At 73.7% G+C, this 57,671-nt stretch carries 50 protein-coding genes and 3 tRNA genes (2 of these 53 cut by a window edge); 31 read left to right on the top strand and 22 right to left on the bottom strand.

All coding sequences use genetic code 11. From position 1 onward, the window contains the following. The 9 genes from DQ239_RS15490 to DQ239_RS15450 all read left to right on the top strand — a co-directional run. On the top strand, positions 1-375 hold the 3' portion of the coding sequence (locus DQ239_RS15490) for an NUDIX hydrolase (RefSeq protein WP_113835313.1). It extends 102 nt beyond the left edge of the window; 375 of the gene's 477 nt are visible here — the last part of the coding sequence; its start codon lies off the left edge, out of view; the stop codon is at positions 373-375. Next, on the top strand, positions 372-2,756 hold the full coding sequence (locus tag DQ239_RS15485; RefSeq protein WP_113835312.1) for a DUF6049 family protein: 2,385 nt from the start codon (positions 372-374) through the stop codon (positions 2,754-2,756). The genes DQ239_RS15490 and DQ239_RS15485 overlap by 4 nt, the downstream gene beginning before the upstream one ends. Continuing rightward, positions 2,753-4,765 (top strand): murein biosynthesis integral membrane protein MurJ, encoded by a 2,013-nt coding sequence (gene murJ / locus DQ239_RS15480; RefSeq protein WP_233489318.1) that lies wholly within the window; start codon positions 2,753-2,755, stop codon positions 4,763-4,765. The genes DQ239_RS15485 and murJ overlap by 4 nt, the downstream gene beginning before the upstream one ends. 82 nt (positions 4,766-4,847) lie before the next feature. Beyond that, on the top strand, positions 4,848-6,494 hold the full coding sequence (locus tag DQ239_RS15475) for a protein kinase family protein (protein WP_113835379.1): 1,647 nt from the start codon (positions 4,848-4,850) through the stop codon (positions 6,492-6,494). A 106-nt stretch (positions 6,495-6,600) separates the two neighbouring features. Further along, on the top strand, positions 6,601-7,581 hold the full coding sequence (trxB, locus tag DQ239_RS15470; protein WP_113835311.1) for a thioredoxin-disulfide reductase: 981 nt from the start codon (positions 6,601-6,603) through the stop codon (positions 7,579-7,581). 83 nt (positions 7,582-7,664) lie between these two features. Beyond that, positions 7,665-7,991 (top strand): thioredoxin, encoded by a 327-nt coding sequence (gene trxA / locus DQ239_RS15465; RefSeq protein WP_097182926.1) that lies wholly within the window; start codon positions 7,665-7,667, stop codon positions 7,989-7,991. A 223-nt stretch (positions 7,992-8,214) separates the two neighbouring features. Continuing rightward, a complete protein-coding gene (locus tag DQ239_RS15460) occupies positions 8,215-9,342 on the top strand; it encodes an N-acetylmuramoyl-L-alanine amidase (protein WP_233489312.1) in 1,128 nt (375 codons plus the stop codon). Positions 9,343-9,514: 172 nt separating this feature from the next. Continuing rightward, positions 9,515-10,933 carry a PLP-dependent aminotransferase family protein gene (locus tag DQ239_RS15455; protein WP_233489310.1) on the top strand — a complete coding sequence of 473 codons (1,419 nt, stop codon included), beginning with the start codon at positions 9,515-9,517 and terminating at the stop codon, positions 10,931-10,933. Further along, a complete protein-coding gene (locus tag DQ239_RS15450) occupies positions 10,930-11,922 on the top strand; it encodes a D-alanine--D-alanine ligase (RefSeq protein ID WP_113835309.1) in 993 nt (330 codons plus the stop codon). The genes DQ239_RS15455 and DQ239_RS15450 overlap by 4 nt, the downstream gene beginning before the upstream one ends. Before the next feature lie 73 nt (positions 11,923-11,995). Here the strand turns inward: DQ239_RS15450 and DQ239_RS15445 are convergent, their stop codons facing one another. The 8 genes from DQ239_RS15445 to rpmH form a co-directional block, all read right to left on the bottom strand. Beyond that, positions 11,996-13,096, bottom strand: a complete 1,101-nt coding sequence (locus tag DQ239_RS15445; protein WP_113835308.1) for a ParB/RepB/Spo0J family partition protein — start codon at positions 13,094-13,096, stop codon at positions 11,996-11,998. 25 nt (positions 13,097-13,121) lie between these two features. Then, positions 13,122-14,150 (bottom strand): ParA family protein, encoded by a 1,029-nt coding sequence (locus DQ239_RS15440; protein WP_348519333.1) that lies wholly within the window; start codon positions 14,148-14,150, stop codon positions 13,122-13,124. 75 nt (positions 14,151-14,225) lie between these two features. Continuing rightward, entirely contained in the window at positions 14,226-14,903 is a 678-nt protein-coding gene (rsmG, locus tag DQ239_RS15435; protein WP_113835307.1) for a 16S rRNA (guanine(527)-N(7))-methyltransferase RsmG, read from the bottom strand. Continuing rightward, positions 14,900-15,505 (bottom strand): protein jag, encoded by a 606-nt coding sequence (locus DQ239_RS15430; protein WP_113835306.1) that lies wholly within the window; start codon positions 15,503-15,505, stop codon positions 14,900-14,902. Before DQ239_RS15430 ends, rsmG begins: the two co-directional genes overlap by 4 nt. A 77-nt stretch (positions 15,506-15,582) precedes the next feature. After that, positions 15,583-16,638, bottom strand: coding sequence for a membrane protein insertase YidC (yidC, locus tag DQ239_RS15425; protein ID WP_113835305.1), 1,056 nt, complete (start codon positions 16,636-16,638; stop codon positions 15,583-15,585). Continuing rightward, on the bottom strand, positions 16,631-16,984 hold the full coding sequence (yidD, locus tag DQ239_RS21360) for a membrane protein insertion efficiency factor YidD (RefSeq protein WP_113835304.1): 354 nt from the start codon (positions 16,982-16,984) through the stop codon (positions 16,631-16,633). Before yidD ends, yidC begins: the two co-directional genes overlap by 8 nt. After that, positions 16,981-17,382 carry a ribonuclease P protein component gene (rnpA, locus tag DQ239_RS15415; protein WP_113835303.1) on the bottom strand — a complete coding sequence of 134 codons (402 nt, stop codon included), beginning with the start codon at positions 17,380-17,382 and terminating at the stop codon, positions 16,981-16,983. The genes yidD and rnpA overlap by 4 nt, the downstream gene beginning before the upstream one ends. A gap of 1 nt (position 17,383) precedes the next feature. Beyond that, complete coding sequence (gene rpmH / locus DQ239_RS15410) at positions 17,384-17,521, bottom strand: 50S ribosomal protein L34 (protein ID WP_091368159.1); 138 nt, start codon at positions 17,519-17,521, stop codon at positions 17,384-17,386. 658 nt (positions 17,522-18,179) lie between these two features. Here rpmH and dnaA point away from each other — a divergent pair. From dnaA to DQ239_RS15330, 17 genes are all read left to right on the top strand, one after another. Beyond that, positions 18,180-19,913 (top strand): chromosomal replication initiator protein DnaA, encoded by a 1,734-nt coding sequence (dnaA, locus tag DQ239_RS15405; protein ID WP_147252137.1) that lies wholly within the window; start codon positions 18,180-18,182, stop codon positions 19,911-19,913. Positions 19,914-20,793: 880 nt separating this feature from the next. Then, complete coding sequence (gene dnaN, locus DQ239_RS15400; protein WP_113835302.1) at positions 20,794-21,945, top strand: DNA polymerase III subunit beta; 1,152 nt, start codon at positions 20,794-20,796, stop codon at positions 21,943-21,945. Positions 21,946-21,997: 52 nt separating this feature from the next. After that, complete coding sequence (gene gnd, locus DQ239_RS15395; RefSeq protein WP_113835301.1) at positions 21,998-22,933, top strand: phosphogluconate dehydrogenase (NAD(+)-dependent, decarboxylating); 936 nt, start codon at positions 21,998-22,000, stop codon at positions 22,931-22,933. Positions 22,934-22,942: 9 nt separating this feature from the next. Then, the gene (gene recF / locus DQ239_RS15390) at positions 22,943-24,103 is read left to right on the top strand and encodes a DNA replication/repair protein RecF (protein ID WP_113835300.1); all 1,161 of its coding nucleotides are present in this window, start codon (positions 22,943-22,945) and stop codon (positions 24,101-24,103) included. Beyond that, on the top strand, positions 24,100-24,600 hold the full coding sequence (locus DQ239_RS15385; RefSeq protein ID WP_113835299.1) for a DciA family protein: 501 nt from the start codon (positions 24,100-24,102) through the stop codon (positions 24,598-24,600). The genes recF and DQ239_RS15385 overlap by 4 nt, the downstream gene beginning before the upstream one ends. Before the next feature lie 25 nt (positions 24,601-24,625). Beyond that, positions 24,626-25,585, top strand: coding sequence for a hypothetical protein (locus DQ239_RS15380; protein WP_113835298.1), 960 nt, complete (start codon positions 24,626-24,628; stop codon positions 25,583-25,585). Positions 25,586-25,643: 58 nt separating this feature from the next. Beyond that, the gene (locus DQ239_RS15375) at positions 25,644-27,362 is read left to right on the top strand and encodes an ABC transporter ATP-binding protein (protein WP_233489308.1); all 1,719 of its coding nucleotides are present in this window, start codon (positions 25,644-25,646) and stop codon (positions 27,360-27,362) included. A 73-nt stretch (positions 27,363-27,435) separates the two neighbouring features. Then, positions 27,436-27,639 carry a hypothetical protein gene (locus DQ239_RS15370; protein WP_113835296.1) on the top strand — a complete coding sequence of 68 codons (204 nt, stop codon included), beginning with the start codon at positions 27,436-27,438 and terminating at the stop codon, positions 27,637-27,639. A gap of 298 nt (positions 27,640-27,937) precedes the next feature. Next, entirely contained in the window at positions 27,938-29,971 is a 2,034-nt protein-coding gene (gyrB, locus tag DQ239_RS15365) for a DNA topoisomerase (ATP-hydrolyzing) subunit B (RefSeq protein WP_113835295.1), read from the top strand. 116 nt (positions 29,972-30,087) lie between these two features. Continuing rightward, positions 30,088-32,556 carry a DNA gyrase subunit A gene (gyrA, locus tag DQ239_RS15360; protein WP_113835294.1) on the top strand — a complete coding sequence of 823 codons (2,469 nt, stop codon included), beginning with the start codon at positions 30,088-30,090 and terminating at the stop codon, positions 32,554-32,556. A 105-nt stretch (positions 32,557-32,661) separates the two neighbouring features. Continuing rightward, complete coding sequence (locus DQ239_RS15355) at positions 32,662-33,534, top strand: DUF3566 domain-containing protein (RefSeq protein WP_233489305.1); 873 nt, start codon at positions 32,662-32,664, stop codon at positions 33,532-33,534. Positions 33,535-33,590: 56 nt separating this feature from the next. Next, a tRNA-Ile gene (locus DQ239_RS15350) sits at positions 33,591-33,664 on the top strand. A gap of 48 nt (positions 33,665-33,712) precedes the next feature. Further along, positions 33,713-33,856 carry a DLW-39 family protein gene (locus DQ239_RS20420; RefSeq protein ID WP_158544854.1) on the top strand — a complete coding sequence of 48 codons (144 nt, stop codon included), beginning with the start codon at positions 33,713-33,715 and terminating at the stop codon, positions 33,854-33,856. Between the two features lie 25 nt (positions 33,857-33,881). After that, positions 33,882-33,954: transfer RNA gene (locus DQ239_RS15345), tRNA-Ala, on the top strand. 184 nt (positions 33,955-34,138) lie between these two features. Continuing rightward, positions 34,139-35,233 carry a S49 family peptidase gene (locus tag DQ239_RS15340; protein ID WP_113835293.1) on the top strand — a complete coding sequence of 365 codons (1,095 nt, stop codon included), beginning with the start codon at positions 34,139-34,141 and terminating at the stop codon, positions 35,231-35,233. 48 nt (positions 35,234-35,281) lie between these two features. Beyond that, entirely contained in the window at positions 35,282-35,815 is a 534-nt protein-coding gene (locus DQ239_RS15335) for a peptidylprolyl isomerase (RefSeq protein WP_113835292.1), read from the top strand. A gap of 134 nt (positions 35,816-35,949) precedes the next feature. Then, complete coding sequence (locus tag DQ239_RS15330; protein WP_113835291.1) at positions 35,950-36,711, top strand: rhomboid family intramembrane serine protease; 762 nt, start codon at positions 35,950-35,952, stop codon at positions 36,709-36,711. Here DQ239_RS15330 and DQ239_RS15325 read toward each other — a convergent pair. After that, positions 36,708-37,103, bottom strand: coding sequence for a PH domain-containing protein (locus DQ239_RS15325; protein WP_233489302.1), 396 nt, complete (start codon positions 37,101-37,103; stop codon positions 36,708-36,710). The genes DQ239_RS15330 and DQ239_RS15325 overlap by 4 nt on opposite strands. Before the next feature lie 111 nt (positions 37,104-37,214). Here DQ239_RS15325 and DQ239_RS15320 point away from each other — a divergent pair, with 111 nt between their 5' ends. Continuing rightward, entirely contained in the window at positions 37,215-38,375 is a 1,161-nt protein-coding gene (locus DQ239_RS15320) for an acetyl-CoA C-acyltransferase (protein ID WP_113835289.1), read from the top strand. A 440-nt stretch (positions 38,376-38,815) separates the two neighbouring features. On the opposite strand, the gene crgA is transcribed toward DQ239_RS15320, so the two are convergent. Further along, positions 38,816-39,091 (bottom strand): cell division protein CrgA, encoded by a 276-nt coding sequence (crgA, locus tag DQ239_RS15315; protein WP_113835288.1) that lies wholly within the window; start codon positions 39,089-39,091, stop codon positions 38,816-38,818. Between the two features lie 158 nt (positions 39,092-39,249). On the opposite strand from crgA, the gene DQ239_RS15310 reads away from it, so the two are divergent. Beyond that, positions 39,250-39,978 (top strand): DUF881 domain-containing protein, encoded by a 729-nt coding sequence (locus tag DQ239_RS15310; RefSeq protein ID WP_113835376.1) that lies wholly within the window; start codon positions 39,250-39,252, stop codon positions 39,976-39,978. 39 nt (positions 39,979-40,017) lie between these two features. Beyond that, positions 40,018-40,701, top strand: coding sequence for an aminodeoxychorismate/anthranilate synthase component II (locus DQ239_RS15305; RefSeq protein WP_113835287.1), 684 nt, complete (start codon positions 40,018-40,020; stop codon positions 40,699-40,701). Between the two features lie 73 nt (positions 40,702-40,774). Here the strand turns inward: DQ239_RS15305 and pknB are convergent, their stop codons facing one another. From pknB to DQ239_RS15270, 7 genes are all read right to left on the bottom strand, one after another. Further along, positions 40,775-42,721 (bottom strand): Stk1 family PASTA domain-containing Ser/Thr kinase, encoded by a 1,947-nt coding sequence (pknB, locus tag DQ239_RS15300; protein WP_113835286.1) that lies wholly within the window; start codon positions 42,719-42,721, stop codon positions 40,775-40,777. 148 nt (positions 42,722-42,869) lie between these two features. After that, positions 42,870-44,606 carry a protein kinase gene (locus DQ239_RS15295; RefSeq protein ID WP_113835285.1) on the bottom strand — a complete coding sequence of 579 codons (1,737 nt, stop codon included), beginning with the start codon at positions 44,604-44,606 and terminating at the stop codon, positions 42,870-42,872. Beyond that, complete coding sequence (locus DQ239_RS15290; protein WP_113835284.1) at positions 44,603-46,045, bottom strand: penicillin-binding transpeptidase domain-containing protein; 1,443 nt, start codon at positions 46,043-46,045, stop codon at positions 44,603-44,605. The genes DQ239_RS15295 and DQ239_RS15290 overlap by 4 nt, the downstream gene beginning before the upstream one ends. Next, a complete protein-coding gene (locus DQ239_RS15285) occupies positions 46,042-47,442 on the bottom strand; it encodes an FtsW/RodA/SpoVE family cell cycle protein (RefSeq protein ID WP_113835283.1) in 1,401 nt (466 codons plus the stop codon). The genes DQ239_RS15290 and DQ239_RS15285 overlap by 4 nt, the downstream gene beginning before the upstream one ends. Then, positions 47,442-48,857, bottom strand: a complete 1,416-nt coding sequence (locus tag DQ239_RS15280; protein ID WP_113835282.1) for a PP2C family serine/threonine-protein phosphatase — start codon at positions 48,855-48,857, stop codon at positions 47,442-47,444. The genes DQ239_RS15285 and DQ239_RS15280 overlap by 1 nt, the downstream gene beginning before the upstream one ends. Then, positions 48,854-49,315 carry an FHA domain-containing protein gene (locus DQ239_RS15275; RefSeq protein WP_113835375.1) on the bottom strand — a complete coding sequence of 154 codons (462 nt, stop codon included), beginning with the start codon at positions 49,313-49,315 and terminating at the stop codon, positions 48,854-48,856. The genes DQ239_RS15280 and DQ239_RS15275 overlap by 4 nt, the downstream gene beginning before the upstream one ends. Before the next feature lie 76 nt (positions 49,316-49,391). Beyond that, positions 49,392-50,204, bottom strand: coding sequence for a DUF3662 and FHA domain-containing protein (locus DQ239_RS15270; protein ID WP_113835281.1), 813 nt, complete (start codon positions 50,202-50,204; stop codon positions 49,392-49,394). A 173-nt stretch (positions 50,205-50,377) separates the two neighbouring features. Here DQ239_RS15270 and DQ239_RS15265 point away from each other — a divergent pair. After that, positions 50,378-50,463: transfer RNA gene (locus DQ239_RS15265), tRNA-Leu, on the top strand. Between the two features lie 103 nt (positions 50,464-50,566). Here the strand turns inward: DQ239_RS15265 and DQ239_RS15260 are convergent. The 3 genes from DQ239_RS15260 to DQ239_RS15250 all read right to left on the bottom strand — a co-directional run bounded on the left by DQ239_RS15260 (position 50,567) and on the right by DQ239_RS15250 (position 54,340). After that, complete coding sequence (locus DQ239_RS15260; RefSeq protein ID WP_113835280.1) at positions 50,567-52,561, bottom strand: acetoacetate--CoA ligase; 1,995 nt, start codon at positions 52,559-52,561, stop codon at positions 50,567-50,569. An 80-nt stretch (positions 52,562-52,641) separates the two neighbouring features. Continuing rightward, complete coding sequence (locus DQ239_RS15255; RefSeq protein WP_113835279.1) at positions 52,642-53,085, bottom strand: DUF1707 domain-containing protein; 444 nt, start codon at positions 53,083-53,085, stop codon at positions 52,642-52,644. Positions 53,086-53,176: 91 nt separating this feature from the next. After that, the gene (locus tag DQ239_RS15250; protein WP_113835278.1) at positions 53,177-54,340 is read right to left on the bottom strand and encodes an acyl-CoA dehydrogenase family protein; all 1,164 of its coding nucleotides are present in this window, start codon (positions 54,338-54,340) and stop codon (positions 53,177-53,179) included. A gap of 61 nt (positions 54,341-54,401) precedes the next feature. Here DQ239_RS15250 and DQ239_RS15245 point away from each other — a divergent pair, with 61 nt between their 5' ends. After that, positions 54,402-54,860, top strand: a complete 459-nt coding sequence (locus tag DQ239_RS15245; protein WP_113835277.1) for a GNAT family N-acetyltransferase — start codon at positions 54,402-54,404, stop codon at positions 54,858-54,860. A gap of 91 nt (positions 54,861-54,951) precedes the next feature. Here DQ239_RS15245 and DQ239_RS15240 read toward each other — a convergent pair whose 3' ends face one another. Further along, a complete protein-coding gene (locus tag DQ239_RS15240) occupies positions 54,952-56,154 on the bottom strand; it encodes a cytochrome P450 (RefSeq protein ID WP_113835276.1) in 1,203 nt (400 codons plus the stop codon). Beyond that, on the bottom strand, positions 56,151-57,671 hold the 3' portion of the coding sequence (locus tag DQ239_RS15235; protein WP_113835275.1) for an NAD(P)/FAD-dependent oxidoreductase. It continues 306 nt past the right edge of the window; 1,521 of the gene's 1,827 nt are visible here — the last part of the coding sequence; its start codon lies beyond the right edge, outside the window; it ends in the stop codon at positions 56,151-56,153. Before DQ239_RS15235 ends, DQ239_RS15240 begins: the two co-directional genes overlap by 4 nt.

Raw genomic sequence — 57,671 nt, 5'->3', positions numbered from 1 at the left:
CCCCGTGCCGCCCTCATCGGGCGCACCGATCGACGCGGCCGGCTGCTCTGGTCGCTGCCCAAGGGGCACATCGAGGCCGGCGAGACGCCCGAGGACACCGCGGTCCGCGAGGTCGCGGAGGAGACCGGCATCATCGGCGAGGTCGTGGCCCCGCTCGGCATCATCGACTTCTGGTTCGTCGCCGACGGGCGTCGCGTGCACAAGACCGTGCACCACTTCCTCCTCCGCGCCGTCGGCGGCGCGCTCTCCGACGCCGACGTCGAGGTGACCGAGGTGGCCTGGGTGCCGTTGGACGAGCTCAGCGGCCGGCTCGCCTACGCCGACGAACGTGCCCTCGTCGAGCGTGCGCCCGGGCTGCTGGCCGACACCGCGTGACCCGATCGGCCGCCGGTGGCGCCGGTGGCCGCCCCGCCGCCGCCGTCGCCCCCGCCCGGCGCGGCGCCCGGAGGGCGATGCTGCGCGCCGGCCTGCTCTCCGCCGTGCTGACGACCGCCGTGCCGCTCGCGCCGGCGTCGGCGGCACCCACCCCCGCGCAGCCGGCCCCGGCAGCCGCCCCCGCGGACGACGCCGGCGACGCCGAGCAGCCGGTGCGGATCGACGTGAGCCGGTTCGAGCCGCGCACCGTGACCCCGGGCTCGCTGATCACCGTCACGATGCGGCTGACCAACACCGGCACCGCGCCGATCGAGGAGCTCGCCGTGCGGCTGCAACGCGGCGACGCCCTGGCCGGCCGCGCGGCCCTGGCGGCCGAGGACGCGGACCCCGGCCCGGCCACCACCGTCGTGCTCCCCTTCCAGCCCCTGCCCGAGCCCCTGGCCCCGGGGGACGACGTCAACGTCACGTACACCGTCGACTCCGCCGAGCTGCGGCTGGATCGCGACGGCGTCTTCCCCGTGCTGCTCAACGTCAACGGCGTGGTCGACGGCGACACCCGCCGCGTCGGGGAGCTGTCCACCTACGTCGTCCAGCAGCCCCTGATCCCCACCGCGCGGACCGCCGTGGCGTGGCTGTGGCCGCTGACCGAGCGCACCCACCGCTCCGCCTCGGGCGAGTTCGCCGACGACGGGCTGGCCACCTCCGTGTCCGAGGAGGGCCGGCTCGACCGCGCGCTGGGCGTCATCGAGCGGTTGCGCGGCGGCGGCCCCGCACCCACCCTCCCGGTGACCCTGGCGATCGACCCGGCCCTGGTCGAGGAGCTGCAGCTCATGGCGGCCGGGCCGTACGAGGTGGCCGGTGAGCAGGGGACGGGCACCGACGCCGCGGCCGCCTTCCTGGAGCGGCTGCGCGCCGTCGCCGCCGTCCACCCCGTCGTCGCGCTGCCCTACGGCGACGTGGACGCCGACTCCCTCGACGCGGCGGGCCTGGGCGACGTCGTCACCCGCAGCCTGCCCGGCACGCCGGCCGGCACCGCGCAGGACCCCCCGGGGTCCCCGGTCGACACCCCGGCGGGGGAGACCGCCGCCCCGACGGACGGTGCCGACGCCCCGGCCGAGGACGTCCCCGCACCGGAGGACGGCGCCGGCGCCCGCATCCTCGCCGACGCCCTCGACGTCGAGCCGCGGACCGACGTCGCCTGGGCCCCCGGCGGCACGCTGCGGAGCTCGACCCTCGCCCGGCTCACCGAGGGCGGCATCGACCAGGTCGTGGTGGCCCCGGGCGCGCTGACCACCGGCGACTCCGCCGTCGGCCTGCAGGACCCCACCGCCGCCGCCCCGGTCACCCTGGGCACCGCCGGCGGGGCGGTCGACGCCCTGGTGGCCGACGCCCGGCTCAGCGACGTGGTCGCCGGCGCCGAGCAGGCCGAGGGCGGGCCGCGCATCGCGCAGCAGCGCTACCTGGCCGAGCTCGCCGTCCTCACCGCGCAGGCCCCGCCGGGCTCCGAGCAGACCGTGCTCGTCACCGCCCCCCGCGAGGTCGACGCCGGCCCGGACGGCGCCGGCGCGATGATGGCCGACACCGCGACGCTGCCCTGGCTGCGCGGCGCCGGCATGGACGCGCTGGCCGGCGGCCCGCGCACCGAAGACGGCGAGCTGCTCGAGCCGGCCGACCAGGTGCTCCTGACCGGGGAGGGGCTGGCCGACGTCAGTGCCGCCGTGGCCGCGCGCGACGACCTGGCCGGCGCCGTCGACGGGGACCCCGGCACGGCGCTGCAGGCCCTGGACGCCGCGACCGCCCGCGCCACGTCGGTGGCCTGGCGCGCGGACCCGGCCGGCTTCGAGGACGCCGCCGCCGACCTCGACGACGCCACGGACCGGCTGCGCGACCGCGTGACCCTGCTCGCCCCGGCCGACGGCACCTACACGCTGGCCTCCACCGACGCCCCCCTCGTGCTCACGGTGCGCAACGACCTGCCCTTCGCCGTGCGGGTGCTGCCCGAGGTGCGCGCCCGCAGCAACCGCGGGTTCTCCACCGGCGACATCGGCGTCCAGGTGCTGGCCCCCGGATCGCGGACGGTGCTGCAGGTGCCCACCTCGCTGCGGCAGTCCGGCGGCGTCGCGGTCACCGCCACCCTCGTGACGCCCGGCGGCGGCACGCTGGGCGAGCAGGTGGAGATGCAGGTGCGCAGCACCGCCTACGGGCCGATCTCGCTGATCATCACGATCGGCGCAGCGGCGCTGCTGGGGCTGCTGTTCCTCCGCCGGCTGGTGCACTTCCTGCGCCGCCGCCGGGCGCGCGCGACCGCCCCCGACGCCGGTGGGCCGCCCCTGGGCCCCGACGGCCTGCCCCTCCCGACCCCGACCCGGAGCCCGGTGTGAGCGCCGTCCCCGACGACGAGGAGCGGGAGACGCCCGTCGACCCCCGCCGGCTGCCCGTCGACCCGCCCCGACCCGCCCCTGGCCGGCCGCTGCCGCCGCCGCCCTACCGGGCCACGCCGCCGGAGGGCGCGCCGTTCGCCGCGCCCGAGGACGGCCGCCCTCCGCTCCCGCCGGTCCCGCCACCGGTCCGCCGTCGGGACGAGGCGGCCCCGCCCGCCCCCGACCGCGCCCGCCGTCCGTCGGCGCCGCGGCCCCTGCCGCCCCTGCCGCCGCTGCGCAACCGCTGGGTCCCCGCGGCGGACGAGACCCAGGTCTTCCCGATGCCGGTGCTGCCGCCGGTACCGAGGACGGTCGCCGACACCGACGACGACGTCGAGCAGCGCGAGGGCGCGCCCGGCGCCAGCCGCGGGATCCTGCGCGCGGCCGGGACCATGGCGGTGGCGACCCTGGTCTCCCGGATCACCGGCCTGCTGCGCACGATGGTGCTCGCCGCCGCGCTGGGCAGCGCCACGCTGGTCGGTGACGCCTACAACACCGCGAACACGCTGCCCAACATCGTCTACGAGCTGCTCCTCGGGGGTGTCCTCGCATCGGTGATCGTGCCGCTGCTGGTGCACGCCCAGGAGAGGGACGGCGACGGGGGCACGGCGTACGCCCAGCGGCTGGCCACGATCGCCGTCGCCGGGCTGGCCGTGGTCACGGTCCTCGCCATCCTGGCCGCGCCGCTGCTCACCGCCCTGTACGGCATCCAGGACGATCCCGGCCAGGTGCGGCTGGCCACCTGGCTGGCCCGCATCCTGCTGCTGGAGATCGTCTTCTACGGCATCGGAGCCCTGGCCCAGGCGATCCTCAACTCCCGCGACGTCTTCGGCCCGCCGGCGTGGGCGCCGGTGCTGAACAACGTCGTCGTGATCGCCACCGGGCTGCTGTTCATCGCCGCCTCCGGACCCGGCGACCTCACCCCCGTCACGATCACGGCCGGCCAGGTCTGGCTGCTGGGCATCGGCACCACGCTCGGCATCGCGGTGCAGGCGCTGGTCCTCCTCCCGCTGCTCCGCAAGGCCGGGGTGCCGCTGCGCCCCCGCTGGGGCCTGCGCGACACCGGCCTGCGCGAGGCGGGCAGCCTCGGGCTGTGGGTGATCGGCTACGTGGCGATCAGCCAGGTGGGCGTGGTGGCCGCCATGCGCATCGCCAACGCCTCCCTGCGCGAGGGCGGGCTCGGCTCGCTGGCCTTCGCCAACGCCAGCCTGCTGTTCCAGATGCCCTACGGGATCATCGGCGTCGCGCTGCTGACCGCGCTGGTGCCCCGGATGAGCCGGGCGGCCTCGCGGCACGACGTCCCCGGAGTGGTCTCGGACCTGTCGCTGGGCACCCGGCTCTCGGCGCTCGGCCTGCTCCCGGTCACCGCGCTGCTCGTCGTCCTCGGCCCGGACCTGGGCGTCGTCGCCTTCGCCCGCGGCAACACCTCGATCGACGAGGCCGAGGCGATCGGCACCGCGCTGGCGGTGGGCGCCTTCGGGCTGCTGCCCATGGCGGTCACCCTGCTGCAGCTGCGCGTCTTCTACGCGATGAAGGACGCCCGCACCCCGACGCTCATCCAGCTCGGGATGGTGACCGTCCGCGTGCCCCTGCTGCTGCTCGTGCCGGCGCTCGTCGAGCCCGAGCACGTCGTCGCCGGCCTGATGCTCGCCACCAGCGTCACCTACCTCGCGGGGTGGGTGCTCGGCGACGTCGCGCTGCGCCGGCGGCTGGGTGCGCTGGAGACCGGCACCACGCTGGTGCAGGTCGCCCGGGTGGCCGCGGTCTCGCTGGCCGCGGGCCTGCTGGGCCGGCTTGTCCTGATCGTGACCGACGACCTGCTCGGATCGTCCACCGCAGGGTCGCTCGGCCGGGTGCTGCTCGGTACCGTGGTCATCGGCGCCGCGGCTCTCGCAGGTCTCGTGGTCGCCCGCGTCCCGGAGATCCGCGAACCCCTGGCAGCCGTCAGGGCACGCGTCCGGCGCGGATGACCGGTCTCCCCGACGGGACGCGGCGCCCGCGCCGGTGCGGACGCACCGGCGGCCCGAGCAGGACAGGAGGTCGACAGTGTCGATGACGTCCACGGTCACCGGCCTCCCGGATCGCTACCGGCCACTGGACCAGGTGGGTCCCGACGAGGAGACCGAGACCGGCGTCATCCAGACCTGGCGGGCCAAGGACCGGATCCTCAACCGCGACGTCGCCGTCCGCGTGCACACCCCCGCCGGGCCCGCCGCGCACGCCTGGATCACCCGCGCGCTGACCGCCGGCGGCCTGGCCACCCCCGCGCTGGCGATGGTCTACGACGCCTCCGAGGGCAGCGTGGGCACCGAGGGGGAGGGCGGCACCACCGCCGGGGCCGCCTACGTCGTCAACGAGTGGATCGACGGCGAGACGCTGGCCGACCGGCTGGCCGACGGCCCGCTGCCCGAGCGCGAGGTGCGCACCGTCTTGCGCCGGCTCGCCGAGGGCGTCGCCGAGGCCCACCGCGTGGGGCTGGCGGTCGGCGGGCTGACGCCCGACAACGTCGTGCTGCGCCCCAACGGCCTCGTGGGCCTGCGCGGGGTGCCCGCGGCCAGCGGCAGCATCGACGGCGACGTCGCGGCCCTGGGCGCCCTGCTCGAGGTGTGCCTCACCGGCCTGCGCCCCGGCGAGACCGAGCCGCGGCCGCTGCACGGCCCCTCCGACCTGGTGGCGCTGGCCCGCCGGGCCCGCTCGACCGAGCCCGGCCACGCCCTGTCCAGCGTGGCCGCCATGGCCGCGATCCTCGCCGAGCGCCCGCGCAGCCGGCCCCAGGCCAACGCCAGTGCCCGGACCGAGGGCCGCACCGACCGGCCGCGCCCCGAGCGCCCGGCCGCCGACGGGCCCGGCACGGAGGAGCCCGTCCGCCTGGACCGCGACACCTTCCCGCCCGTCCCGCCCACCCGTCCCGGCGCCGTCCCCCCGGTCGCCGTCGGTGGCGACACGGTGAACGTGTCGACCGTCCTCCCCGCCGCCGACGACGGCGCGCACGGGCTGTCCGACGACCTCTACACCGGCCCCCCGACCGGCGCTACGGACGTCGACGACGACGACGACCGGGCCCGGCGCCACCGGCTGCTGGTCATCGCCCTGCCCCTGCTCGCGCTGCTCGTGGTGGTGGCGCTGGCCTGGTGGGTGGGCACCAGCCTGCTGTCGGTCGCGGGCTCGGTCGACGACGACTCCACGCCCTCGATCTCCGTGCCCAGCAGCAGCGCCTCCGCCCCCTCCTCGGAGGCCCCGGCGACGGCCGGTGCGGCCGTGCCGGTCCAGGGCGCCGAGATCTTCAACCCCGAGGGCGACGGCGAGCCGGAGAACGACGACGACGTGCCGCTCACCGTCGACGGCGACCCCGCCACCACCTGGTCGACGGTCACCTACCGCGGCTCACCGGCCTTCGGCAACCTCAAGCCCGGCGTCGGCATCGTGTACGACCTCGGCAGCTCCCAGCAGGTCGGCGGCGTCACCGTCGTCACCCCCACCCCGGGCGCCACCGTCGAGGTCCGGACGGCGGAGAGCTCCGCCGGCTCGCTGGACGGCTTCCAGGTCGCCTCCTCCGCGACGCTGGAGGGCACCACCGAGCTGGTGTTCGACCAGCCGGCGCAGGCCCGCTACGTGCTGCTCTGGGTCACCGGCCTGGTGGACGACAGCGACGGCTTCTCCGCCTCGATCGGCGAGGTCACCGTCCAGGCCGCGGGCTGACCTCCGCCGTCCCCGGACGGCGTCTCCGGAGGGGCCGGCCCGGAATAGGCCCCTTACGATGCCGGTTGTGCCGCCCGTGAGTGACTTCCCGACCCCTGGCCCCGCCGTGACGACGGAGGAGATCGTCGATCCGGTCATCCCGCCGGCCGAGCACGACGGCGTCCGCGATCTGATCATCATCGGGTCCGGCCCCGCCGGTTACACCGCCGCCACCTACGCGGCCCGGGCGAACCTGCACCCGCTCGTGTTCGAGGGCTCCCAGTTCGGTGGCGCCCTGATGACCACGACCGAGGTCGAGAACTTCCCCGGCTTCCCCGCCGGCATCCAGGGCCCGCAGCTCATGGACGACATGCGCACCCAGGCCGAGAAGTTCGGCGCCGAGCTGGTCCCCCGCGACGTCACCGAGGTCGACCTCACGGCCACCCCGAAGATCGTCAAGGTCGGCGACGAGGTGCACCGCGCGCACGCCGTGATCGTCGCGACCGGGTCGAAGTACCGGTACCTGGGCCTGGAGAACGAGCAGCGCCTGCTGGGCCGCGGCGTCTCCGCCTGTGCCACCTGCGACGGCTTCTTCTTCCGCGACCAGGACATCGCGGTCGTCGGTGGCGGTGACTCGGCGATGGAGGAGGCCACCTTCCTCACCCGCTTCGCCAAGAGCGTGACCGTCGTCCACCGGCGGGAGGAGCTGCGCGCCTCCAAGATCATGCAGAAGCGCGCGCAGGACAACGAGAAGATCCGCTGGGCCCTGGGCAAGCAGGTCACCGAGGTCCTCGGCGACAGCACCGTCTCCGCCGTCGAGCTCACCGACACCACGAGCGGGACCACCGAGACGCTGCCGGTCTCCGGCCTGTTCGTGGCCATCGGCCACGACCCGCGCACCGAGCTGTTCGTCGGCCAGCTCAAGCTGGACGACGAGGGGTACGTGCAGGTCGAGCACCCGACCACCCGCACCAACATCGACGGCGTCTTCGCCTGCGGCGACGTCGTCGACCACATCTACCGCCAGGCCATCACCTCGGCCGGTACCGGAGCGGCCGCGGCGATCGACGCCGAGCGCTGGCTCGCCGACACCTTCGACGAGCGCTGAACCCCCCGAGCAGGCATAGAACCACCGTCCCGCGGGTTCTCCCCGCAGGATTTCGAGCACGTGGACCAGAAGGAGAACGACCGATGGCAGGCAACACCGTGACGGTCACCGACACCAGCTTCGCCAGCGACGTGCTGGGCAGCGACAAGCCCGTGCTCGTCGACTTCTGGGCGGAGTGGTGCGGCCCCTGCAAGATGGTCGCCCCCGTCCTGGAGGAGATCGCCGCCGAGCACGGCGACAAGCTGACGATCGCCAAGCTGAACATCGACGAGAACCCACAGATCGCCCGCGACTACCAGGTCATGTCGATCCCGACGATGACGGTGTTCCAGGGCGGCAAGCCGGTGAAGAGCATCATCGGCGCCAAGCCCAAGGGCGCGATCCTGAACGACCTCGCCGACTACCTCTGACAGAGGACCCCGTCCTCCTCACCCCTCGCACGCTCGGGGTGAGCCTCTGGACGGGGCCCTGCGCACGGTGATCACGGGTCCACCTGCCCACCCGGGCAGGTGGACCCGTCGTCGTCCGGGGGACCCCCGCTGAGCCGGGAGCGGCACGGGGGAGAACAATCAGGACTCGATGGGAGCGAACAGCGGAATGCAGATCCTGGCGCTCGGGGATCGCGGAGCGGCCGTGGCGGACGTGCAGACCGCGCTCCGCAGTCTCGGCCTGCTCCCCGACCTCGACGGCACCGCCGAGTCGCGGCCACCGCAGGCCATGGCCACGTTGCCCGACGTCGCCCTGGACCAGTCGGTCTTCGACGAGGCCACCGAGCTGGCCGTCCGGCACTTCCAGCAGAACCGCGGCCTCTCGGTGGACGGGCGGGTCGGCGAGGAGACCTACCGGGCGCTCAACGAGGCGCGCTGGTCGCTGGGGGACCGGCTGCTCCGCTACGACCCCGAGCGCGCCGTCCGCGGGGACGACGTCATCAACCTGCAGGAGCGCCTGCACGAGCTCGGCTACGACGCCGGCCCGGTCGACGGCATCTTCGGCGCCGACACCGAGACCGGCCTGCGCGCCTTCCAGCGGGACTACGGCCTGACCTCCGACGGCACCTGCGGGCCGGCCACGTTGCGCGCGCTGCGCCAGCTGGGCCGCAAGGTCACCGGCGGGCGCCCCCAGCTGCTGCGGCAGAGCGCCTCCTTCGTCGACAGCGGCCCGCACCTGATCAGCCGGCGCATCGTCGTCGATCCCGGGCACGGCGGCAGCGACCCGGGGCACAGCTCGGGGGAGACCACCGAGGCCGACCTGGTGTTCGACCTGGCGTCCCGGATCGAGGGCCGGCTGGCCGCCGCCGGTGCCACCGTCTACCTCACCCGGGGCCGCAACCAGAACCCCTCGGCGGCCGAGCGCACCGCGTTCGCCAACGACGCCCGCGCCGACCTGTTCCTCTCCCTGCACGTGGACGCGCAGGCCTCCGAGCACGCCCGCGGGGTGGCCAGCTACTACTACGGCACCGGGTCGGGGGCGTCGTCCACGGTGGGCGAGCAGTTCGCCAACCTCGCCCGCCGCGAGGTGGTCGCCCGCACCGGCATGCTCGACCTCGACTCGCACGCCAAGACGTGGGACCTGCTGCGGCTGACCCGGATGCCGGCCGTGCGGCTGGACTGCGGCTACCTCTCGCACCCGGTCGACCGGCTGCTGCTGCTCGATGCCCGAGTGCGCGCCTCGATGGCCCACGGTGTGCTCGCCGCCGTCCAGCGGCTGTTCCTGCCCGCCGAGGCCGACCCGCCCACGGGCACCTTCGTCCTCCCCGCCTGACGGCCCCCCGCCGCTGGGATCAGGTGACCTGATCGTGGAGCGTCCTACCTCACGGTGCACGGTGAGGGAGGACGCTCCGCGGTGAGGGAGGACGTCGTCCCCTGCCGGATGTGACGGGCCGGTCCCCTCGGCGTCCGGAAAGTCCGTGGTGTCCGCGCCTAGACTCCCTGGGGTGGCCACTCTCCCGCCCGGCTCGTCGGCCGGTCCCGGACAGCAGGGCGCGCACCGCGGTGCGCCCCACCCCTCCCCGCGGCACCCGCGGCTGGACCCGCTGGCCGACCGCTACGCAGCACGCACGCACGGGATGAAGAGCTCGGAGATCCGGGCGCTGTTCTCCGTCGTGAGCCGGCCCGAGGTGGTCTCCCTGGCCGGTGGGATGCCCGCCGTCACCGCCCTGCCCCTGGACGCGGTGGGCTCGATGATCGGCGACCTCGTCTCCGGAATGGGCGCCCAGACGCTGCAGTACGGCTCCGGGCAGGGCGACCCGCGGCTGCGCGAGCGCATCTGCGACGTCATGGCCCTCGAGGGCATCACCGACGCCTCACCCAGCGAGGTCGTCGTCACGGTCGGCTCCCAGCAGGGGCTGGACCTGGTCACCCGCGTCTTCGTCGACCCCGGTGACGTCATCCTCGCCGAGGCGCCGTCCTACGTCGGTGCCCTGGGGGTGTTCCAGTCCGCCCAGGCGCGCGTCCGGCACGTCGCCATGGACGACGACGGCCTGATCCCCGAGGCGCTCGAAGAGGCGCTGGTCGAGTGCCGGGCCAACGGCGACCGGGTGAAGTTCCTGTACACGGTGCCGAACTTCCACAACCCGGCCGGCGTCACGCTGACCGAGCCGCGGCGCGAGGCGATCATCGCGCTGGCCGAGAAGTACGACCTGCTGGTCATCGAGGACAACCCCTACGGCCTGCTCGGCTTCGAGCACGAGCCCATGCGGGCGCTGCGGGCGCGGAACCCCGAGCGCGTCATCTACCTCGGCTCGTTCTCCAAGACGTTCTCCCCCGGCCTGCGCGTGGGCTGGGTCCTCGCCCCCCTCGCCGTCCGCGAGAAGCTCGTGCTGGCCACCGAGGCGCAGGTGCTCTGCCCGCCCTCGCTCACCCAGTACGCCGTCGCCCGGTACCTGGACACCCAGCCGTGGCGCGAGCAGATCAAGACCTTCGCCGAGCTCTACCGCGAGCGCCGGGACGCCTGCCTGGAGTCGCTCTCGGCCCTCATGCCCGCGGGCACGACATGGACCCGGCCCGACGGCGGCTTCTACGTGTGGCTGAAGCTGCCGCACGGCCTAGACGCCAAGCTCATGCAGCCCCGGGCGGTGAACGCACTGGTGGCCTACGTGCCCGGGATCGGCTTCTACGCCGACGGGAGCGGCCAGGAGTACATGCGGCTGTCCTACTGCTACCCCGAGCCCGACCAGATCCGCGAGGGCGTCCGCCGCCTGGCCCGCGTCGTCGAGGCCGAGCTGGACCTGCACAGCACCTTCGACGCCGTCGACACCGGCACCTTCCGGGCCGTCCGGCCGGGGCCGGAGACCACCGGCTCGGGCACCATCGTCGGCCCGGCCACCAGCAACGTCTACGAGGGGGGCCGATGACCGAGTCCGCAGCCGCACCGGCCCGCACGCCGGAGGAGGAGCACCCGTTGCGCGCCGTCGTCCTCGCCGGCGGCCTCACCTTCGAGCGCGAGGTCTCGCTGTCCTCGGGCACCCAGGTGGTCGAGGAGCTGAGCCGCGCCGGTCTGGACGCCGAGCTGCGCGACGCCGACGCCGAGCTGCTGCCCGGCCTCGCGGCCGCACCGGCCGACGCCGTCTTCATCGCCCTGCACGGCGCCACCGGTGAGGACGGCGCCCTGCGCGCGGTCCTCGACCTGGCCGGCCTCCCCTACGTGGGCTCGCCCGCGGCGGCCTGCCGGCTGGCGTGGGACAAGCCGGCCGCGAAGTCGGTGGTCCGCTCCGCGGGCCTCACGACGCCGGACTGGGTGGCGCTGCCGCACAGCACCTTCCGGGAGCTGGGCGCGGGCACCGTGCTGGACCTGATGGTCGCGCGGCTCGGCCTCCCCCTGATGGTCAAGCCGGCGTCCGGAGGCTCCGCGCTGGGCGTGCAGAAGATCAGCCGGGTGGAGGACCTCCCCGCCGCGATGGTCAGCTGCTTCGCCTACGGGGACACCGTCATGGTCGAGCGCTTCGTGGAGGGCGTGGAGGTGGCGCTCGCCGTCGTCGACCTCGGCGACGGCCCGCAGGCGCTGCCCGCCGTCGAGATCGCGCCCGAGTCCGGCGTCTTCGACTACACGTCCCGCTACACGCCCGGCCTCACCGAGTACCACGCGCCGGCCCGCATTCCCGACGACGTCGCCGCGCGCGCGGCCGCCCTCGCGGTGCGGGTGCACGAGGTGCTCGGTCTGGCCGACCTCTCGCGCACCGACGCGATGATCACCCCCGACGGCGAGATCCACTTCCTCGAGGTGAACGTCTCCCCGGGGCTCACCGAGACGTCGATGTTCCCGATGGCCGTCGAGGCCGCCGGTCACGACCTCGGGGACGTCATCGCGCAGCTGCTCGCCGGCCGGGCCGGTCGCGCGCGCTGAAGCCAGCCCGAACGCAGAATGCCCCCCATTGCGTCCGTGACGCAATGGGGGGCATTCTCCGTCCAGGGCCTGATCAGGGCTCCGCGCGGCGCCCGGTGATCTCCGGGGCCATGACGCCGATGATCCGCTGGAGGTCGTCGACCGAGCCGAACTCGACGACGATCTTCCCCTTGGACCGGCCGATCTGGATCTTGACCTTGGTCTCGAACCGGTCGGACAGCCGCGAGCCGAGCTCCTCGACACCGGGCGCGGAGATGTTGCGGGACCGGCGCTTGGCGGTGGGACGCTCCGCCGCCGCCATCGCGACGGCCTCCTCGGTGGCCCGCACCGACATGCCCTCGGCCACGATGCGGGTCGCCAGCGCGTCCTGCGCCTCGGGGTCGGGCAGACCCAGCAGCGCCCGCGCGTGGCCGGCCGAGATGACGCCGGCGGCCACCCGCGTCTGCACCTTCACCGGCAGCTTCATCAGCCGGATGGTGTTGGTGACCTGCGAGCGACTCCGGCCGATCTTGCTGGCCAGCTCCTCGTGGGTGGCGCCGAACTCCTCCAGCAGCTGCTGGTAGGCCGCGGCCTCCTCCAGCGGGTTGAGCTGCACCCGGTGGATGTTCTCCAGCAGGGCGTCGCGCAGCATCGCGTCGTCGGTGGTGTCCCGCACGATCGCCGGGACCGTGTCCAGCCCGGCCGCGCGGGCAGCCCGCAGCCTGCGCTCGCCCATGATGAGCTCGTAGGCGCCGTCCCCGTTCTCGCGGACGACGATGGGCTGGAGCAGCCCGAACTCCTTGACGCTGTGGCTGAGCTCCTCGAGCGCCTCGTCGTCGAAGACCTGCCGCGGCTGCTTCGGGTTGGGGACGACGTCCTCGACGGAGACCTCGCGCAGCTGCGCTCCGGGAACGCCGAGCGCACCGGCGCCGTCCTCCGTGGCGGGGGCCGCGACGACCACCGGACCGGCGGCGGTCGGAACCGCAGGGGCGGGCTCGTCGGTCTCCGAACCGGCGGGGGAGGGGACCAGGCTCACCGGCGACGGCGCAGGCGCGGACGACGCCTCGTCGGACGCCGGCCGGTCGACCTCCCCGGCGGTCCGGGCGGGAGCGGTCGGGGCGGGAGCGGCCTCCGGGGGCGGGCCCGTCGGGATGAGGGCGGCCAGTCCGCGACCCAGTCCACCGCGCTTGCTCATCGCTGCTCCTCGCTCACCGTCGCGCTCACTGGTGGTCCTGCGGGGGAGCCGCGTCGGCGACGGCGAACGTCGTCGCGGCACCCGGCGTGCTGGTGCGGTCGATCGGCGGCAGGTCCACGCCCCGCTGGGCCAGCTCGCGGGCGGCCTCGACGTAGCTGGTGGACCCGCGGGAGCCCGGGTCGTAGGTCAGCACCGACTGGCCGTAGCCCGGCGCCTCGGAGACCCGCACGTTGCGGGGGATCACCGCGTTGAGCACCACGTCGCCGAAGTGGTTGCGCACCTCGTCGGCGACCTGGTCGGCGAGCTTCGTCCGGCCGTCGTACATCGTCAGCAGGATGGTGCGGACGGCGATGCCCGGGTTGAGGTGCTGGCGGACCAGGTCGATGTTGTTGAGCAGCTGGCCGAGGCCCTCGAGCGCGTAGTACTCGCACTGGATGGGGATGAGCACCTCGTCGCCGGCCACCAGCGCGTTGAGCGTGAGCAGCCCCAGGGACGGCGGGCAGTCGATGAGCACGTAGTGCGGCCGGCGCTCCGGCGGGAGGGCGGCGATGTAGCCCTCGATCGCCCGCCGCAGCCGGTGCTCGCGGGCCACGACCGAGACGAGCTCGATCTCGGCGCCCGCCAGGTCGATGGTGGCCGGCACGCAGAGCAGGTGGGGGCTCGCCGTGGTCTGGTGCACCACCTCGGTGAGCGTGCTGTCGCCGACCAGGGCGTCGTAGATCGACGGCGTCCCCACCGTGTGGTCCACGCCGAGGGCCGTGCTGGCGTTGCCCTGCGGGTCGAGGTCGATGACCAGCGTCCGCATCCCGTAGAGGGCCAGCGCGACGCCGAGGTTCACGGTGGACGTCGTCTTGCCGACGCCGCCTTTCTGGTTGGCGATCGTGATGATGCGGATGCGCGCCGGAGCAGGGAAGGGATCCTGGTGGGCCGCGTGCAGGACACGGGTGGCGCGCAGCGCCTCCATCGCGATGGGGCTGTCGAAGTCCGCCATGCCGCTGGAGGCCGACTGGTCCGCTGCGAGACTGCTCCGCAGTCGCTCGCCCGGGTCGGTCATCGCAGTCCTTCCTGATGGCGTTTCACGTGGAACGGGTCGGGCAGCTGTACCTGTTCCACGTGGAACAGCGATGCGTCAGTGTCCCGCACGCGTCATGACCACCACGGTAGTGGCAGCCGCCCCCAGGGACGCACCGACCGCCCGTGGGTGGATGTCGCGCATTCCCGCCGCCTCGAGCTCGGGCACCAGCCCGGGCAGCTCCTCCAGCGCCTTGGCCCCGACGAGGGCGACCAGCTGGGCGCCCGGGCGCAGCAGCCCACGGCACCAGCCGACCAGCCGCGGGAGGGGTGCGACCGCCCGCGCGGTCACGACGTCCGCCGGGCCGACGGCGCCGGCCACCGACCGCTCCTCCGCCCGGCCGCGGACCACCCGCCAGGGGGTCCGCTGGACGCCGGCCAGCTCGGCCACCGCCTCCTGCAGGAACTCGACGCGGCGGGCCATCGGCTCCACCAGCGTCAGCGCCAGGTCCGGCCGCGCGAGGCCCAGGGGGATGCCGGGCAGACCGGCCCCGCTGCCGACGTCGACGACGTGCGCGCCGTCGGGCACCGCCTCGGCGACCGCCGCGCTGTTGAGCACGTGCCGCTCCCACAGCCGCGGGACCTCGCGGGGGCCGATCAGACCGCGCGTCACCCCGGCCGACGCCAGCCGGGCGACGAACTGCTCGGCCGCGGGCAGGGCATCGCCGAAGACCTCCGCCGCCACGCCCGGTGGCGGTGGGGCGGGCGGCGTCGGTGCGGTCGTGGTGGAGCTCACCGGTCGGGCAGGACCACGACGCGACGGTTCGGCTCCTCGCCCTCGGACTCGCTGTGCACCCCGGCGATCCCGGCGATCACGTCGTGGACGACCTTGCGCTCGAACGGGTTCATCGGGCTCAGCCGCTCCGGCTGACCGCTGCCGGACACCCGGCGGGCCGTCTCGCCGGCGAGGGCCGTGAGGTCCGAGCGGCGCTTGGCGCGGAAGCCGCCGATGTCGAGCATCAGCCGGCTGCGCACCCCGGTCGACTGCGCGACCGCGAGGCGGGTCAGCTCCTGGAGGGCCTCGAGCGTGGCGCCGCCCTGGCCGATCAGGTCGTCGAGGCGGCCACCCACGATGGCCACCGAGGCGCGGTCACCCTCGACGTCGAGGTCGATGTCGCCGTCCACGTCGAGGATGTCGAGGAGCCGCTCCAGGTAGTCACCGGCGACGTCCCCCTCCTGGACGAGGAGGGCCTCACCACGCGGCGCAGCGGCCCCGGGAGCCCCAGGGGTCCCGTCGGCCTCCAGGTCGGCCGCCTCGACGAGGGCGTCGTCGCTGGCGGCGTCGGCGTCGGGCAGCGCCGGCGTGCTGTCGGTGGTGTGCTGCTGCGGGGCACTCACGGAGATTCCTCCACTGTCGGTACGGCATCCGGGCTGGCCCGGTGGTCGATGGTCCGGACCGGAGTCCGGAGGCGCCGTCAACGGCGCTTGCGCTTGCCCCGGTTCGCCGGGCCCTGGCCGGCGCGGCTGGCGCCGCCACGGGGGCCGTTCTTCGCACCGTTGCCGGAGGCGCGGCTGTCGGGCTGGTCAGCGGGCGGCTCGGCGCCGTCGGACCCGAGGTCCACGGTGCTCTCCGGAGCGGCGGTCGCGGGACGGCCGCCCTTGGGGCGGACCGGCTTGGCGCCGGGCTTGGGAGCCAGCGTCCGCGGGTCGACGGCGGGCTTCTCGGCGGCGGCCTTGGCCTTGGCGGCCGCGGACCCGGGCGGGGGCATCTTGCGCAGGATGAAGAACTGCTGGCCGAAGGTCCAGGCGTTGTTCACGACCCAGTAGATGAGCACGCCGATGGGGAAGAAGAACCCTGTGACGAAAAGGCTCAGCGGCATGCCGTAGAGCAGCAGCTTCTGCACCATGGCGGCCTGGCCGTCCACCGGGCCGGAGCGCTTCATGATCTGCTTCTGCGTGAAGAACGTCGTGATGCACATCAGCGGGATCAGGACCAGCGCGACGGTCCGGATGCTGCCGTAGGTGACGCCGTCCAGCGCCAGGATCGCCTGCTCCTTGGCGCCGTCCATGTTGAACGACGAGGAGATCGGCGCACCGAACAGGTCGGCGCGGGCCGCCTGGTCGGTGAGCTCGTCCGACCAGCTGTACAGGCCGTCCTTGTCCGGGGCGAGCCGGCGCAGCACGTGGAAGAGCGCGATGAAGATCGGGATCTGCGGCAGGATCGGCAGGCAGCCGGCCAGCGGGTTGACCCCGCGCTCCTTCTGCAGCGCCATGATCGCCTGGCTCATGCCCTGGCGGTCGCTGCCGTACTGCTTGCGCAGCTTGGCGATCTCGGGCTGGAGCTCCTGCATCGCGCGCTGCGACTTCACCTGCTTGACGAACAGCGGGAAGAGCAGCAGCCGCACCGTGACGACCAGCAGCGCGATGGACAGCGCCCAGGTGAGACCGCCGGCCGGGTCGAGGACGGTGGAGAGCAGGTCGTGCCACCGGGCCATCACCCAGGCGATGGCGGTGTACAGCCAGTCAAGCAACGAAGGTCTCCTCGGTCGCCCGGCTCGGGGCCGGCGGGGTGGCACGTGCGGGATCGGGTGGGGCGACGGCCGGCACCGCAGTGCTCGACGCGCGGGCAGGCCCGCGGGTTCCGACGGCGTCCGGCACCGGGTCGACGCCGCCAGGGTGCCAGGGCGCGCACTTCAGGATCCGGCGCACCGCCAGCCAGCTGCCCCGGGCCGCGCCGTGCCGCTCGATCGCCTCGGCGGCGTACGCGCTGCAGGTCGGGTAGAAGCGGCACCGCGGCGGCAGCGCTGGGCTGATGGCCCGCGAGTAGAAGCCCACCGCTGCCAGCAGCGCCCGGCGCACCGGTGCCCGCCGGGTCATCGACCGGCCCGGCGGTCGAGCAGCCGGTCCAGGCCGCGACGCAGGTCCGAGCGCAGATCCGCCCAGTCCGCGGTGGCCGCCTCGGGGCGGGCACGCACGACCAGGTCGGCGGTGGCGGGCAGCCGGTCCAATTCTTCGCGGACGGCGGCACGCAGCCGCCGGGTCACGCGGTGACGGACGACGGAGTTGCCCACGGACTTCCCCACCACGAAACCGGCCCGGGCACCGGACGGCGTCATGGCGCGGGCCTCGGGGCCGCGCGCCGGCTCGCCGCCCGCATGCGCGGGCCGTTCGGGGAGGAGGTGCACCACCATGGTCGGCCGCCCGGCACGTCGGCCGGATCGGACGACGGTGGTGAACTCCGGGCGCCGGCGCAGGCGTGCCTGCGCGGGCAGCACGTCAGGCGGAGAGCTTCTCGCGGCCCTTGCGGCGGCGGCCGGTCAGGATGGCGCGGCCTGCACGGGTACGCATCCGCAGCCGGAAGCCGTGGGTCTTGGACCGGCGACGGTTGTTCGGCTGGAAGGTGCGCTTGCTCACGAGGTACTCCCACGATGACGTTCGGCGGTGCGCGCCCCCGGAGGGCGGACGCGCAGGGGGTGCCGGCACGGGCGGCGCGAACCGCACCCAACCGCACCCCGGAAGCTGGTGCTCCGCAGACGGACACGTCGCGCCAGCACCCGCGCGAACGGGCATGGCGGCGACAGCCGTCACGGACTCCGCACAGCATAGCCGAGGAAGCCGCACCGCCGGTGCCCGGGACCGGACCGGACTCGTCATGATGCCCCCGCCGCCTGCGTCCCCCCGCGGCGGCGCGCCGTCGCGACGCGCCCGGAACCGTGGACGCGTGATTGCCGGGCTGTGGACGGGGCTGTTAGCGTCGCCGTCGCCCCGCACCGGACGACAGGGTCACGGCGCGTGGGCCGACCCCCCGGTCTCCCGACCCCCGTAGCGCCCGTGGATCCCGACGACGGGGCGCTGACCAGCGAAGACGCTGGACAGACCCCGGTTGACTCATCGGGCCCCGGAGGCGACGGCACCGGTCGTGCACAGCCTGTGGACACTCGTGTGGAACACGAGCGTCCGCAGATGGTGCGGAGAACGGGGCGCGGATGCCCGGGAGCCGTCAGGCTGACGGGATCCGGCTCCCGGGGGAACCGGCCGCTCGGGGTTCGACGGCACGGGGAGGGACGAGCGCATGGCGGACGCCACGCTGGACCTGGCGACGGTCTGGGACCAGATCCGGGAGCGGCTGGCCACCAGCCTGTCGCCGCAGCAGAACGCCATGCTGAACCTCACCCGCCCGCTCGGGCTGGTCGAGGACACCGCCGTGCTCGCCGCGCCCAACGAGTTCACCCAGACCGTGCTGGAGTCCCGGATGCGCCGGGTGCTCGCCGAGGCGCTGTCCGAGCAGTTCGGCCGTGACATCCGGGTGGCCATCCAGCTGGAGGACGCACCCGAGGACCCGGCGCCGGAGCCTCCGGAGGAGGGGCCGACCCGGCGTCCCTGGTCGGCGGCGGAGGCCGCGCTCGAGGCCCGCCGCGCCGAGGAGGACCGGGCCACCCGTGACCGCGCCGACGACGGCCGGAGCGCCTTCGGTGTCCGCACCGACGCGGTCGGGTCCGCCCCCTGGGACCGCGACCCGGCCGAGGAGCGTGCGGCCCGCGCCGAATCGGACGTGCGCGAGCTGCGTCCGGTCGACCGCGGAGCGCCCGAGGACTGGGCCACCCCGGCCTGGGGCGGGGAACCGTCGGCCCGCGACTGGGGCGGAGCCGACGACGGCCGGTCCGCCGACGTGCTGCCCTTCGACGTCTCCGCTCCCGACGCCGACCAGCGCAGCGCGCGCTCCGGTTCCGGCCGGGGACGCCGTCCGGAGGCCAGCCGCCCGGCCGGCCTGGACCCGGGGCTGAACCCCAAGTACGTCTTCGACTCCTTCGTCATCGGCAACAGCAACCGGTTCGCCCACGCCGCGGCCGTCGCGGTCGCCGAGGCGCCGGCCCGCGCCTACAACCCGCTGTTCATCTACGGGGAGTCGGGGCTGGGCAAGACCCACCTGCTGCACGCGATCGGCCACTACGCCGCGCGGATGTTCCCCAACGTGAAGGTGCGCTACGTCAGCACCGAGGAGTTCACGAACGAGTTCATCAACCTGGTGCACTCCGGCCGGGCCGAGGACTTCCGCCGTCGCTACCGCGACATCGACTTCCTGCTGATCGACGACATCCAGTTCCTCGAGCGAGCCGAGCGCACGCAGGAGGAGTTCTTCCACACCTTCAACACGCTGCACAACGCCAGCAAGCAGATCGTCATCACCTCGGACCGGGCGCCGAAGAAGCTGACGACGCTGGAGGACCGGCTGCGGACGCGGTTCGAGTGGGGCCTCATCACCGACGTCCAGGCGCCCGACCTCGAGACCCGCATCGCGATCCTGCGCAAGAAGGCCTGGGGCGAGCGGCTGCAGGTGCCCGACCAGGTGCTGGAGTTCATCGCCAGCAAGGTGCAGACCAACATCCGCGAGCTCGAGGGCGCGCTGATCCGGGTGACGGCGTTCGCCTCGCTCAACAAGCAGCAGGTCGACCTGCCGCTGGCCGAGCTGGTGCTCAAGGACCTGATCAGCGACGAGCAGGGCCCGCAGATCACCGCGGCGATCATCATGGCGGCCACCGCGGAGTACTTCTCCGTGACGATGGAGGAGCTGCAGGGCTCCAACCGGAGCCGCACGCTGGTCAACGCCCGCCAGATCGCGATGTACCTGTGCCGCGAGCTGACCGAGCTCTCGCTGCCGCGCATCGGGGCGTCCTTCGGCGGCAAGGACCACACCACGGTCATGCACGCGGTCAAGAAGATCACCAACCTGATGAGCGAGCGCCGGGCTACCTACACCCAGGTCACCGAGCTCACCGCCCGCATCAAGAGCCGCGCCCGCCAGTAGCGGCGGACCTCCGGGCCCCGCTGCTGGCTCGACCTCGCGGGGTGGCAGCGAGGCGCGCGGTCGACGGCGAGGGTCACTGTCACACCGCGAGGTCGAGGTCGTCCGGCGTGCCAGGTTGCGCGGCTGCCCGCTGACCGTCGTGACCGGGTCGACATGTCGCTGTCCACAGTTGTGCGCAACCCCGTGGACAGCGGAACCCCAGGTCCGACGCGTCCGAGGCCGGTCATCCACCGACCATCCGGTCGACTCGTCGAGAAGTTGTCCCCAGGAATGTGCACAGGTTGGGGAGATCCGTCCCGGTGCCGGTCCGGGATGCCCGACCGGCCTCGGCCGCCTCCACCGGCGGGCACGGCCGTTCCAGGGCTCGTACGCCTCTGACCTACACTTTCGTCCGTCGCCCGGACAACCGCAGGAGCGACGCCGTCGACCGGGCCGGCCGCCGTGCACACGGCATGGGGACGAGCAGGGGGCAACCAGGGGAGTGGACGTGGACGAACGGCGGTCACTGTGCACGGCGGTCGAGTTGTCCACGTGTCGACAACAGAGCGGCGGTGACCACCCACAGCGGGCCAACAGCCCTGCTGCGCAGCTGACCTGCCGAAAGGGGCCCGGTCCCCAGCTTCCACACGTGTGATGACGAGGATGAGGGAGTTCTACCGAGAATTTCTCGAACCACATTCAGGGTGGGGACGCTCCGCTGGGCAGGGCCAGGGAGCGCATCAGCAGCCAGAACCAGCAGTCGCAGAGAGCACCCGACAGGGGACAGGGTTTCCCCCGGAGGCACCCGAGCAGGCACGATGAGCACCGCACCGGCGCAGGACGCTCGACGCCCCGCAGCCGGGCGCACCGTGGACGCAGAAGAGATCGGGTGGATGGACAGATGAAGTTCCGGGTGGCACGAGAGGTGCTCGCCGACACCGTGGCGTGGACGGCCCGCAGCCTGCCGCCGCGCCCGTCGGTCCCCGTCCTCGCCGGCATCCTGCTCGAGGTCGACGGCAGCCAGCTGTCGGTGTCCGGCTTCGACTACGAGGTGTCCGCGCGGGCCGAGGCCGACGTGCAGTCCAGCGAGAGCGGCCGCGTCCTGGTCCCGGGCCGGCTGCTCGCCGAGATCACCCGCGCCCTGCCGCCGCACCCGGTGGAGCTCACCGCCGACGGCCCGCGGCTGGCCATCACCTGCGGCAACGCGCGGTTCAGCCTCCCCACGCTGCCCGTCGAGGACTACCCGTCGCTGCCGCACATGCCGTCGTCGGCCGGCGTGGTGGACAGCGACGTCTTCGCCGAGGCCGTGAGCCAGGTGGCCGTGGCCGCCGGCCGCGACGACACCCTCCCGATGCTCACCGGCGTCCGGCTGGAGATCGAGGGCGACCAGGTCACCCTCGCCGCCACCGACCGGTACCGCCTGGCGGTCCGCGAGTTCGCCTGGCGCCCGGACACCTCGGGCCTGTCCGCGGCCGTCCTCGTGCCGGCCCGCACCCTGGCCGACGCCGCCAAGACGCTGACCAGCGGACCGGAGATCACCGTCTCGCTGTCCTCGGGCAGCTCCGGCGAGGGCATCCTGGGCCTGTCCGGCAAGGACCGGCAGACCACGACCCGGCTGCTGGACGCCGAGTTCGTCAAGTACCGCGCGATCATGCCCAACGAGTCGGCCGCCAGCGCCACGCTCCCGGTCGGCCTGTTCACCGACGCGGCCAAGCGCGTGGCCCTGGTCGCCGAGCGGGGCACCCCGCTGCGCTGCGAGTTCACCCCGGGCCAGGTCACCCTGCGCGCCGGCGGCACGGACGACGAGGGCCAGGCCGAGGAGCGCTGCGACGTCGAGTTCGACGGCGACCCGCTGACCATCGGCTTCAACCCGACGTTCCTGCTCGACGGCCTCGCGGCGGTGCACACCGAGCGGGCGCGGATGGACTTCACCAGCCCGCTCAAGCCCGCGGTCCTCTCCGGCGTCTACGAGCCCGCCGAGGGCGACGACGCACCGGCTCCGCGGCCGGGCAGCTACCGGTACCTGATCATGCCGGTGCGCCTTCCCGGCTGATGCGGGGCACGATGGGCAGGACAACCGGACGTCGCGAAGAGGGGAAGCCGTCGTGCAGCTGGGGCTGATCGGGCTGGGCAAGATGGGCGGCAACATGGCCGAGCGGATCCGCCGCGCCGGTCACGAGGTCGTCGGGTACGACCACTCGCCGGGCAAGCGGGACGTCGACAGCCTGCCGGCGCTGGTGGAGGCGCTGTCAGCACCTCGCGTGGTGTGGGTGATGGTGCCCTCGGGCGAGCCGACCCGGGCGACGGTCAAGGAGCTCGCCGGGCTGCTCGAGCCCGGCGACGTCATCGTCGACGGCGGCAACTCCAAGTACACCGACGACCAGGTGCACGACGTGATGTGCCGCGAGAAGGGCATCGGCTACGTCGACGCCGGCGTCTCCGGCGGCGTGTGGGGCCTGGAGAACGGCTACGCCCTCATGGTGGGCGGCACCGCCGAGGACGTCGCCAAGGTCCAGCCGTTCTTCGACGCGCTCAAGCCGCCCTCGCCCACCGACGAGTCCGGCCAGCCCATCGGGGGCGACGCCGGCTTCGTGCACGCCGGGCCCGTCGGCGCCGGCCACTTCAGCAAGATGGTGCACAACGGCATCGAGTACGCCCTCATGCAGGCCTACGGCGAGGGCTACGAGCTGCTCGAGGCCGTCGACCTCATCGAGGACGTGCCCGGCGTCATCAAGTCGTGGACCCAGGGGACGGTCATCCGCTCCTGGCTGCTGGACCTGCTGGTGCGCGCCCTGGACGAGGACCCCGCGCTGGAGAAGGTGCGCGGCTACGCCGAGGACTCTGGTGAGGGCCGGTGGACCGTCGAGCAGGCGATCGAGAACGCCGTCCCCATGCCGACGATCGCGGCCTCGCTGTTCGCCCGCTTCTCCTCGCGCCAGGACGACTCGCCGACCATGAAGGCGGTGGCCGCGCTGCGCAACCAGTTCGGCGGGCACGCCGTCCGCGCGGTGCAGCGGTCCGAGGCCGAGCGCCCCGCCTGAGCCGAGGACATGTACGTCCGGCACCTCCAGGTCAGGTCCTTCCGCAGCTGGGAACGGGTGGACCTCGCCCTGTCCCCGGGGCCGACCGTCTTCGTCGGGCGCAACGGTGAGGGCAAGACCAACCTCGTCGAGGCGGTCGGCTACCTGGCGACCATGAGCAGCCACCGCGTCTCGGCCGACGCCCCGCTGGTCCGGCACGGGGACGCGCAGGCCATCGTGCGGGCGGCGCTGCGCCGCGGGGACCGGGAGCTGCTGGTCGAGATCGAGATCAACCCGGGCCGGGCCAACCGGGTGCGGGTCAACCGCGCGCCGCTGCAGCGGCCGCGGGACCTGCTGGGCATGGTGCGCACGGTGCTGTTCGCGCCCGAGGACCTCGCCCTGGTGCGGGGCGACCCGACCGAGCGGCGGCGGTTCCTCGACGAGCTGCTCGTCACCCGCACCCCGCGGCTGGCCGGCGTGCGCGCGGACTACGACCGCGTCCTCAAGCAGCGCAACGCCCTGCTCAAGACCGCACGCCTGGCCCGGGGCAGGGCCATCGAGACGCTCGACGTCTGGGACGGGCACCTCACCGACCTGGGCGGCCAGCTCCTCGCCGCCCGGCTGGGCCTCGTGGCCGACCTCGCGCCGCAGCTCGCGGACTCCTACGCCCGCGTGGCCGGCGCCGGTGCGGCACCGGCCGGGCTGGGCTACTCCTCGACCGTGCCCCTGGCCGGCTCCGGCGCCGCGCTCCCGCCCGACGGCGTCCTCCCGACGGCCGCCGAGCTGACCGCCGCGATGCGCGAGCGGGTCGTCGAACGCCGGGGCGACGAGCTCGACCGCGGCATGACGCTGGTCGGCCCGCACCGCGACGACCTGGTCATCCACCTCGGCCCTGCCCCGGCGAAGGGCTTCGCGAGCCACGGGGAGTCCTGGTCCCTGGCCCTCGGGCTCAGGCTCGCGACCTTCGCGCTGCTGCGGGCCGACGGCGAGGACCCGATCCTGGTGCTGGACGACGTCTTCGCCACCCTGGACGCCGAACGGCGCGCGGCGCTCGCGGAGGTGGCACGCTCGGCGGAGCAGACGCTGATCACCGCCGCCGTGCTCGACGACGTGCCGCCGGAGCTCCGTGGCGGCCGGGTCGAGGTCGGCGGCGGATCGGCGCGGGTGCTCGACCCCGGGGAGGTGGCATGACCGACGACCGGCCGGCGCGGCCCAGCGACATCGCCCGCGCCGCGCTCGAGGCGGCGCGGGCCGCCTCCGCCGCCCGTCCGCGGCCGACCCGTCGCCGCATCGCCGGGCCGCGGCGCACCTGGAGCGGGCCCGGCCCGGGCGCCGACGACCCGCAGCCGCTGGGCCGGCTGGTCGACTCGCTGGTCGCCTCCCAGGACTGGTCCGAGCGCACCCGCACCGGCGCGGTGTTCGGCCGGTGGGAGAGCCTCGTCGGGCCGGAGATCGCCGCCCACTGCACACCGCAGACGCTCACCGAGGGCGAGCTGCTGGTCGTCGCGGAGTCCACGGCCTGGGCCACCCAGCTGCGCCTGCTGGCACCGAGCATCCTGGGCAAGCTGCGCGCCGGGGTCGGCGGGGACGTCGTGACCCGGTTGCGCGTTGTGGGACCGACGGCCCCCAGCTGGAAGAAGGGTCCGCGCTCCGTGCGGGGCCGGGGGCCCCGCGACACGTACGGATAGCCCGCACCACGACGGAAGGCCAGCGATGAGCACGCCCCGGGACCGCGACAGCAACGACGACGACGCCGGCCGCGGCTGGCAGGAGCCGGCCCACCTCGGCGGCGACCAGCCGGCGCGCGACGAGCCGGTGCAGGACGGGCCGGTGCCGGACGAGCCCAACATCGCCGACCGCCGCAGCCGGCCCCGCGACGCCGACCACTCCGTCGACCCGGAGACCTGGCGGCCGCCGGGCTGGGACCTGCCGCCGGCCCGCCCCGAGCGGTCCGCACCGGAGGGGGCCGGCCCCGCCGGCGTCGACCCGTCCTGGGCACCTCCGGGCGCGCCCCCGCAGGAGGCGCCGGCGCGCGAGCGCCGGGGCCTGTTCGGCGGTCGCCGGCAGCGGGACCCCGAGATGGACCGGGCGTTCACCTACCAGGGCGACGTCGTCGGCGCCCAGGGCTGGGCACTGCAGCGCGGCTGGACGATCTCCGACGGCACCGCTCCGGAGGACGCCGCCCTGCTGCCCCTGATCACCACGGCGCCGCCCCGCATGAGCAAGGACCACCGCCCCGGCAACGTGCTGCGCGGGCGCGCCGGCTCGCTGGACCTCATCGCCTTCGACGCGGTCTACACCTCGGGCCGCTACGTGGTGCCGGAGTACGCGATCACCGCGGCCCCCCTGCTCGGCACCCCGCCGGCGCTGCGGCTGTCACCCGCCCGGCTGTGGAAGCACGGCATCGGCGGCATGGTGCAGATCCCCTCGGAGGACCCCGACTTCGACCGCCGCTGGATGCTGCTGGCCGCCGAGGACGGCCCGCAGGTGCGCCGGCTGGCGGGGGACGCCGACGTCCGCCGCCTGCTGCTCGGCACCGACGACGGCGACGAGTTCTGGACCACCCCGGGCTTCCTGGCCGCGATCCGCCCCGACGGTCACCGGCCCGAGCTGATCGAGCACCACGCCCGGCTCCTGACCGCGCTCGTCGGCGCGCTGGCCGTCGGCAGCTGACCGGGGCGCTCCGCTGACCGGACCCGACCGCTCCGAGCCGGACCCCGCCGTCCCCGGCGTGGGTCCCCGCGACCTGCTGCCGCTGCTCCGGCCGCACCGGCGGGCGCTGGCCGCGGCCGCGGCGCTCTCCCTGGTCTCCGCTGGCGGGGCACTGGCCCAGCCGGCGCTGGTCGCCCGCGTCATCGACGTCGTCGGGTCCGGCGGCCCGCTGCTGCCCACCGTCGCGCTGCTGGTCCTGGTGCTGCTGGCGGCCGCGGCTCTCGGCGCCTTCCAGCAGTACCTGCTCCAGCGCACCGCGGAGGGCGTCGTCCTCACCACCCGGCAGCTGCTGGCCGACCGACTGCTGCGGCTGCCGGTGGCCGAGTACGACCGCCGGCGCACCGGCGACCTGATGTCGCGGGTCGGCGCCGACACCACGCTGCTGCGCGCGACGGTCACCTCCGGCGTGGTCGACGTCGCAGGCTCGGCGGTGCTGGGCATCGGCGCGGTCATCGCGATGGCGCTGGTCGACGTCTGGCTGCTGCTGGTGACCCTCCTCGCGGTCGGCATCGGGCTCACCGTCGCCGTCCTGGCCTCCCGCGGCGTCAAGCGGGCGTCGCGGCAGGCGCAGGAGGAGGTCGGCGCGATGACGGCGGCCGTGGAGCGGGCGCTCTCCGCTGTCCGCACCATCCGCGCCAGCGGTGCCACCGCCCGGGAGGTCACCGCGGTCGGGAGCAGCGCCCGGCGGGCATTCGCCGCCGGCGTGCGCGTCGCGCGGATCGAGTCGCTGATCGCGCCCGCGGGCTCCATCGCGGTGCAGGGCGCGTTCCTCGCCGTCCTCGGTGTCGGCGGCTACCGGGTCGCGAACGGCTCGATCACCGTGGCGTCCCTGGTCGCCTTCATCCTGTACCTGTTCCTGCTGGTCATGCCGCTGGGGCACGCCATCTCGGCGTGGACGCAGCTGCAGACGGGGCTGGGTGCGCTCGGTCGGATCCAGGAGATCCTCATCCTGGAGCCGGAGCACGACGACCGCCCGGAGCGGCCGGCGGGGACCGCTCCCCGGCCGGGTGCGCCGCTGCTGGAGCTCGACGACGCCTCGTTCGCCTACCCCGACGGGACGCCGGTGCTGCGCGGGGTGTCCTTCGAGGTGGCCGCAGGCAGCCGGGTGGCGCTGGTCGGCCCGTCGGGCGCCGGGAAGTCGACGATCCTGGCGCTGATCGAGGGCTTCTACCCGGTGTCCGGCGGTGCGCTGCGCTGGGCCGGCACCGACGTCCGGGAGCTGCCGCGGGCCGCGCTGCGCGCCCGGCTCGGCTACGTCGAGCAGGAGGCCCCGGTGCTGGCCGGGAGCGTGCGGGACAACCTGCTGCTCACCCGGCCCGACGCGACCGATCCCGAGCTGTGGGCCGTGCTCGCGGACGTGGGCCTGACCGAGGTCGTCCGCCGCTCACCCCGCGGCCTGGACGTGCTGGTCGGCGACGAGGGGGTGCTGCTGTCCGGCGGGGAGCGCCAGCGCCTGGCCATCGCGCGGTCCCTGCTCGCCCGCCCCGAGCTGCTGCTGCTGGACGAGCCGACCGCCAGCCTCGACGCGCGCAACGAGGGCCTGCTGCGCGAGACGCTCGGCCGGGCCGCCGCCGACCGGGCGCTGCTGGTCGTCGCCCACCGGCTGTCCACCGTCCTGGACAGCGACCAGATCGTCGTGCTCGACCAGGGCCGGGTGGTGGCGCGCGGCACCCACGCCGAGCTGGTGGAGTCCAGCCCGCTCTACCGCGAGCTCGCCACCGCCCAGCTCCTCGTCTGAGGCCGCTGGGATCAGGTGACCTGATCCCAGCGCCTCCTCCCTCACGGTGCACGGTGAGGGAGGACGCTCCGCGGTGAGGGGGGACGTCGGCGCCGGGCTGCGCTCCACCGACGGGTCGTGTTCCACGTGGAACCCCGGTGCGGCCGGCGTCCTGCTGGGGATCGGTCTGGTCCTGTGGGCGGTGACCGTGCTCGTGGACCGCCGGACGGGCGCGCGAACGCCGTTCTCCGACCCGCGGCACCTCAGCGGCGACCACCCCTCCGGCCCCCGCAACTGACGGCGGATCCCGCCGGTTGCCACCGGTGCGGAGGCGTCCCTCCCGTCAGCCGTCCGAGGACGGCGTGTCGATACCCGGGGCAGGACCGGTGGTGGCAGAGGCGCCGGAAGGGCCGCAGACACGACGTGAGGGCGTGGACGGCGGCATTCCTGTCGTCCGACCCGGTATCCTCGGATGCAGAAACCGCCAGCAACCGGCCCAGTGCCGTTCTGCGCCCCTGAGGGCCAGTGCCGTTCTGCGCGTATCCCCCGCCACCGCTGGGGAGGCGCGCGCCGGTTGCGCGAAAGGAAGGCCCCCCGTGGTCGCAGCACCGCAGACCGAGAACGCCTACTCCGGCAGCTCCATCACCGTCCTCGAAGGCCTCGAGGCGGTCCGGAAGCGCCCCGGTATGTACATCGGGTCCACCGGCGAGCGGGGCCTGCACCACATGGTGTGGGAGGTCGTGGACAACGCCGTCGACGAGGCGCTGGCCGGCTACTGCGACACCGTGCGGGTCACCCTGCTGGCCGACGGCGGCGTGCGGGTCGAGGACAACGGCCGTGGCTTCCCGGTGGACATGCACCCGGTCGAGAAGCGGCCCACCCTCGAGGTGATCATGACCGTCCTGCACGCGGGCGGGAAGTTCGACGGCAAGAGCTACGGCGTCTCCGGTGGTCTGCACGGCGTCGGCGTCACCGTGGTCAACGCGCTGTCGACGCGGCTCGAGGTGAACGTCTGGCGCGACGGCCACGAGTGGTTCCAGCGCTACGACATGGCCAAGCCCGGCCCCCTCGAGGAGGTCGGCCCCACGAAGAAGCGCGGCTCGGCGGTCACGTTCTGGGCCGACGGCGACATCTTCGAGACGACGACCTACTCGTTCGACACGATCAGCCGTCGTCTGCAGGAGATGGCCTTCCTCAACAAGGGCATCACCATCGTCCTGCGCGACGAGCGCCCCGGGCACAGCAAGGCCGAGACCGGCATGGCCGAGGAGATCTCCGTCGTCGAGGCCGCGCCCGAGCCCGGCCACGAGGACGAGGCGTTCGAGCCCACCGAGGTCACCTACAAGTACGACGGCGGCCTCATCGACTACGTCGCGCACATCAACGGCAAGAAGACGCCGATCCACAAGTCGGTCATCAGCTTCGCCGCCGACGGCACCGGCAAGAACGACATGCCCATGTCGGTCGACGTCGCGATGCAGTGGTCCGAGGCGTACTCGGAGTCGGTCTACTCCTTCGCCAACGTCATCAACACCCACGAGGGCGGCACGCACGAGGAGGGCTTCCGGACGGCGCTCACCTCGATCGTCAACCGGTACGCCGAGGAGAAGAAGCTCTTCAAGGCCAAGGACGAGAAGCTCACCGGTGAGGACATCCGCGAGGGCCTGGCCGCCGTCGTCTCGGTGAAGCTCGGCGACCCGCAGTTCGAGGGCCAGACCAAGACCAAGCTCGGCAACACCGAGGTCAAGGGCTTCGTCCAGCGGGTCTGCAACGAGCAGATCGGGCACTGGTTCGAGTCCAACCCGACCGAGGCCAAGACGATCATCAACAAGGCGTCGTCGGCGGCCCGGGCCCGGCGCGCGGCGCAGGACGCCCGCAAGCTGGCGCGCAAGAACCTGCTGAGCAACAACTCGCTGCCCGGCAAGCTGGCCGACTGCCGCTCGACCGACCCGCGCAACTCCGAGGTCTACATCGTCGAGGGCGACTCCGCCGGTGGCTCGGCCAAGTCCGGCCGGGACTCGATGTTCCAGGCGATCCTGCCCATCCGCGGCAAGATCATCAACGTCGAGAAGGCGCGCATCGACCGGGTCCTCAAGAACACCGAGGTCCAGTCGATGATCACCGCCTTCGGCACCGGCATCCACGACGAGTTCGACATCTCGAAGCTCCGCTATCACAAGATCGTACTCATGGCCGACGCCGACGTCGACGGCCAGCACATCAGCACGCTGCTGCTCACGCTGCTGTTCCGCTTCATGCGCCCGCTGGTCGAGGGGCAGTACGTCTACCTCGCCAAGCCGCCGCTGTACAAGATCAAGTGGGGCGGCAAGGTGGGCGACGAGTACGCCTACAGCGACCGGGAGCGCGACGCGGTCGTCAAGGCCGGCGTGGAGAGCGGCCGCAAGATCAAGGACGAGATGATCCAGCGGTTCAAGGGGCTCGGCGAGATGAACGCCAGCGAGCTGTGGGAGACCACGATGAACCCCGAGACCCGGATCCTGCGTCAGGTGACCCTGGACGACGCCGCGGCCGCTGACGAGATCTTCAGCGTGCTGATGGGCGAGGACGTCGAGGCCCGGCGCAGCTTCATCACCCGCAACGCCAAGGACGTCCGCTTCCTCGACGTCTGAGGGAGGACCCCGCTGCCCCCCACCACTCGCAGCTGCGTGGCGGGCCCCAGCGGCGGGGCCGTTCCAGCACGTCACCGATGTCCACCGCTGTGTATCGACTTGTGGAGACCTGAACCGTGACCGAGACCCCCTCCCGCGACCGCGTCGAAGCGGTCGATCTCCAGCAGGAGATGCAGCGCAGCTACATCGACTACGCGATGTCGGTCATCGTCGGCCGCGCCCTGCCCGAGGTCCGCGACGGCCTCAAGCCGGTGCACCGCCGCGTGCTGTTCGCCATGTACGACCAGGGCTTCCGCCCCGACCGCGGGTACGTCAAGTGCGCCCGCCCGGTCGCCGAGGTCATGGGTAACTACCACCCCCACGGCGACTCGGCGATCTACGACGCCCTCGTCCGGCTGGCCCAGCCCTGGTCGATGCGCTACCCGCTGATCGACGGCCAGGGCAACTTCGGCTCGCCGGGCAACGACCCGGCCGCGGCCATGCGGTACACCGAGTGCCGGCTCACCCCGCTGGCCATGGAGATGCTGGCCGGCATCGACGAGGAGACCGTCGACTTTCAGGGCAATTACGACGGCCGCACGCAGGAGCCCGTCGTCCTGCCCTCGCGCATCCCGAACCTGCTGATCAACGGCTCCGCCGGGATCGCCGTCGGCATGGCCACGAACATGCCGCCGCACAACCTGCGCGAGGTGGCCGAGGCCGTCTTCTGGATGCTCGACAACCCCGAGGCCGAGGCCGAAGAGGCGCTCACCGCGTGCATGGAGCGGATCAAGGGCCCGGACTTCCCGACCCACGGCCTCATCGTCGGCCGCGAGGGCATCGAGGACGCCTACCGCACCGGCCGGGGCTCGGTGCGCATGCGCGCCGTCGTCACCGTCGAGGAGGACTCGCGCGGCCGCGTGCAGCTCGTCGTCACCGAGCTGCCCTACCAGGTCAACCCGGACAACCTCGCCGAGAACATCGCCGAGCTGGTCAAGGAAGGCCGGCTGCAGGGCATCAGCGAGATCGCCGACGAGTCCAGCGACCGGGTGGGACGCCGGCTGGTCATCACTCTGCGCCGCGACGCCGTCGCCAAGGTCGTGCTGAACAACCTCTACAAGCACACCCAGCTGCAGACCTCCTTCGGCTGCAACATGCTCTCCATCGTCGACGGCGTCCCGCGGACGCTGCGGCTCGACGAGCTGGTGCGCAACTGGGTCAACCACCAGATCGAGGTCATCCAGCGGCGGACCCGCTACCGGCTGCGCAAGGCCGAGGAGCGCGCGCACATCCTGCGCGGCTACGCGAAGGCGCTCGACCAGCTCGACGAGGTCATCGCCCTCATCCGCCGCAGCCCCTCGGCCGAGGAGGCGCGCTCCGGGCTGATGGAGCTCCTCGACGTCGACGAGATCCAGGCCGTCGCGATCCTGGACCTCCAGCTGCGCCGCCTGGCCGCGCTCGAGCGCCAGCGGATCATGGACGAGCTGGCCGAGATCGAGGCCCGCATCGCCGACCTGCAGGCCATCCTCGACTCCCCGGAGCGGCAGCGGCAGATCGTCCGCGACGAGCTGGCCGAGATCGTGGCGAAGTACGGCGACGACCGCCGCACGCAGTTCGTCGCGAACGAGGGCGACGTGTCGATGGAGGACCTCATCGCGGAGGAGGAGGTCGTCGTCACCATCACCCGCACCGGGTACGCCAAGCGGACGAAGAGCGACCTCTACCGCTCGCAACGCCGTGGCGGCAAGGGCGTGATGGGCGCGGCGCTGAAGCAGGACGACATCGTCGACCACTTCTTCGTGGGCTCCACCCACGACTGGATCCTGTTCTTCACCAACAAGGGCCGGGTCTACCGCTCCAAGGCCTACGAGCTGCCCGAGGCCAACCGCACCGCCCGCGGCCAGCACGTGGCGAACATCCTCGCGTTCCAGCCGGACGAGAAGATCGCCCAGGTCATGCAGATCAAGGACTACACGGTCGCCCCGTTCCTGGTCCTGGCCACCGCCCGGGGTCAGGTGAAGAAGACCCGGCTGACCGACTTCGACTCCCCCCGCCAGGGCGGCGTCATCGCCATCAACCTGCGCGATGGCGACGAGCTGGTCGGGGCCTCGCTCATCGACAGCGACTCCGACCTGCTGCTGGTCACCCGCAAAGCGATGTCCATCCGGTTCACCGCCGACGACTCCGCGCTGCGCCCCATGGGCCGGGCGACGGAGGGCGTCCGCGGGATCTCGCTGGGCGAGGACGACCGGCTGCTGTCGATGATCGTCGTGCAGGAGGGCGTCGACGTGCTCGTGGCCACCGAGCGCGGGTACGCCAAGCGCACCGGGATCGAGAACTACCCGAACCAGGGCCGCGGCGGGAAGGGCGTGCTCACGGCCGACCCGAAGGCCCGCAAGGGTGCGCTCGTCGGCGCGCTCGCGGTCACCCTCGGGGACGAGCTGTACGCCATCACCTCCGGGGGCGGCGTCATCCGGACGCCGGTCAACGGGGTGCGGCACAACAAGGATCGCGCGACCATGGGCGTCAAGCTCATGAACTTGCCCGAGGACGTGTCGATCGTGGCGATCGCCCGTACGACGGACAACGACGAGCCGTCGGCCTAGGGTGACACCTGGTGACGATCTGATCGGCCCCCGGGCGCGCACGCGCGCTGCCCGGGTGTCGGTCGCGACAGAGCGGTCCGTACCGCAGGCGATGGGGAGACTGGCATGAGCGACCGGCCACAGGGTTCGGTGCGCACCGGGTCCCGCAGCGGTAGCGGCAAGGCCGCCGGCGGCGCGACGGCGCAGCCGGAACCCACCGACACCGGGACGCACGCCATCCCCGGAGCGCAGTCCGCCCCGGCCACGGCTGCGCAGCCGGCCGCGCCCGGTGCACCGGCCGCCGACGCCCCGTCGGCGCCCGCGACGGGAACGCAGGCCATCCCGACTACCGGGATCCAGGCCATCCCGACCGGCACGCAGGCGATCCCCACCACCGGGACCCAGGCCATCCCGACCGGCCCGCAGGCGATCCCCACGACCGGAGCGCAGCGCGCCGCCGGCGCCCCCGCCGGCCCGCCGCCGTCCGCTCCGCCGGTGGTTGCTCCCACGGCGTCCGCTCCGCCGGTCGCCGTGCCCCCCACGCGCGGCAGCGCGCCGGCCGGTGAGGCCCCGGCCGGCGGACCGGCGCAGGCCGGCGCGGCCCGGAACCGCCCGGGGCGGCCCTCCGGCCGTGGGCCGCGGCGGGCCCGGCTGCAGCTGCGGCACATCGACACCTGGTCGGCGCTGAAGATCTCGCTGGTCCTGTCGATCGCGCTGTTCTTCATCTGGATGGTCGCCGTCGGCGTGTTGTACCTGGTGCTCAACGGGCTCGGCGTCTTCGACACCGTCAACGAGCTGTTCGGCCAGCTGGGCACCGAGGACGGCGAGGGCACCGGCAGCGAGGTGCTGACCCCGGGCGTCGTCTTCGGTGGGGCCGCCGTCATCGGCGCCATCAACGTCGTGCTGCTCACGGCGCTGTGCACCGTGGGCACGTTCATCTACAACATGTGCTCCGACCTCGTCGGCGGCCTGGAGGTCACCCTCTCCGAGCGGGACTGAGGAGGGACCCCCCTCCGGTAGTCCTCGTCGGTCCAGGTACGCTGTCCGAGGTTCACGGGCCTGTAGCTCAGGCGGTTAGAGCGCATCCCTGATAAGGATGAGGCCGGAGGTTCAAGTCCTCCCAGGCCCACCCGTGTGCCGGTGCCTCCGGTGCATCCATCGCCAGGAGGTCATCCGCGTGCTGAAGAAGCTGGCGATGGTCGCAGCGGCCGTGGGCGCCGTGGCCGCCGTCCGCCGCCGTTCGGGCGGCAAGGCCGAGGCCGATCTCTGGCGCGAGGCCACCAGCGGTCCGCAGGCCGTCAGCACCCCCACAGCACGCTGATCCACCCCGGGGCTCCGGCCCCACCGGGGACGTAGCTCAATTGGCAGAGCACCGCCTTTGCAAGGCGGGGGTTAGGGGTTCGATTCCCCTCGTCTCCACACTTCGATCGGGAGGCCAGACGTGAGCACCGACCAGCCGGTACCCGCTTCGCCACCCCCGCCCGGAGGGCTCCCCACCGGTGCGATCCCGCCCGGAGCCCAGCCGCCCGGAGCCCAGCCCCCCGGTGGTCCACCGCTCGGCCCGCCGCCCGGCTGGCGTCCGCCGCCCCCGCCCCCGCCCTACGTGCGCCCGCCCGGCGCGTTCAAGCGCGGGTTCGGTCTCGGTTTCGGCGCGAGCCTCGGCGCCGGCATCGGCCTGGCCGTCGTCGGTATCGGCAGCACCGTGGTCCTGGTGCTGGCCCTCGTCGGGCTGGCGTCCGGCGCCGGGGACGCCGACTCGTCCGGCCCCGTCACCGAGACGGTCTGGGGCGAGGAGACGGCCGAGGGGCGGCTGCTGTCCATCCCGGTCACCGGCGTGATCCTGGGCGGGGAGAGCGACGGCGCGACCTTCGGCGGCTCCACCTACGGCTACGAGATCGCCGACACCATCGACGACCTGGACGCCGACGACGCCAACGGGCTCATCCTCGAGATGAACACCCCCGGCGGCACCATCTACGGCTCGCGCGCCATCGCCGACGCCGTCGAGCGGTACCAGGAGCGCACCGGGCACCAGGTGATGGCGCACGTCCAGGGGCTGTCGGCCTCGGGCGGCGTGTACGCCATGGCCGGGGCCGACCAGATCGTCGCCGACCACGGCAGCCTCGTCGGCAGCATCGGCGTGGTCATGGGGCCCTTCCAGCGCTTCCGCGACGTCACGGGCCTGCCCGGCACGCTGCTGGACCAGGGCGTGACCACCGAGGGCGGCATCACCGAGGAGTACCTGTCCCGCGGCCGCGGCAAGGACCTGGGCAACCCCTACCGCGACATGACCCCGGAGGAGCGCGCCGTGCTCGGCGGCGGCTTGGACCGCGAGTACGCGGAGTTCGTCGAGTGGGTCTCCAAGGCCCGCGGCATCCCCGCGCAGACGGTCGTGGACGAGCTCGGGGCCTTCGTCTTCGACGGCCAGACCGCCGCCGACCTGGGCCTGGTCGACCGCGTCCTGGGCCGGGAGGAGGCCTACCGGTACGCCGCCGAGATGAACGACCTCGACCCCGACGACACCCGGGTCGACCGCGTCACCGGCCCCGGTCTGCTCGAGTCCCTGCTGTCGGCGCACTCGCCGGCCGGCGGCACCGAGGCCACCGCGCTCGAGCCTGGGCGGAGCACCGTCTGCACCGGCGCCCCGCTCGTCCTGGCGTTCCACGGGGACCTCTCGGCGCCCTGCACCGGCGACTGATCCACCGCCGCTTCCTCACCGCCGCCCCGGCAGTGGGAGAGTGGGGGCGTGACTGAATCGACTCCCGCCCGCCGCGCGGTCCTGCACACCAACCACGGCGACATCACCGTCGACCTGTTCCCCGACCACGCGCCCAAGACGGTCGCGAACTTCGCCGACCTCGCCGAGGGCGCCCGCGAGTGGACGCACCCCGAGACGCGCCAGAAGACCACCGACAAGCTCTACGACGGCACGATCTTCCACCGGGTCATCTCCGGCTTCATGATCCAGGGCGGCGACCCGCTCGGTCAGGGCTTCGGTGGCCCCGGCTACCAGTTCGGCGACGAGTTCCACCCCGAGCTGTCCTTCGACCGCCCCTACCTGCTGGCCATGGCCAACGCCGGCCCGGGCACCAACGGCTCGCAGTTCTTCATCACCGTCGGCCCGACCCCGCACCTGAACCGCAAGCACACGATCTTCGGTGAGGTGGCCGACCAGGCCAGCCGCGACGTCGTCGACCGCATCGCCGCCACCCCCACCGGCCGCGGCGACCGTCCCGTCGAGGACGTCGTCATCGAGTCCGTCGAGGTGCAGCGCAGCTGAGCACCACCCCGGACGACGGGGGCGCCGGCCGGGCGGACCAGCCGGCGCCCCTGCCCGCCACGTGCTACCGGCACCCCGACCGGCCCACGGGGATCTCCTGCACGCGCTGCGGACGACCCATCTGCCCGGAGTGCATGATCCCGGCCTCGGTCGGCTTCCAGTGCCCGGAGTGCGTCCGGGAGGGGAACGCCGGCGTGCGCAGGGTGCGCAGCAACGGCCTGCGGACGGCGGGACGGCGCTGGGGCGTCGTGACCCTGGGGCTCATCGCGCTCAACGTGGCGATGTTCGTCGTCACCGCGGTGTCGGCGGTCTCGGCCGGCAACTCACCCGCCGACAACCAGCGCTCCGCCGTCTTCGTCGAGCTCGCCCAGTGGCCGGCCGGCGTCTACTTCCTGGACGAGTGGTGGCGGGTCCTCACCGCGGCCTTCCTGCACATCGGCCCGCTGCACCTGGTCATGAACATGCTGGCGCTGCTGCTCTTCGGCTCCGAGCTTGAACGCCAGCTGGGCTGGGCCCGCTACCTCGCGGTCTACCTGACCTCCGCGCTCGGCGGGGCGGTGGCCATCCAGCTGCTGGGTGACCCCCGCGTCGTCGTCGCCGGCGCCTCGGCGGCGATCTACGGCCTGCTCGGCGCCCTGGGCGTGCTCATGCTGGCCGGCCGGCAGGACGTCCGCGGCCTGCTCACCCTCCTGGCCATCAACGTGGTCATCAGCTTCCTGCCCGGCATCTCGCTGCTCGGGCACCTGGGCGGCCTGCTGGCCGGGGCGCTCGCCGGCGGGGTGCTGGTCCTGCTCCGACGCCGGGCCCAGCTGCAGGTGCCGGCCCTGGCCCTCCTGGCCGTCGCGCTGCTCCTGGTGTCGCTGACCGTGCCGACGCTGACGGTGCTCAACCTCTAGGCGCGCGGATCGAGCTCGCGCAGCCGGCGGGCCACCGCCGCCGGTTCGGCCCCCAGGTCGCGGCGGCCCAGCACCACGAGCACGCCCTCGTCGTCGGGGCCCGAGGCGGTGTCCAGCTCCAGCGTCGGCGTCCGCAGGCCCAGCCGCCGGGTCTCCCGGACGCCGATGCGCAGCGGTCCCCACGGCAGGTGCACCCCGCCGGCGACGCGGCGGACCCGGACGCCGTCCGGGCCGGCCGACAGCCGTGGCCGCAGCACCAGGTCCCGCGCGGTCTGGGCCAGGAACAGCGCGGCCCCCAGGCCCAGCAGGATCCGGCCGGGGGCATCGACGACGACGGCGACACCGGCGGCGAAGAGCAGGCCCATCGCCGCGGACAGCGCTGTCTCCGTCATCCGGGTGCTCCACGTCACGGGGGGACCTTGCCAGACAAGGCCCAGGTCATACGATGACAGTCAGGGCGGACCGTTTGGCCTCGCCCGGAACCGTCACTGAGGAGCAGTTCCATGCGGGATGCCGTCATCTGTGCCGCCGTACGCACGCCGGTGGGCAAGCGGGGCGGGGGGCTGTCGGGCGTGCACCCCGTCGACCTCTCCGCGCACGTGCTCAGCAGCCTGGTCGAGCGGACGGGCATCGACCCGGCCGTGGTCGAGGACGTCATCTGGGGCTGCGTCAGCCAGGTCGGCGAGCAGACCTTCAACATCGCCCGCAACGCCGTCCTCGCCGCCGGCTGGCCGGAGGCCGTCCCCGGCACCACGGTCGACCGCCAGTGCGGCTCCTCCCAGCAGTCCGTGGCCTTCGCCGCGGCCACCGTCATCAGCGGCCAGGCCGACGTCGTCGTCGCCGGTGGCGTGGAGTCGATGAGCCGCGTGCCCATGGGCTCGGCCAGCAACCCCGCCGCCGGCGCCGGCCGCCCGATGGGCCCGAAGTTCGCCGAGCGCTACAACGGCGTCCAGATCAACCAGGGCGTCGGCGCCGAGATGATCGCCGAGCGCTGGGGCTTCTCCCGCACGCAGCTCGACGAGTTCTCCCTCGGCTCGCACGAGAAGGCCGCCAAGGCGCAGGCCGACGGCGCCTTCGAGGAGGAGATCGCCCCGTTCCTGGCCCCCGAGGGCCTGGTCAGCGCCGACGAGGGCATCCGCCCCGGCGGCACGCTGGAGAAGCTCGCCTCCCTGAAGACGCCGTTCAAGGAGAACGGCGTGATCAGCGCCGGCAACGCCAGCCAGATCTCCGACGGTTCCGCGGCGGTGCTGGTCACCACCAGCGAGAAGGCCCGCGAACTGGGGCTCACCCCGCTGGTCCGCATCCACACCACGGTCATGGCCGGCGACGACCCGGTCATCATGCTCACCGCGCCCATCCCGGCGACGAAGAAGGTGCTGGACCGCTCGGGCCTGTCGATCGACGACATCGGCGTCTACGAGGTCAACGAGGCGTTCGCCCCGGTGCCCATGGCGTGGCTGGCCGAGACCGGCGCCGACCCCGACCGGCTCAACCCGAACGGCGGCGCCATCGCCCTCGGACACCCGCTGGGTGGCTCGGGCGCCCGCCTGATGACGACGCTCATCCACCGGATGCGCGCCACCGGCAGCCGCTACGGCCTGCAGACGATGTGCGAGGGCGGCGGCATGGCCAACGCCACCATCCTGGAGCTCGTCGACGCCTGATCCACGACCCCCGCTGCACGACGGCGGTCCCCAGGGACCGCCGGGCACACGGCCCCCGACGCCTCGCGGTGTCGGGGGCCGTCGTCGTCCCAGGGGGTGTGGACGAGGCGTCGTCGCAGGTCAGACCGGGAGTAGGGCCGTGGAACGACCGTCTCCCGGCGGCGGACATGTCGACTCGTCCACAGCGGTGTGCACAGCTGGGGACAGACTCACACAGGTGTAGTTACGCCGATGGCCGCCGTGTCACATGCGTCCCATCGCCGGTGAATGCGCAGGTCAGAGCGGTACGGATTGGTCCCGTCCCTCCACATCCCGTGGACAACCCTGGGGGCAGGGCGTCATGTCGACCTGTGGACGACGGTCGGCGGCTGTGCACAAGGGGCCGGGAACGCGAAAGGCCCCCGTCCCGAGCGGGACGAGGGCCTTCTGCGCTCCTGCGCTCAGCGCCAGCGCATCGACATGACCAGGCCGGCCACCATCAGGCCGAAGCCGATGGCGAAGTTCCAGGCGGACAGCGAGACCATGAACGGGATGTCGTCGCCGGCGATGTAGTAGACGACGATCCACAGCAGGCCGACCAGCAGCAGGGCGACCATGAGGGCGACGTACCAGCGGGGGCTGGGCTGGGCGTGGCGGGCCTGCTCCGCCGACCGGGCCTGCAGCACGCCCTCGGGCGGGGTGTAGACCGACTTCTTGCGCACCTTCGACTTGGGCACGTGACTGCTCCCTCCGGGTGGCCGGGTGCGTCCTCACCGGCCGAGACGCCGCCCAGCCTAGGCTGTGGGCGGAGCACGACGGCGTCGCCACGGTGGCGGAGGCCCCTGGAACGGCCGCCACGCCCGTCGTCGTCCGTTCCGAGACACCGGAGGTGCCCGTGGCTCGACCGTCGGCCTGGGGGGCCCTGGTGCCCGTCGTGGCGCTGGCCGCCGGGCTGCTGTTCGCCACCTCCGGGCGCACGGCCCAGGGCACCGATCTGCGCGCCGGCGAGGTCACCGAGCTCTCCGGCCTCATCCGCGAGCGCGACGACGCCATCGCCGCCCAGGAGCAGCGGCTGGCCGAGCTGCAGCGGCGCTCGGAGCTGCTGACCGAGCAGGCCGCCGCCCGGGACGGCGCCGTCGCCGAGGCCCAGAGCGCCGGCGAGCGGGGCGTGCCGGCCGCCGGCCTCGCGCCCGTGGAGGGCGCCGGCCTGGAGATCGTGCTGGACGACGCCCCGCGCCGGCCCGACGGCACCCTGCCGGGCAACGCCCGCCCCGACGACCTGGTCATCCACCAGTCCGACGTGCAGGCGGTGGTCAACGCCCTGTGGGCGGCCGGCGCGAGCGGGGTGACCGTCATGGACCAGCGGCTGATCACCACCAGCGCCGTCCGGTGCGTGGGCAACACCCTGCTGCTGCAGGGCCGCACCTACTCCCCGCCGTTCGTGGTCCGGGCCGTGGTCGACTCCGCGGCGGCCCGTCAGCAGCTGGACGCCTCCCCGCAGATCGCCGTCTTCCGCGAGGTCGTGGACGCCTACGGCCTCACCTACGAGGTGAGCGAGCGGCCCGAGCTCGAGCTGTCCGCCTACGATGGCCCTCTGACGCTGCAGCACGCCGTCGTGGGCTGAGCCGCAGCGCGCGACCGAGCCGACCACCCCGGGAGATCCGTGCCCGCCGAGAGCCACCCGACCGGGACCGCCGCCGAGCGGCCCGTCCTCGTCGTCGACAACTTCGACAGCTTCGTCTACAACCTGGTGCAGTACCTGGGCCAGCTGGGCGTCCGCTGCATCGTGCGCCGCAACGACGCCGTCACCGTCGACGAGCTGGCCGACCTCGACGTCGCCGGGGTGCTGCTCTCCCCCGGCCCCGGGACCCCCGCGGACGCGGGCGTGACCGTGCCGATGGTGCACGCCGCCGCCGACCGGGGTGTGCCGGTGCTCGGGGTGTGCCTGGGCCACCAGGCGATCGCGGAGGCCTTCGGCGGCGAGGTCGTCCGCGCGCCGGAGCTGCTGCACGGGAAGACCAGCCAGGTCGTGCACGAGGGCACCGGGGTGCTGGCGGGCCTGCCCTCGCCGTTCACCGCCACGAGGTACCACTCGCTGGCCGTCGACGCCGCCTCGGTGCCGGCCGAGCTGGAGGTCACCGGGCACACGCCGTCGGGGATCGTGATGGCGCTGCGCCACCGCGAGCTGCCGATCGAAGGCGTCCAGTTCCACCCGGAGTCGGTGCTCACCGAGGGCGGCCACCGCATGCTGGCCACCTGGCTGGCCACCTGCGGCCTGGCGCCGGACCCGGCGGCCCTCGAGGCGGCCTCGGCGGCCGCCGAACGGCTCAACGTGGCCACCGCCTGACGGCGCACCCGCACGGACGACGAAGGGCTCCTCCCGGATCGGGAGGAGCCCTTCGTCGTGATGACCGGACGGATCAGTTCTGCCCCGAGGAGCCCTCGCCGTCGGTGCTCCCGTCGCTCGCGGGGGTGTTCGGCCGCACGACGAGCACCAGCCGGTCGTCCGGCTGCAGCTCGGTGTTGGCGCCGGGCTCCGTGCCGACGGCCGTCGCATCCGTCGGCGAGGCCTCCGCGCCGTCCTCGTCCAGCACGGCGATGTTGGTGAAGCCGGCGTTCCGCAGCGACGTGAGGGCCGCGGTCGCGGGCGCGCCCGGCGTCACCGAGGGCACCGCGATCGTCTCGGGCTCGGCCGGCCCGCCGGAGAGCTGCAGCACGATCCGGGTGTCGGCCGAGGCGTCGCTGCCCGCACCGGGGGTGGTGGCCACCACCGTGCCGGGCGGCTGCTCGGAGTCGACCTCCTCCGTGCTGATCTGCGAGTCCCGGAAGCCGGCGTCGGTGAGCACGCCGCGGGCATCGGCCTCGGTGCGGGTCGTGACGTCGGGCAGCTCGATCGAGCCGGTGGAGATGCTGAGCGTGATCCGGCCGTCCGGGTCGACCGGCTGCCCCTCGTCGGGCGACACCGCGGCGACCGTGCCGGCCTCCTGGAGGGAGTCCTCCTGGCGGGTGTCGATCGTCCCGTTGAAGTTCGCCTGGGCCAGCTGCTCGCGGGCCCGCTCCTCGTCCAGGCCGACGATGTTCGGCATCAGCACGGTGTCCGGCGCGATGCCGACGACCAGGTCCACGGCGGTGCCCTCGTCCACCTGGGCGCCGCTGCCCGGGTTGCTGTCCAGGACCGTGCCCTCCTGGGCGCTGTCGGTCGTCTCGCGCGTCGTGACCTCGCCGACCTCGAGGCCGGCGGCGGTGATCGCCTCGCGGGCCGCCGCCTCCGGCTGGTTCTGCAGCGGGGGCACCTGGACCTGGGTGGCGACCGTCTGCTCCGGGTCGTCCCCACCCATGTTCAGCGCCGCGATGACCGCTCCGCCCAGGAGCAGGACGGCGAGCACCGAGGCGACGGCGATGATGATCCGGCGCTTGCGGCGGCGGGCCTGCTCGTCCTCGTCGTCCCAGTCGCCGTAGCCGGCCGGGGCGGCGCCGATGATGGCGGTCTTCTCGGCGTCCCCCATGACCGGCGTCGCCTCGACCCGCTGCCCGGCCAGGGCCCGGAGCAGGTCGTTGCGCATGTCCGCGGCCGACTGGTACCGGTTGGCCGGGTTCTTGCTCATGGCCTTGAGCAGGATGGCGTCCAGCTCGGGGGGGATCTCCGGGTTGATCGACGACGGCAGCCGCGGGTCCTCGCGCACGTGCTGGTAGGCCACGGAGACGGGGGAGTCGCCGGTGAACGGCGGGGCGCCGGTGGCCAGCTCGTAGAGCATGCAGCCCAGCGAGTAGACGTCGGAGCGGGCGTCGACGCTCTCGCCGCGGGCCTGCTCGGGGGAGAGGTACTGCGCGGTCCCGATGACGGCGGCGGTGGACGTCATGGTGGCCGCGGAGTCCGACACCGCCCGGGCGATGCCGAAGTCCATCACCTTGACGGTGCCCTGGGGCGTGATCATCACGTTCCCGGGCTTCACGTCGCGGTGCACGATGCCGTTGCGGTGGCTGAAGTCCAGGGCACCGCAGATGTCGGCGGCCAGCGTCATGGCGCGCTCGGGGGAGAGGTGCCCCTCGCGCCGCAGCACGTCGCGCAGCGTCTCGCCCTCGACGTACTCCATGACGATGTAGGGCGTCGCGCCCAGCGGGGTGCGGTCCTCGCCGGTGTCGTACACCGCCACGATCGCGGGGTGGTTGAGCGAGGCCGAGGCCTGCGCCTCGCGGCGGAAGCGGACCTGGAAGGAGGGGTCCCGCGCGAGGTCGCTGCGCAGCACCTTCACCGCCACCTCGCGGCCGAGCCGGAGGTCGCGGCCCAGGTGCACCTCGGCCATGCCCCCGCGGCCGAGCACCCCGCCGATCTCGTAGCGCTCGCCGAGCACCTGCGGCGTGGTCATCGGTGGTCCTCTCGAACGGGAGCGTGCGTCGTCCGGGGACGGACCGCGGAGCGCGCGCAGCAGCCGGAGCCCGCTGCGGGCAGCATGTCGACGGCGAGCCTAACCGTGGGACGGCACGTTCCCCGGGAACCGGCGGAGGTGCACCAGCTCACCCGGTCACACCCGCAGCACCGGCCTCAGCGCTGTCCGCACCGTCGGCCTGCGGAGAGTCGACGGGCGGCGGCTCCTCGGTCTCCGAGGGGAGAGGAGCCGTCGTGCCGGACTGCGTCGTCGTCGTCGGAGCCGTGGACGTCGACGTGCTCGTCGACGTCGACGTGCTGGACGACGACGAGGAGGACGACGACGTCGTGGTCGGTGCTTCGGTGGTGGTCGGCGTGGTGGGCTCCGGCTCCTCCGACGGCGTCTGTGTCGGCTCCGGGTCCTCCTCCTCGACGGTCCAGCCGTCCTCGGCGACGGTCAGGGTGATCTCCGAACCTGCGGGCACGGTCGTGCCGGCCGGATCGACGTCGGCGACGGCGTTCTCGTCCAGGTCGAGGCCCAGCCCGGCGAGCGTCTCGTCGTCGGCCGCCACCTGCTCGACCTGGAGGCCCAGCGCCTCCAGCTCGGTCTCCACGTCGTCGGCGTCGCGGCCGACGTAGTCGCTGGCCGGGCCGATGGCCACGCCGGCCGCGGTCGGGTCCGTGGGGGTCGACGTGGTGGTCGGGCTCGCGGTGTCGCCGCCGTCGCTCTCGTCGCCCTGGCCGAGCAGCAGGAAGAGCCCGCCACCGACGAGCAGCAGCAGGAGCAGCCCCGCCAGCAGCCACGCCCAGCGGCGGCGCTTCGCCGGGGCCGGGGCGGGGTCGTCGGCCAGCCAGTCGTCGTCGTCCTCGGGCGCCTGCAGCGGGGGCATCGGCCCGGCCGGTCCGGTCGCGGGGGCGAGGGCCCGGGTGCCGGTCAGCGCTCCGGTCTGGGCGGCGAGGACCGTCGTCCGTCCGTCGGCCAGGGAGTCGCCGACGACCTGGGTCGGCGCGGTGACCGGCCCCACCGGCGCGGCGAGGGGCGTCGGTGTGCCGCCGGCGGACACCCGGCGGACGGCGTCGGCGAAGGCGCCGCCGTCGGGGAACCGGTCGGCGGGATCCTTGGCCAGCGCCCGCTCGACCAGCAGGCGGACCGCCGGCGGGATCTCGGGCGGCAGCGGCGGCGGCTGGCGGTTGATGTGCGCCAGCGCGATGGCCACCTGGGAGGTGCCGTCGAACGGCCGGCCCCCGGTGAGGCACTCGTAGGCGACGATGCCGAGGGAGTAGACGTCGGAGGCGGCGTTGACCTCCATGCCCTGGGCCTGCTCCGGGGAGAGGTACTGGGCGGTGCCCACGACCATGCCGGTGCGGGTGAGCGGCGTGGCGTCGCGGGCCTGGGCGATGCCGAAGTCGGTGAGCTTCACGACGCCGTCGGGACGGACCATGAGGTTGCCCGGCTTGATGTCGCGGTGCACCACGCCGGCCCGGTGCGCGGCCGACAGCCCGTCGGCGGCCTGCTCGAGCACGTGCAGCGTCCAGTCGACCGGCAGCTTCCCCTCCTCGTGGAGGATCGTCACCAGCGGCTGGCCCTCGACGTACTCCATGACCAGGAAGGCGAGCTTCTTGGTGCCCGTGTCGTCGACGGTCTCGCCGTAGTCGTAGACGGAGGCGATGTTGGGGTGCGACAGCGCCGCGGTGTGCCGGGCCTCGTTGCGGAAGCGGGCCAGGAAGCTCGGGTCGTCGGTGTACTCGCTCTTGAGCACCTTGGCCGCGACGACGCGGTCGAGCACCTGGTCGCGGGCCTTCCAGACCTCGCCCATGCCGCCCACGGCGATCGGGGCGGTGATCTCGTAGCGGCCCGCGAGCAGGCTGCCGGTGGCCAGCGTCATCGGCCCTCCTGCCCGTCGAGGTAGGCCTGGATCACCGAGCGGGCGATCGGTGCCGACGTGTCGCCGCCGGTACCCCCACCGTTGCGGACGAACACGGCGACGGCGATCTGCGGGTCGTCGGCCGGCGCGAACCCGATGAACCAGTTGTGGTCGGGGCCCTCGTTCTCCGCCGTCCCGGTCTTCCCGGCCACCTGGACGCCGCTGATCCGTGCGTTCCGGCCGGAGCCGTTGGCCACCACGCTGTTCATCATCTCGGTGAGCCCGTCGGCCACCTCGGTCGAGAACGGCTCGCTGTAGACCTCGGGGTCGGTCTCGTCGATGACGGTGAGGTCGGGGGCGAGGAGCTGGTCGACCAGGTAGGGCTTCATCAGCGTGCCGTCGTTGGCGACGGCGGCGGCGATCATCGCGGCCTGCATCGGCGTGACCTGCACGCTCTGCTGACCGATCGAGGTCCTGGCCAGCTCGTCACCGTTCTCGATCTCCCCGAGCGTGCTCGTCTCCACGGCCATCGGGATGTCCAGGTCGTCCCGGTCGAAGCCGAACCCCTCGGCCATCTCGCGGACCGCGTCCTCACCCAGGTCGATGCCGAGCTGGGCGAAGGCGGTGTTGCAGGAGATGGTCAGCGCGCGGATCAGCGTCTGCTGGCCGCTGGGATCGCACGCGGAGTCGCCGAAGTTGCGCAGCACCCCGCTGGACTGGGGCAGGTCGAAGACCTGGGGCGCCGGCACCACGGATTCCGGCGTGTAGCCGTCCTCGAGCGCCGCCGCCGAGACGATCACCTTGAAGATCGAGCCCGGCGCGTAGCGCTGGCCGATGGCCTGGTTGATGGTCGGGTCAGGGTCGGCGGCCTCGAGTGCCGCGGAGGCGTCCCGCACCGCGTCCAGGTCGTGGCCGGCCAGCGCACTGGGGTCGTAGGTGGGCGTGCTGGCCAGACCCAGGACGGCGCCGGTCGAGGGGTCCAGGGCCACGACCGCGCCCACCTGACCCTCGAGGCCGGCCATGGCGGCCTGCTGGACAGCCGGGTCGAGCGTGAGGACGACGTCGCCACCGGAGGGGTCGCGGCCGGTGAACAGGTCGGAGATGCGGCGCACGAAGAGGCGGTCGTCGGTGCCGGCGAGCAGCGCGTTCTCGGCCTCCTCGATGCCCCGGGCGCCGAAGATTACCGAGTAGTAGCCGGTCACGGCCGCGTACAGGCCGCCCTGCGGGTACTGGCGCAGGTACTTCAGCCGGTCGTTCGTGGGCACCGACAAGGCGATCGGCTCGCCGTCGACGACGATCGCACCGCGCTCCCGCGAGTACTCGTCAGCGAGGACGCGGGTGTTGCGCCGGTCGTCGCGCAGCTCGTCCGAGCGCACCACCTGGATGTAGTTGATGTTGAGGATCAGTAGCGTGAAGAGCACCAGGACGCTGATCGCCACGCGGCGCAGGGGTGCGTTCACGGCTGCACCACCTCCGTCGGCGCATCGGTGAGCCGCTGGGGGGCCACGTGCGGGGTGGCCGGGCGGCGGGCGGCGTCGCTGATCCGGACCAGCAGCGCCACCAGGCCGAAGTTGGCGACCAGCGACGAGCCACCGTAGGCGAGGAACGGGGTGGTGAGACCGGTCAGCGGCAGGAGGCCGGTGACGCCGCCGAGGACGACGAACAGCTGCCACGCCACGGCGAACGACAGGCCCGCGGCCAGCAGCTTGCCGAAGGGGTCGCGGACGATCAGCGAGGTGCGCAGGCCGCGCTCGACCAGGATCAGGTAGACCATGATCACCGCCGCCAGGCCGAACAGGCCCAGCTCCTCGCCGACGGCCGAGCCGATGAAGTCGCTCTTGGCGATGGGCACCGCGTCGGGGCGGCCGCCGCCCAGGCCCGCGCCGAACAGCCCGCCGGTGCCCAGGCCGAACAGCGACTGCGCCACCTGGTAGCCCGAGCCGTCGTAGTAGGCGAACGGGTCCAGCCAGGTGTCCACGCGGGCCTGCACGTGACCGAAGGCGTTGTAGGCCAGCGTGGCGCCCGCGGCGAACATCAGCAGGCCGATCACCACCCAGCTGGCCCGCTCGGTCGCGACGTAGATCATCACCACGAAGATGCCGAACAGCAGCAGCGAGCTGCCCAGGTCGCGCTCGAAGACCAGCACCAGGATCGACAGCACCCAGACGACGATCACCGGGCCGAGGTCGCGCCCGCGGGGGAACTCCAGCCCCATCACCTTGCGGCTGGCCAGCGCCAGGACGTCGCGCTTGTCCACCAGGTAGGCGGCGAAGAAAATGACCAGGCAGATCTTGGCGAACTCACCGGGCTGGATGGAGAAGCCGGCGACGCGGATCCACAGCTTGGCGCCGTAGACCTCCGAGATCGAGGCCGGCAGCACGGCGGGGATGGCCAGCAGCACCAGGCCGACCAGCATGAGGATGTAGGCGTAGCGGGAGAGCAACCGGTGGTCGCGCACGGTCAGCAGCACGGCGACGAACAGCACCAGCCCGATGGTCGCCCACAGCAGCTGCACGGGGGCGTCCGAGCCGGCGTCGGGGTCGGCGATGTCCAGCCGGTGGATCATCACCAGGCCCAACCCGGTGAGGACGGCGACGCAGGGCAGCAGCAGCGGATCGGCGTACGGGGCGAACCGGCGGACGACGAGGTGCGCTCCGGTCCACAGCGCGGTGAACCAGATGCCGAAGGTGGCCAGCTCCGGGCGCAGCGAGCCGGTGACGGTCAGGTCGACGATGCACTGCGCGGCCAGCGTGAGGAGGACGGCGAAGGCCAGCAGCAGCGCCTCGGTGCCGCGGCGGGTGGGCACGGTGGCGCCCGGGGCGGCCGCGGCGCGGGGGTCGGTGGACGGTCCGGCCATCACTCGACCTCCCGGCAGTCCACCCCCGGCCGGGACGACGACGTCGTCCCGGCCGACGTGCGGGATTCGGTAGAGCTCTCCGGCGTGCTGCTCCCCGGCGCGCCGGGCACGGCGGGGGTCGACGGCGCGGCGCCGGGCGTCGGGCTCGGCGTCGGGGTCGGCGTCGGAGCCGCCGTGTCGGCGGGCTCCTCGTCCTCGGCGGTGGGGCAGGGCTGCAGGCGCTGGTCGCGCAGCGCGGACACGATGCGCGCGGCGTCGTCGGAGTCGTCCGCGGTGATGCCGCCCTGGACCCGGTTGCGGGCCGCCGCCGTCAGGTCGGCGACGGGCAGGTCGGCGTCCCGGTCGACCCGGAACAGGTCCAGGCCGAGCAGCGAGACGTCCAGGCCGCGGAAGACCGCCACCTGCTCCTGCCCCTGCTCGTCGTCGACGCCGACGAACCAGTGCTGCAGCGCCCAGACGTAGGTACCGATCGCCCCGGCCACGAGCACGGCGAGGAGGATCCCCGCCCCGAGGAGTAGTCGCAGCGGGCGGCGGCGGGCGGAGGGGCCACCGCCCGTCGGCGGTGCGGGCGGTGGGGGCGGCGGTGCGGGATCGGCCAGGGCCGCCCGGCCCGCCGCGGAGGTGGCGTCGACCTGGCGCTGCCCGACGTAGTCGCCGGCGGCACCGTCGACGACGGGGTCCATGAGCGCGCCGCGACCGTCGTCGTCCACGACGTCGGCGACGATGACGGTGATGTTGTCCGGGCCGCCGCTGCGCAGCGCCAGCTCGACCAGCCGGTCGGCGGTGGTCTGCGGGTCGGGGTCGGTGAGCGCGTCGGCGAGGGTCTCCTCGCTGACCACGCCCGACAGCCCGTCGGAGCACAGCAGGTAGCGGTCGCCGGCGCGGGCCTCGCGCATGGAGAGGTCCGGCTCGACCTCCTGGCCGTTGAGCGCGCGCAGCAGCAGCGAGCGCTGCGGGTGGTGGTTGGCCTCTTCCGGCGTGATCCGGCCGTCGTCGATCAGCGTCTGCACGAACGTGTCGTCGTGGGTGATCTGGGTGAACTCGCCGTCGCGCAGCAGGTAGGCGCGCGAGTCGCCGACGTGGCACAGCGCGAGCCGTCCGCCGGCGAAGAGGATCGCGGTCAGCGTCGTCCCCATGCCCTCGAGCTGGGGGGAGTCGCGGATGACCTCGCGCAGGTGCTCGCTGCCGTCGAACACGCCGCGGCGCAGCGCCTGCAGCATGTCCCCGGACGGGGTGTCGTCGTCCAGGTGCTGCAGGGCGGCGATCACGACCTTGCTGGCGACGTCGCCGGCCGCGTGGCCGCCCATGCCATCGGCGACGGCGAGCAGCCGCGGCCCGGCGTAGACCGAGTCCTGGTTGTTGCCGCGGATCAGGCCGCGGTCGGAACGCGCCGCATAGCGCAGGACGAGGCTCATGAGCGCAGCTCCAGCGCCGTCTGACCGATGCGGATCGGCTGGCCGGGGCTGATCAGCAGCGGGCCCTGGACGCGCTGCTGGTCGAGGTAGGTGCCGTTGGTGGAGCCGAGGTCCTCGACGTACCACTGGCCACCGCGGTTGGTGAGCCGCGCGTGGCGCGAGCTGGCGAAGTCGTCGGTGAGCACGAGGGTCGAGTCGTCCGCCCGTCCGATGAGGATCGGCTGCTCGCCGAGGGTGATCTTGGTGCCGCTGAGGGGGCCGGCGGTGACCACGAGGGTGCGCGGTCCCTTGCCGTTGCGCTTCTTACCAGGTGCGGCTGCGCGGGGCGGCACCGAGGCCACCCGGCCGGCGCGCCCGCCGAGCAGATCGGCCCGGACGACGCGGAAGGCGGCGAAGATGAACAGCCAGAGCAGGAGCAGGAAACCGAAGCGGAACCCCTGCAGCACGATCTCGGCCATCACCCGGTCACCTCGCTCACCATCAGCGAGTCCGTGCCCGGAAGTGCGGTGCTCATGCGTGACCTCGACGACCCCGTCACGCGCCGTCCCGTCGGTAGACCAGCACGGAGTGGCCGATGCGGATGACGTCGCCGTCCGCGAGCGGCTGCCGGGTGATCCGCCGGCCGTTGACCAGCGTGCCGTTGGTGGACCCGAGGTCCTCGGCGGTCGCGACGCCGGATTCCAGGACGACGTCGACGTGCTTGCGGCTCACCCCCGTGTCGGGGAGCCGGATGTCGGCCTCGGTGCCCCGCCCGATGACGTTGCGGCCGTGCGACAGCTCGTGCCGGGTGCCCGGACCGTCGACGACGAGCGCGTGCGCGACGGTCGAGCGGCCGGGGCGCAGCGGCGGCGGGGCGGCTCCCCTTCCGGTGTCGCTGGCGTGCCCGCGCAGGGGTGGGAGCGGGGGCAGCGGCGGGTGGCCGGGGGCCGGGGGCGCACCGGCGGAGGCGAGATCCCCGCGGTGCCCCGGCGCGGAGGGGTCGGCGACCTCGGAGGACACCTCGAAGACGCCGGTGGGCAGGTCGCCGTCGAGCTCGAAGTGCACGCGGACGGCGTCGAAGATCGAGTAGCCCTCGTCGTCGATGTGCTCGGCGACCATGTCCGCGAGCTCGCCGGCGAGCTGCTCGGACCACTGGCCCAGGTGCTCGTAGTCGGTGTTCCCGAGGCGGACGACGTAGACGTTGGGCGCCAGGATGCGGCCCTCGCCGACCACCGAGCGCTGCTCGTCGGCCTCGCGCTGCAGGGCCTTGGCGATCTCGGCGGGGTGGACCTTGCCCTTGAACAGGCGCGCGAACGCCAGGCCGACCATGCCCTCGAGGCGCCGTTCGAAGCGCTGGAGCACACCCACGGTCGCTCCCTCGCTCTCGCCCGGACATGTCTGTGCTGTCGGTGATCGTAGCCGGGCGGCGCGTCGCGGCCCGGCCAACGCGCGCCGTCGGACTCACTTGTACCGGCGCGAGCGCGGCGGTGCCACCCCCGGCCGGACGCCCTCTCCCGGGCTGCTATCGTCGTCGCGCGCCAGGGCAAGTGGCGGAATGGCAGACGCGCACGGTTCAGGTCCGTGTGTCCGAAAGGACGTGGGGGTTCAACTCCCCCCTTGCCCACCACGCCGCGAAGGGCTCCCCGATCCGGGGAGCCCTTCGCCGTTTCCGGGATGGATGTGCACCGGCGGCGCATCCCGGGCCCGGAACGCGCCGCCGGCGTACAGCGTCAGCCCGCGGTGGGCTGCCGTCGTGCCGCGAGGTCGGCGAACCAGGTGACGGCGGTCGGGTCGTCGACGGCGCCGAGGTTGCACGCCTTCTCGACCGGGACGCCCTGGACGATCCGCTTGATCGGCACCTCGAGCTTCTTGCCGGTGGTCGTGTGCGGGACGGCCGGCACCTCGATCACCTCGTCGGGGACGTGGCGGGGCGAGGCCTGCGTGCGGACGGCCGAGCGGATCCGGTCGACGAGCGCCTCGTCGAGCACCGCGCCCTCGGCCAGGCGCACGAACAGCGGCAGCCAGTAGCCGCCGTCGGGCTGCTCGACGCCGAGGACCAGCGCCTCGGCCACCTCGGGCAGCGCCTCGACCGCCTGGTAGATGTCCGAGCTGCCCATCCGGACGCCGTGCCGGTTGAGCGTGGAGTCCGAGCGACCGGAGATGACGCAGGTGCCGCGGCTGGTGATGGTCAGCCAGTCGCCGTGCCGCCACACGCCGGGATAGGTGTCGAAGTAGGCGTCGTGGTAGCGCCGGCCGTCGTCGTCACCCCAGATGCGCAGCGGCATCGACGGCATCGGCGACAGGATGACCAGCTCGCCGACCTCGTCCACCAGGGGCCGGCCCTCGGCGTCCCAGGACTCGACGTGGCAGCCCAGCGCCCGGCCGGACATCTCGCCCAGGTGGACGGGCAGCCAGGGGGAGCCGCCCACCAGCGTCGCGGCGAAGTCGGTGCCGCCGCTGAACACCCGCAGCACGAAGTCCGGGCCGAGCTCGTCGTACACCCAGCGGAACGAGCCGGCCGGCAGCGGGGAGCCGGTGACGCCGAGGCTGCGCAGCGCGGACAGATCGTGGTCGCGTCCCGGGTGCAGCCCGGCCTTCTCGCACGCCTGCAGGTAGCCGGGGCTCACGCCCAGGCTGGTGAGCCGGTGCTCCTCGGCCAGCTGCCACAGCCGGTCGACCGAGGGGTGCATCGGGTTGCCGTCGTAGAGGACGGCGGTGCTGCCGGTGAGCAGCCCGCTGACCATGCTGTTCCACATGATCCAGGTGGTCGACGTGTAGGACATGCCGCGATCGCCGGGCTGCGGGTCGTTCTGCAGGCCGCTCTGGGCCAGCGCCATCAGCAGGATCCCGCCGTGGCCGTGGACCAGGCCCTTGGGCAACCCCGTGGTGCCGGAGGAGTAGACGACCCACAGTGGGTGGTCGAAGGGCAGCTGGACCGGTGCGGGTTCACCGGGCTCGGTGAGCAGGTCCGCCCAGCGGGAGCCCTCGCCGTCGGGCCGGGTCCCGAGGACGGGCACGGTCACCACCTCGCGCAGCGAGGGCAGCGCGGCGGCCAGGTCGTCGACCAGCTCGCGCCGGTCGTGCTCCCGGCCGCCGAAGCGGTAGCCGTCGACGGCGATGAGCAGCGCCGGTTCGAGCTGGGCGAAGCGGTCGATCGCGCTCTGCAGCCCGATCTCCGGCCCGCAGGCCGACCAGATCGCGCCGACGCTGGCCGCGGCGAGGAAGGCGACGACGGCCTGCGGGATGTTCGGCAGGCAGCCGACGACGCGGTCCCCGGGGCTGATGCCCCTGCTGCGCAGCGCCGTCGCCACCGCCCCGACCTGCGCGATCAGCTCGTCCCACGTCGTCTCGGCGACCGTGCCGTCCTCGGCGACCGCGACGAGCGCCGTCTCCCCGCCGCGGCCCTCGCCGCGCCGCAGGACGTGCTCGGCGTAGTTCAGCCGCGCGCCCGGGAACCAGACCGCCCCCGGCATGGACCGGTCGGCCAGCACCGCGTCGTACGTCGTCCCCGGAGCGACGTCGAAGAACTCCCACACCTCGGCCCAGAACTCGTCGAGGTGCTCGACCGACCAGCGCCACAGCGCGTCGTAGTCGTCGAAGCGGGTCCCGTACCGGGACTCGAGCCGGCGGGCGAAGGCGGTGAGCCGCGACGCCTCCCGCCGCTCCGCCGACGGCGCCCACAGCACCTCGCCGGGCTCTCGGACGGGATCGGTGCCTGCGGTCACGCGTGCCTCCGGGGCTGGGGAACGGACCGGGTCACGCTAACGCCGCGCCACGCCCGCCTGTGACGCGGTGCACTGCCCGGTCAGCGGCCCGGTCGCGCCCGCTCCCGGTCGTCCCGCCCGGTGGCGGACCGGACCAGCAGGTGCGCGCCCCACGGGCCGATGACCCAGATCGGCCAGAAGTAGAGGAGCTGCCAGCTGGCCAGCGAGGTGATCGCCCAGATGGCGAGCACGATCGCCGCGGTGCTCGCCCACGAGCGCCAGGCGCCCGCATCCGCGCCGGGCCACCGGTGCGCGCCGCACCGCACCGGGCGGGCCTCCCGGGCGGCGACGACCGGGGCGGGCCGGTCGTCGGGCAGGTCGGCCGTCAGCTCCGCGAGCTCGCCGTAGGTCGTCGCCGCCCAGGCGCGGCCGAGTCGCTCCTCGTACTCCGCGACGGTCAACCGCCCCGCGGACATGTGCCGTCCGAGGACGTCGGCGACGGCGGTGCGGTCGGCGTCGGCTGCGCGCAGGTGCGGTTCGGTCATGGGGCCCTCCGGGGACGGTGCCTCCCAGCATCGGACCGCGCGGCGCCGCCGTCGTCCACCGATCGGTGGGTTCCACGTGGAACCGTCCCGGTCACCCGGCGGGCGGGACCACGTCCGCGGTGAGCGAGCGGCCGATGACCATCCGCTGGATCTGGTTGGTGCCCTCGAAGATCTGCATCACCTTGGCCTCGCGCATGTACCGCTCCGCCGGGTGGTCGCGGGTGTAGCCGGCCCCGCCGAGCACCTGGACGGCGTCGGTGGTCACCTTCATGGCGGCGTCGGTGGCGATCAGCTTGGCGATGCTGGCCTGCCGGGAGTACGGCTTGCCGGCGTCCTTGCGGCGCGCCGCGACCAGGTAGGTGGCCCGCGCCGACTCGACGGCGGCGGCCATGTCGGCCAGCAGGAACGACACGCCCTGGTGCTGGGCGATCGGCCGCCCGAAGGCCTCCCGCTCCACGGCGTAGCCGACGGCGAGGTCCAGCGCGGACTGCGCCAGCCCCACGGCGACGGCGCTGACGCCCAGCCGGCCGGAGTCCAGCGCCGCCAGCGCGATCTGCATGCCGCGGCCGCGCTCGCCGACGAGCCGGTCGGCGGGGACGGGGACGCCGTCGAGCCGGATCGCGGCGGTCGTGGAGCCGGTCAGGCCCATCTTCTGCTCGGGCGGAGCCGCGCTGAAGCCGGGCAGCTCCGGGGTGAGGTGGAAGCAGGAGATGGCCCGTTCGCCGTCGTCGGGGGTGCGCAGGAAGGTCGAGTAGAAGTCGGCGTGGCCGCCGTGGGTGACCCACGCCTTCTCGCCCGTCGCCGTCCACCCGTCGTCGGTGGCCCGGGCGCTGGCCCGCAGCGCCGAGGCGTCGGAGCCCGCGTGCGCCTCCGACAGGCAGTAGGCGCCGAGCAGCTGCCCGCCCACCATGTCCGGCAGCAGCTCGCGGCGCTGGGTGTCGGTGCCGAACCGGTCGATGGGGAAGCAGGCCAGGGTGTGCACGCTGACGCCCAGCGCCACGCTGGCCCAGCGGGCGGCGAGCTCCTCGACCACCTGCAGGTAGACCTCGTAGGGCTGGCCCCCGCCGCCGACCTCCTCACCGAACGGCAGCCCCATCAGGCCCGCCTCGCCCAGCAGCCGGAACACCTCGCGGGGGAAGCGCTCCTCGCGCTCGTCGGCCGCCGCCTTGGGGGCCAATTCCGCGTCGGCGATCTCGCGGGTGAGGGCGAGCAGGTCCTCGGCCTCGGGGGTGGGCAGGTCGCGGTCGACGGGCACGGCGCTCCTCCATGGACGGTCCCCGCGGACGCTACCTCTCCGGGTCGGCCAGGATGGGCGCGTGCGGATCGAGCCGGCGGCCTGGGACCACCCGGTGGTGCAGCAGCTCGCCGGCGACCAGCAGGCCGAGATCATCGAGCTGTACGGCGGCAAGACCGAGCCCGGGCGCCCGCCGTCGGCGGCCGACATCTCCGTGGTCCTGGTGGCGCGGGACGACGACGGCACGCCGCTGGGCTGCGGCGCCCTGCGCGCCCTGGACGACGGCGCGGCCGAGGTGAAGCGGATGTACGTCGTCCCCGCCGCGCGCCGGCGGGGGGTCAGCCGGGCGGTGCTGCGCGCGCTGGAGGAGGCGGCCCGCACCCGGGGCTGGACGACGCTGCGGCTCGAGACCGGGCCGCTGCAGCGCGCCGCGATCGGCCTGTACGAGTCCGGCGGCTACTCCCCGATCGCAGCGTTCGGCGGGTACGCGGGCGATCCGAAGGCGGCCGACTCGCTGTTCTTCGAGCGCACGCTGGTCTAGCGGCGCGCACCCCACGGCGGCGAACCATGCGAACTCGTGGCCATCAGCGACGGATGACCACGAGTTCGCATGGTTCGCGGGGCCCGACGGGTCAGGGGAGCAGGACCTCGAGCCGGGCCGGGCCGCGCAGGATGCGGTTCGGCTTGTAGGTCAGCTCGCCCAACCGCGCGCCGGCCAGGCGCCGCGCGAGCGCCTGCAGCGCGATCCGCCCCTCGAGCCGGGCCAGCGGCGCGCCCAGGCAGTAGTGGGAGCCGATGCTGAACGCCAGGTGCGGGCTGGTGCGGGTCGGGTCCAGGCGCAGGGGGTCCGGGTGCTGCTCGGGGTCCCGGCCCGCGGCGGCGATGAGCAGCACCACGCGACCACCGGCGCGCACGCGGCCACCCGGGACCTCCAGGTCCTCGCGGGCGATCCGCCCGGTCATCTGCACCGGCGGGTCGAGGCGGAGCACCTCCTCCACGACGCCGGCGGCGCATCCCGGGTCGGTCGCCACCTGGGCCCGCAGGTCGTCGTCCCGGAGCAGGGCGAGCGTGCCGTTGGCGATCAGGTTCACCGTCGTCTCGTGGCCGGCGACCAGCAGCAGCTGCGCGGTGCTCAACAGCTCGTCGGTCGAGAGCCGGTCGCCCTCGTGCTCGATCTGCACCAGCGCGCTGAGCAGGTCGTCCCGCGGATCGGCGCGGCGCTGCGCGCACAGCTCGGTGAAGTAGCCGCGGAACTCGTCGACGGCGTGCCGCCGGGCCCGGGACTCCTCGGTGTCGTCGATCGCCGGCCCGTCGTCGAGGCTCTTGGCCAGCACGTCCGACCAGGCGGAGAACCGCCGGTGGTCCTCCTCCGGGACGCCGAGCATCCGGCTGATCACGGTGACCGGCAGCGGGTAGGCGAGGTCGCCCACCACCTCGAGCCGGCCGCGCGCGACGGCGGCGTCCAGCAGCTCCTCGGTGAGCTTCTCCGCGAACGGCGTCAGCTCGGCGACGGTCCGCGGCGTGAACGCCTTGCTCACCAGGCGACGCAGGCGGGTGTGGTCCGGCGGGTCGAGGAACAGGAAGCTGCGCTGCCGCTCCTGGCGCTCCCGCTCCTCGGGCGACAGCGTGGCCACGAGCTCCTGCCACTGGGTGGAGTTGTTCCGGTCCACGCTGACCAGGGGCGAGCGCAGCACCGCGTCGCAGTGGGCGTGCGAGGTCAGCAGGGCGAACGACTCGTCGGGCGCGATGATCGGGCCGCCGTCGAGCAGCTGCTGCCACAGCGGGTACGGGTCGACGACGTCGATGTTGCGGACCAGGTCCTCGAGATCGGTCACCGGAACATCAGCCCCTCGAACTCGCCGGAGGACCGCCAGCCCTCCAGGTAGGTGAAGTACGCGGCCGCCCCGGCCGGGTACCCGACGGTGAGCTTCGCCCGCAGGCCGGCGTCCTGGCCCTCGTTGTTGTAGTAGCCGGGGGTGCAGTCGGGCGAGCCGATCACCCCCCGGCCGGGATGGGTGAGCAGCAGGTCGACCCAGGCCTGCTCCGCCTCGGCGGTCACCTCGACCTCGGCCGCGCCGGTGTCCAGGGCGTGCCGCACGATCGCGGCGATGGTGCGGCCGGACTCGGTGAGGTTGTGCGGCACGTTGCTGATCAGGTTGGCGCCCTGGGTGGGCTGGACCACGAACAGGTTCGGGAAGCCGTGCACGTGGGTGCCGTGCAGGGTGCGCATGCCGTCGGCCCAGCGCTCGGACAGCCGGACGCCGTCCCGGCCGGTCACGTCATAGCCGGCGCGGCGGGTGTACTCGGTGCCCACCTCGAAGCCCGACGCGTAGATGATGCAGTCGACCTCGTAGGCGCGGCCGTTGGCGACGACGGCGGTCTCGGTGATCCGCTCGACGCCCTTGCCGTCGGTGTGCACCAGGTGCGTCCCGGGCCGGTTGTAGGCGTCGAGGTACTCGTCGTGGAAGCACGGCCGCTTGCACAGCTGCCGGTACCAGGCCTTGAGCCCCTCGGCGGTGGCCGGATCGGTCACGACGGCGTCGACCCGGGCGCGGATCTCCTCCATCTTCTCGACGTCGGCGTCTTCCATGGCGGCCTGCATGCCGGCGAGGGTCTGCTGCTCGGGCGGCAGCGACAGCACGCGCTCGCGCATCCGGCGGGCCAGGTCGGTCCAGCCGTCCATCACCAGGTCCTCGCCGTCGCCGGCGCCGGTCTGGGTGGCGGTGAAGTTCTCCAGCCACCGCCGCTGCCAGCCCGGGGTGGCGATGGAGGCGAACCACTCGGGGTCCAGCGGGGCGTTGGCGCGGACGTCGACCGAGGACGGCGTGCGCTGGAAGACGTAGAGCTCCGCGCACGCGCCGGCCAGGTGCGGTACCGCCTGCACCGACGTGGCCCCGGTACCGATGATCGCGACCCGCTTGTCGGCCAGCCCGTCCAGCGGCGCCCCCGACGGGTCCCCGCCGGTGTAGGCGTAGTCCCACCGGCTGGTGTGGAAGCTGTGGCCCCGGAAGTCGCGGATCCCCGGGATGCCGGGGAGCTTGGGCACGTGCAGCGGGCCGGTGCCCATGGCGAGGAACTGCGCGGTGAAGGCGTCGCCGCGGTCGGTGCGCACCAGCCAGCGCGCCCCGGCCTCGTCCCAGCGGACGTCGGTGACCTCGGTGGAGAACAGCGCGTCGTCGTAGAGGCCGTAGTGCTTCCCGATGCGCTGGCAGTGCTCGAGGATCTCCGGCGCGTGCGCGTACTTCTCGGTCGGCATGTGGCCGGTCTCCTCGAGGAGCGGCATGTAGATCAGCGACGCCGTGTCGCACTGCGCACCCGGGTAGCGGTTCCAGTACCAGGTGCCGCCGAAGTC

The organism is Blastococcus sp. TF02-09 (genome assembly GCF_003319105.1).
Taxonomy (GTDB): domain Bacteria; phylum Actinomycetota; class Actinomycetes; order Mycobacteriales; family Geodermatophilaceae; genus Blastococcus.
Note: the sequence above shows the minus strand (reverse complement) of the source record. Positions and strands in the feature narration are given on the sequence as shown.

What these genes read in the sequence shown, in the direction of transcription:
- yidD (WP_113835304.1), bottom strand. Translation starts at nt 16,984, where the DNA reads ATGACCCGGCGGGCACCGGTGCGCCGGGCGCTGCTGGCAGCGGTGGGC.
- trxA (WP_097182926.1), top strand. Translation starts at nt 7,665, where the DNA reads ATGGCAGGCAACACCGTGACGGTCACCGACACCAGCTTCGCCAGCGAC.
- DQ239_RS15475 (WP_113835379.1), top strand. Translation starts at nt 4,848, where the DNA reads ATGACGTCCACGGTCACCGGCCTCCCGGATCGCTACCGGCCACTGGAC.
- DQ239_RS15385 (WP_113835299.1), top strand. Translation starts at nt 24,100, where the DNA reads ATGACCGACGACCGGCCGGCGCGGCCCAGCGACATCGCCCGCGCCGCG.
- DQ239_RS15320 (WP_113835289.1), top strand. Translation starts at nt 37,215, where the DNA reads ATGCGGGATGCCGTCATCTGTGCCGCCGTACGCACGCCGGTGGGCAAG.
- DQ239_RS15450 (WP_113835309.1), top strand. Translation starts at nt 10,930, where the DNA reads ATGACCGAGTCCGCAGCCGCACCGGCCCGCACGCCGGAGGAGGAGCAC.
- DQ239_RS15355 (WP_233489305.1), top strand. Translation starts at nt 32,662, where the DNA reads ATGAGCGACCGGCCACAGGGTTCGGTGCGCACCGGGTCCCGCAGCGGT.
- dnaN (WP_113835302.1), top strand. Translation starts at nt 20,794, where the DNA reads ATGAAGTTCCGGGTGGCACGAGAGGTGCTCGCCGACACCGTGGCGTGG.
- DQ239_RS15325 (WP_233489302.1), bottom strand. Translation starts at nt 37,103, where the DNA reads ATGACGGAGACAGCGCTGTCCGCGGCGATGGGCCTGCTCTTCGCCGCC.
- DQ239_RS15280 (WP_113835282.1), bottom strand. Translation starts at nt 48,857, where the DNA reads ATGAGCCTCGTCCTGCGCTATGCGGCGCGTTCCGACCGCGGCCTGATC.
- DQ239_RS15295 (WP_113835285.1), bottom strand. Translation starts at nt 44,606, where the DNA reads ATGACGCTGGCCACCGGCAGCCTGCTCGCGGGCCGCTACGAGATCACC.
- DQ239_RS15445 (WP_113835308.1), bottom strand. Translation starts at nt 13,096, where the DNA reads ATGAGCAAGCGCGGTGGACTGGGTCGCGGACTGGCCGCCCTCATCCCG.
- DQ239_RS15440 (WP_348519333.1), bottom strand. Translation starts at nt 14,150, where the DNA reads ATGACCGACCCGGGCGAGCGACTGCGGAGCAGTCTCGCAGCGGACCAG.
- recF (WP_113835300.1), top strand. Translation starts at nt 22,943, where the DNA reads ATGTACGTCCGGCACCTCCAGGTCAGGTCCTTCCGCAGCTGGGAACGG.
- DQ239_RS15330 (WP_113835291.1), top strand. Translation starts at nt 35,950, where the DNA reads ATGATCCCGGCCTCGGTCGGCTTCCAGTGCCCGGAGTGCGTCCGGGAG.
- dnaA (WP_147252137.1), top strand. Translation starts at nt 18,180, where the DNA reads ATGGCGGACGCCACGCTGGACCTGGCGACGGTCTGGGACCAGATCCGG.
- DQ239_RS15285 (WP_113835283.1), bottom strand. Translation starts at nt 47,442, where the DNA reads ATGGCCGGACCGTCCACCGACCCCCGCGCCGCGGCCGCCCCGGGCGCC.
- pknB (WP_113835286.1), bottom strand. Translation starts at nt 42,721, where the DNA reads ATGACCACGCCGCAGGTGCTCGGCGAGCGCTACGAGATCGGCGGGGTG.
- DQ239_RS15275 (WP_113835375.1), bottom strand. Translation starts at nt 49,315, where the DNA reads ATGGCCGAGATCGTGCTGCAGGGGTTCCGCTTCGGTTTCCTGCTCCTG.
- DQ239_RS15255 (WP_113835279.1), bottom strand. Translation starts at nt 53,085, where the DNA reads ATGACCGAACCGCACCTGCGCGCAGCCGACGCCGACCGCACCGCCGTC.
- DQ239_RS15380 (WP_113835298.1), top strand. Translation starts at nt 24,626, where the DNA reads ATGAGCACGCCCCGGGACCGCGACAGCAACGACGACGACGCCGGCCGC.